Consider the following 56,751-nt stretch of genomic DNA (forward strand, 5'->3'; position numbering starts at 1 on the left):
TCCCGGCGGGGTGCGCGTTGGTGCCCGAGTCGCTGGGTGAGGTGGAGGACTACGACGAGAAAACCGGCCGGCGGTCCCCGGCAAAGGACAAGGTGACGGGTCAGCGGGTGTGGCAGGTCCGGGTGATGGACCTCGACCCGGAGTTGGGCAAGCGGTCGCGAGAGACGACGGTCAAGATCTCGGCCGACGTCCAGCCGGTGCCGCCGACGGGCGTGCCGTTCGAGGCGGTGGAGTTCGACGGCATGACCGTCACGCCGTACGTGACGAACAACAACCGGATGGCGTACTCGCTGCGGGCCACCGGGATGCGCGCTCCGGCCGGCGTCACCCGTGACTCATCGTTGGCGGCGGCCTGACCGCTGCTGGGTGGGCGGGGCTGTCTGGTCTTGGCGGACGGCAGCCCCGCCCTCTTTGCCAAATCCCCCTGCTCGTGATGAGAGAGGTCTTTGACGTGTCCAAGCGTAGGCGCCGTACGGCTCAGGTGCGGTCGCGGTGTGGTGTGTGTCAGTCCCGGTTCGACCCGACCGATAGCACGGACGGCCGTTGCCCGTTGTGCGCGGATCAGCTCGTTCTGCCGCTGCCGGCGGTCCGGGACGCGTCGGGCCGGTTTGTGTCCCTGCGGGGTGTCCGATGATCGGGCGGCCTCGGGGTGAAGTGGTGATGACGTCGGCCGGGGACCTGATGGTGATCCGGCCCAAGCGGCTCGAACTTCCGTTGTGGCTGGTGATTCCCGGCCTGCTGCTGCGCTGGGGCTGGCGGGCGCTGTGGTGGTGCCTACGCCACCCGGTCGCCACCGCGTCGACGGTGTTGCTTCTCGCCGTGTGCCTCGACTACGGCTGGCAAGGTCTCGTCACCCTGCTGGTCCTGATCGGCGGGGTGTCGGCGGTGTGGCGGTGGCGGCACGAAGCATCGTGGTGGACCTGGTTCGCCGGTCCGCTGCTCGGCTGGTTCCGCCGGGTGACCGTCTACCGCCGGGTGTGGCGTGAAGCTATGACCCTGTGCGGGCTGGCCGAACGATTCGATCATCAAACGGTCCTGCCCCGGCTGTTGTCGGTGCGCTCTGATCCGGCGTTGGACGTGCTGGCGGTCCGGATGGTGCGCGGTCAGACGCCGGAGGACTTCCAGCGAGTCACGTCGAACCTGGCCTACGCGTTCGGGCGTCGGCATGCCCGGGTGTACTCCGAGCATCCCGACGATCGCCCTACCCGCTCGGGGCGGTGGGCGTGGCTGCTCCGCGCGGTTGATGCCGTCCGGTTCCGCGACCGGCCCAGCGTCGTCTATGTGGTCCTGGTCCGCACTGACGCGCTCCGCGCTGTCGTTCCGCCGTTCGACGTCCCGGCGGCGCCGGACTTCACCGCGCTGCCACTGGCCAGGCGGGATGACCTGAGTACCTGGTGCCTGCACCTGCTGGCGACTCACGTCCTGGTCGGCGGCGCCACCCGGCGCGGCAAGGGCTCGGTGCTGTGGTCCCTCGTCCGGGCACTCGGCGGCGGGGTCGCCTCTGGCCTGGTGCGGCTCTGGGTCATCGACCCGAAGGGCGGGATGGAGTTCGCCATGGGGCGGCCGATGTTCGCCCGGTTTGCCTGCAAGTCGTTCGAGGCAATGGCCGACCTCCTGGACGAAGCCGTCACCGTCATGCGGGAACGGCAGGCCAGGCTTGCCGGCGCTGTCCGGGTCCACACTCCGACCGTCGCCGACCCCCTGGTCGTGGTCGTCATCGACGAGATGGCCGCGCTGACCGCCTACCTCCAGGACGTCGAGCTGCGCAAGCGGATCGCCGCGTCGTTGGGGCTGCTGCTGTCGCAGGGTGCCGGGGTCGGCGTCCTGGTCGTGGCGGCGTTGCAGGACCCACGCAAGGAAGTCCTGCCGTTCCGGGACCTCTTCCCCACCCGCATCGCGCTCGGCCTTACCGAAGCGTCGCAGGTCGACATGGTGCTCGGCGACGGTGCCCGGGACCGGGGCGCGCTGGCCGACCAGATGCCGCGCTGGGCCAAGGGCGTCGGGTACGTCATCCTCGACGGCACCCCGGAACCGGCCCGGGTCCGGTTCTCCTACATTTCCGACGACGAGATCCGGACCATGGCCGAGCGCTTTCCTGCTCCGGTCGACGCGGCGGACATCCTGGCCCAGGTCGGCCGTGAAACCGCCCCCGAACCCGCCCGGCCATCCCTGCCCCGACAGCGCTCCTCCGGCCCGCTGCTGCCCGACGCGCTCCTCAACCTCCTCGGGCAGGACCCGGACAAGGACGGGGGTGAGCAGGCGTGACCGAGCCGACCGGACGGCGGTTCTACCGCCTCCGCACCCCGAGCGAGACCGGGCAGAGCACGGCCGTATCGGTACGCGTCGACCCGGACCGGCCGGACCCGTACCCCGTCTACCTCGCCGTAGGCGCCGGCCGCCGCCGCATGTACCTCACGCCCGATGAGGCGTGGGCGCTGTGGCGCTGCCTGTCCGAAGCCGTGGCCACCCTCGGCGACCCGCCCGACAACATCCGCACCACCATCCGACCGGCCCGGAGGTGACCAGCCATGACACCCCTCGACCGCATCGCGGCTGCGTTCCGCCGGCCGCTACGCATCCGACTCACCGCGCCACCCGACAAGGCGGCGGCTGCCCTGCGCGGCCTGGCTGCCTTCATCCACCACCGCACCGAACTGCGGTACCGGCGCATCCGCATCGACCTGACCATCCGGCCCGACGAGGAGGGCAACCGATGAACTCGTGCACCCTCCACCCCGGCGAGCCGGCCTGTGACCGGCTGGGCCTGATCGAGATCGAGCACGGGACCAGCGCCCGTGCCTGGACCTGCGAGAACCATGCCATCCGCGCCATCTGGACCATCGACGGTGCCCACGTCGTCCGGGATCTGCGCACCGAGCGGACGGGGGCGGGCCGATGATGCGGGTACGCCTCGAAGCCGCTGCCCGGCTGCTGATCCTGCTCGCCATCGGCGGGATGGCCGGCGCTGCCGCGTTCACTCATGTGCATGACCTGACCGTCGCGCACGGTCAACCCGACTGGATCGGCTGGGCCAACGCGGTTGCCGTCGAGCTGATGGCCATCTACCTCGGCCTGGAGATCCGCGCCCGGCGTCGCGCTGGTCGTCCGGTCGGGTTCGTCGCCGTGCTCCTGGTCGGCTTCGCCATCCTCTCCCTCGCCGCCCAGGTCGCCGAAGCCGAACCGTCGGTCTGGGGCTGGATCGTGGCCGCCGTTCCCTCCCTCGCCTTCCTCGCCCTGGTCAAAGTCGTCCTGTCCAGCGCACCCGCCACCATCGCGGCCACCGACGACCAAGCGCCGGCCGCCGTCGACGATTCCGACCCGGAACCCGTCGCCGTCGACCTCGAACCGGTCCAGGACCGCACGCCGATCGTTTACGCCCCGGTACCGGCATCGCGGCCGGGATCGTCGACGGTGCTGCCTCCGCTCGGCGTCGTCCACCCCACCCGTTCCGCCGGGGTCGCCCGATGACGGCACCGACCCTTCCCGGCCTCGACCCGTCCGCCCCGACTCCGGAGCAACCTCGGCCGGGGTCGCGGGCGGCACGGATGGGCCTACCCCGCGCCGTCGACGTCCTCAAAGACGTCGCCACCGAATTCGGCGTCTGCATCCGCCCCCTCGCCATGCGCCGCACCGACCTGAACACCGGGCAGACCGAGGTCATCGACCTGCCCTGCGGCGCGACCCGGGAGGACAAGTGCCCGGCCTGCGCGAAGAAGAACCGCCGACTACGCCAGGCGCAGATCCGGGAGGGCTGGCACCGCTCGGACGAACCCCTACCCGGCCCGGAACCCGCGACCGACGAGCAGAAGGCGCTGATCGTGCTGCGGGCGCACCTGGAGTACGGCCGCGACGAGGCGGCCCGCGCCTCCGAGTGGGAGCAGGTCGAAGACCTCGACGAGGCCATCCGCGAGGTGGAAGAGGCGATCACGGCCGAAGGGCTACGCGGCCGGGTCGGTCCGCCCCACCAGTCCGGCGACGACGGCCAGGGCGACGAGGACACCGGCCGGCGGCGCAAGCGATCGACCAAGCGGCGGCAGGACGCACCCGACCTACCCCGCCGCAAGGTCGAGCGCCGAACGGTCGGCAAGGTCTACACCGCCCCGGACGGCTCGACCTACCGGCCGTCGATGTGGCTGACCCTGACCCTCGACTCGTACGGGCCGGTGCTGTCCGACGGCACTCCGGTCAACCCCGACCGGTACGACTACCGCCGGGCAGCCTGGGATGCCGTTCACTTCCCCCGACTCCTCGACCGGTTCTGGCAGAACCTCCGGCGCTGCGAGGGCTGGAACGTCCAATACGCCGGCTGCGTCGAGCCGCAACGCCGACTCGCCCCACACGCGCACTTCGCCATCCGGGGCACCATCCCGCGTGACGTGCTGCGCACCGTGGCGGCGGCCACCTACCACCAGGTGTGGTGGCCGTCCGTCGACGTACAGCTCTACACCCGCGACCGTCCGCCGGTCTGGCACGAGCAGGCGGCGGCCTGGGTCGACCCCGACACCCGGCAACCGTTGACCACCTGGACGGAAGCGCTCGACGCCATCGACCAGGACCCCGACGCCGAACCCGTTCACGTCGTCCGCTTCGGCAAGCAGGTCGACGCACGCGGCGTCATGCCCGGCACCGACGATGCCGCCCGGACGATCCGATACATCACGAAGTACATCACCAAGGCCACCGGCGACTGCCACAAGATCGCCACCGAGCGGCAGCAACGCCACCTCGACCGGCTCTGGCAGCAACTCCAGATCACCCCGTGCACCGACCGTTGCGCCAACTGGCTGCTCTACGGCGTCCAGCCGAAGAAGGCGCACGCCAAGCTCAAGCCCGGCCGGTGCAAGGGCAAGGTGCATCAGCGGGAAACCCTCGGCATCGGCGGCCGGCGCATCCTCATCTCCCGTGACTGGTCCGGCAAGACCCTCGCCGATCACAAGCACAATGCCCACGCCTGGGTGAAAGCGCTCCTCGGCGTCACCACCGACCTTGCCGGCGTCGACGACGCCCAGGGCGCCACCACCAAACCGGTACGCCACGCGTGGGAACTGGCCCGGCCCGACGATCCGGACGTCGGCCCGATGGCACACCGACTCATGCGCGCCATCTCCGAACGCGCCCGATGGCGTACCGAACTCCTCGCCGCGAAGGACCGGGCGGCCCAGGGAACGGTGCCCGACCTTTCGGCAACCGCAGTAAGCACAACGGCAAACGGGGAGGCGTGAACACTGTGGACAACCTACTGACAGTCGACGAGGCGGCGGAGCGGCTGCGCACCTCGACGCGATTCGTCCGGCGGCTGATCGAGGAACGGCGGATCGCGTACGTCAAGCTCGGCGCTCACGTCCGGATCGAGCCTGACGCCCTGGACGCGTTCGTCGCCGCCGGCCGGGTCACCCCGGCTGCCCCGGCGGTCAGCATGCGGAGGGCCGCGTAATGCCGAAGCGGCGGCACTTCGGCCGGGTTCGCAAGCTCCCATCCGGGCGCTATCAGGTGCGGTACCCCGGGCCGGACGGCGTACTGCGGCCGGCGCCGGACACCTTCGACCGGAAGCGGGATGCTGATCTCTGGCTTTCGGCAAAGGAAGCGGAGATCGCCCGGGGCGACTGGTTGGACCCGGAAGCGGGCAAGGTTGCCCTGCTCCCGTACGGCGAGGCGTGGATTCGAGAGCGGCCGAAGCTGCGGCCAAAGACGGTCGTGCTCTACGAGGGGCTGCTACGCCTGCACATCGCTCCGGCTCTCGGCAAACTCACGCTGACCGAAATCACCACGCCTCGGCTCCGCAAGTGGCGTCGGGAGCTGCTGGATGCCGGCGTCGGTCCGGTCACGGTGGCGAAGGCGTACCGGCTGCTGCGGTCGATCCTGAACACGGCAGTGTCCGACCGGCTGATCACAAAGAACCCGTGCCAGATCCCCGGCGCCGGCCAGGAGAAGAGTCCTGAGCGGCCCACGGCGACCATCGAGCAGGTGTTCACCATCGCGGGCGCGGTGCCAGACCGGTACCGGCTCCTCGTCCTGCTGGCCTGCTTCAACTCCCTGCGCTGGGGCGAGCTGGCGGCGCTCGCCCGGAAGCACGTCGACACGGACAGCGGCACCGTGCTGGTTGAGCGGTCGGTCGTCGAGCTGCCGACGGCGGAACTCGTCTTCGGCCCGCCGAAGTCGGACGCGAGCGTCCGGGTCGTCACCATCCCGAGCATCTGCCTGCCCGACGTCGTACGGCACCTGAAGGACTTCACCGGGGAAGGTCCGGAAGCGTTGCTGTTCGTCGGGCCGAAGAACGGGCCGCTACGCCGGTCGAACTTCCAAGACCACTGGCGCAAGGCGACAGCGGAAGCGGGCATCCCGGATCTACACTTCCACGACCTCCGACACACCGGGAACACCTGGGCGGCGGAGACCGGCGCGACGCTGCGGGACCTTATGGACCGGATGGGCCACTCCACCACCCGAGCCGCGCTCATCTACCTACACAAGACCGCCGGGCGTGACCGGAAGATCGCCGACGCGCTGAGCAAGCTCGTCGAGGACGCGCGCAAGCCCACCGACCGCACCGGCGACGGGGACCAGGACCAGGCGCCCGCCGACCCGACCGGCGACACGACGGCGGGCACGGAAGGGCACGCGAAACCGGAGGGGCACGCAGAGGGCACGACGCCCGGATAGAGATCAGAAACGGCGAAGGCCCAGCGTCACGAAATGTCCTCTGACCTGGGCCTTCGTTGTTGGAGCGGGTGACGGGAATCGAACCCGCACTGTCAGCTTGGGAAGCTGATGTTCTGCCATTGAACTACACCCGCGAGCGGACCCCACTGTACCCGGTCGGGTCCGATCATGCACTCACCCTCCCCGGCCGTACGACCCCGAGCACCTTCCGTCGGCTCGGATCGGTCGTGAACCACGCCGTACTGCCTCGTTTGCAACTCGGGCCACGGCTAGTAACGTCCGCCGCACCTGCAACTATGTCTCTGCGTCATCGCAGGACGACTCTCTGAATGCAAAGGGTGTAGCAATGGCGTTTCGTGGGCTGCGGTGGTCGTCGCGTTCCGGCGTGACCGGCATGGCGAGCATGTTTCTCGTCTTGCTGCTCGTACCCGGTCCGGCGATGGCGGCACCTCCGGACTCGGCCCGGCGGTCGGACGAATCGGGCTGTGTCGCGCCGATTGGAGGCCACACCGTGGTCCGAGGCGCCAGGGCGAGGCCCGGTGCGCCGCACATCACCGAGCCGAACGAGCTGACCCCGGCCGAGGCCGCCGAACTGGAGCGTGCGGTCGACTCGGCGTACGCGCAACGGGTCGGGGTCGCGCCGCTCGGCGTACCGGGGAGGGGGTTCGGGATCACCGTCGACGTGGTGTTCCACGTGGTCAGCGAGAACCGGAGCAGGGCCGGCGGGAACATCCCGATGTCGATGATCCGCGCCCAGTTGAGGGTGCTCAACGACGCCTTCGGTGGGCGTACCGGTGGGGCCTGGACGCCGTTCCGCTTCAGGTTGAAGAAGGTGAACCGGGTGGTCAACCCGGCCTGGTATCCGATCGTGTCGGAGAGCCCGGCGGAGGCGCAGATGAAGCGTGGGCTGCGGGTCGGCGGCAAGCACACCCTGAACATCTACACCGGGTTGCTGGAGGACCAGCTACTCGGCTGGGCCACCTTCCCGAAGGGCGACCTCGACCCGTACGACGGGGTGGTGGTGCTCGCCGAGTCGCTGCCGGGCGGCACGGCGGCGCCGTACGACGCCGGTGACACGGCCATCCACGAGATCGGGCACTGGCTGAATCTCTACCACACCTTTCAGCAGGGCTGTGCGGGCCAGGGTGACCACGTCTTCGACACGCCCGCCGAGGCGGAACCGGCCTTCGGCTGCCCGGAGGGACGGGACTCCTGCCCGACGGGGCCGGGCCTCGACCCGGTCCACAATTTCATGGACTACTCCGTCGACGACTGCATGTACGAGTTCACGTACGGCCAGGTGTTCCGAATGCTGAAGGCGTGGAAGGCGTTCCGGGAGCCGTAGGTCAGGACGCCGGGACCGGCTGCTCTTCGACGGCCCGGCGCCGGCCGCGTCGCCTTGGGCCGGCGACGCTGCCCTCGGGTGCGGTGACGGCACCGGCCGGGTCGAGCCAGACCTGCACGGCGGGTCGCTCGGACCGCTCTCCGCCGGCGAGCGGGGTGGCGCCGTTGCTGCCGTGCCGGGCCACCATCGCCACGTCGACGGTGAACTCGAAGAGCCGCCAGTCGACCTGCGGCGCGGCCCGCAGGTTGCCGGCGAGCCGGTCCACCCGGGCCTGGTCGGTCACCGGCCGGGCCCGGCCGGCGACGTACGCCTCGTCGTCGCTCTCCTCGGGCGGAAACGAGTGCAGCGCGTAGCGCCCGTCCCGTTCGAGGTCGCGCCGCTTCGGGGAGTCGACGACGAAACAGAAGAGTCCCTCGTCGGTGATGACCGGGGACACCGGGTGCACCCGCGGCCCACCGTCGGCGCGCACGGTCGCCAGGTAGCCGAGACCCGGGCCGTACTGCTGGATGAGGACGCGGATCGCGTCGGCGAGTCGGGGCTCGTCAGAGGCGAATTCGGACCAGGATGCCATGCGTACATTCTATCGAACACATGTTCGATCACCTACCCCGATCCCACCCGCGTCCCACCCATCGGCGAGGTCGCGGCCGATCGCCGCCCTCGACTCGCTAAGGTGATCCGGTGCTGCTCTCCGACCACGACCTAGTGATCGAGATGAAGTCGGGCACGCTCGCGCTGGAGCCGTTCGATCCCGCGCTGGTGCAGCCGTCGAGCATCGACGTACGCCTGGACCGGCTCTTCCGGGTCTTCAACAACCACCTCTACACGCACATCGACCCGGCCGTGCAGCAGGACGACCTGACCTCGCTGGTCGACGTGCCGGACGGCGAGCCGTTCGTGCTGCACCCAGGCGAGTTCGTGCTCGCCTCGACGCTGGAGGTGATCTCCCTCGGCGATCAGCTCGCGGGCCGGTTGGAGGGCAAGTCGAGTCTGGGCCGGCTCGGCCTGCTCACCCACTCGACCGCGGGCTTCATCGATCCCGGATTCTCCGGACACGTCACGCTGGAGCTGTCGAACGTGGCCAACCTGCCGATCCGGCTCTGGCCGGGGATGAAGATCGGCCAGCTCTGCATCTTCCGGCTCTCGTCGCCGTCCGCGCACCCGTACGGATCGGCCGTCTACGGCTCGCGCTACCAGGGACAGCGCGGCCCCACCCCGAGCCGCTCCTGGCAGAACTGGCGCACCTGGCCCACCCACTGACGCCACGCCCGCGCCGGCCAACCCCGGATCGAACGGCAGAACCCCCGCCGCAGTCGCGCGACGGGGGTTCTGCCGTTGGCCTGGTCCGGGAGGCGTCAGCCCGGTCGACCGAAGCTGTGGATGTCGGTGCCCAGCCGCTTCATCTTGATCGGTTCGCCGGCCCGGGAGGCGTGCACGATCCAGCCGTCACCGACGTACATGCCGACGTGGCTCAGGTTGGCGTAGTAGAAGACGAGGTCACCGGGGCGTAGCGCGGAACGGCTGACCGACTTCACCGCGCCGCGCTGGGCGCGGGCGTTGTGCGGCAGCGAGACGCCGCCCTTGGCCCACGCGGCCAGGGTCAGGCCGGAGCAGTCGTACGAGCCGGGGCCGTCGGCACCCCACTTGTAGGGCTTGCCGATCTGGGCGCAGGCGAACTTGACCGCCTTGCCGGCCGCGCCTCCGGGGTAGGTGGCCGGGCAGGGCGCGGGCCGCAGCGGGCCGGCCGAGCCGTTCCCGTACGCCTGGATCCGCAGCTTCTGAAGCCGGTCGACCTCGGCGTCGATCTCCTTCTTCTTCGCCGCCAGTTCCGCCTCGGTCTTGGTCAGCTGGCTGACCAGCCGGTCCAGCGGGGCCTTCTGGGCGGCGTACTTCTCCTTGAGTGCGACGACCGCCTGCACCTCGCGCTGCTGCTGCCGCGCGAACTGGTCGAGCACCGAGAGCTGGCCGACCAGCGCGGTCGGCGACTTCGAGGTGAGCAGGGCGTTGACCGCCGAGGCCTTGTCACCCTTGTACGCCTGCACGGCGAAGTCGCTCACCCGGTTCATCGCGGCGTCGATCTGCGACTGGAGCGGGGCGATCTTCTTCTGCAGGGCGGCGGCCTGCTTCTTCTTCGCCGCCAGGTCCTGCCGGGTGGCGTTGTGCTTCTCGACGACCGGTTCCAGCTTGCGCCAGGCGGTGTCGATCTGCTGCTCGATCTCGGCCACCGTCGGCTCGGCGAGCGCCGGCGTCGTGCCGGTGAAGAGCACGGCGGCGCTGGCGAGTGCGGTGATCGCGATGGCGAGAATGGACCTTCGAGAGCGCGGTTTCGTGTCCCCGGAGTCGGTGGATGCCGACCGGAGGGATGACGACCGCAGCGGGGCAGGGGGAGCCACCGGGGTCCGTACTCCTTCTTCCGTAGCCCGCCTACCGGGTTAGCTGACGGGTTCGGGCGGGAAGATTGTCGCCCTACCGCGTTCGACGCGGATTCACCCCATGAAGCTCGGGTCCCCGGTTCGCTGAGTGTGACGATTCGGCGGTGTCGAGACGTCGCCGCCCGGCTAGGCGGCCTGCCGTCGGCTCGACGGTCCCCAACACTAGAGAAGGGTGTTATCCAAACGCAACCCCGTGATTGGAGTCGATTCGTTAGGTATTGGGGCCGTCGCTGACGGTGGGAAAGCCGTTCGGACCCCGCCGGGTCCGCCGGACACGCTCGGTATCCGTGGTGGAGTGGGTGAAAGATTTCTACATGGTGAGCAGCATGCTCGGCAGGTATTGACCGACAACGGTCCCGGGTGGAGGGTGATCATCAAGGCCACTCCCGGCTCATGGAGGTTCGATGCTTCCCACGACACACCCGCTGAGCAGGAAATTCGCGATCGGGGTCGCGATCGCCGGCGCCGCCGCGCTGCTGCCGGCCAGCCCCGCGCCAGCCGCCGTCGCGGCCCCCGACACCCGGCAACAGGAGTACGCCGCGGCGGCGGCCGAGTTCGGCGTACCCGAGAGCGTGCTGCTCGGCGTCTCCTATCTGGAATCCCGCTGGGACACCAACGCCGGCACGCCGAGCACCAGCGGCGGGTACGGCCCGATGCACCTCACCGACGTCGCCGGACTCGCCGCCGAGCCGGGGCATCCCGAACACGGCGAGGACCGGCGCGGCGACCCGGCCCGACCCGCCCGCCCCGCGACCGGACCCGCCGGCCCGCACGCCGACCGGACCGGCGCCCCACCCCCCGGCGGGCAGACCCTGGACGCCGCCGCCGCACTGACCGGAGCCGACGAGCACCTGCTCCGCGCCGAACCGGCGGCGAACATCCGGGGCGGGGCGGCGCTGCTGGCGTCGTACCAGCGGGCGCTGGCCGCACCGACGGGCCCGGCCAGCGACCCGGCGGCCTGGTACGGCGCGGTGGCCCGGTACGCCGGCAGCGACCGCGCGGACGCCGCCGCGGCCTTCGCCGACGAGGTGTACCGGACCATCGCCGAGGGCGCCAGCCGGACCACCGACGACGGCCACCGGATCACCCTGCCCGGCCGACCCGGGATCGTCCCGCAGCGCTCCTGGCTGGACCGGCTCGGCCTGCCCGGCCGGCCCCGCCCGGACGGGCTGGAGTGCCCCCGCGACATCTCCTGCGAGTGGATCCCCGCGCCCTACCAGGCGTTCGGGGACGGCGACTACGGCAACCACGACCTCTCCGACCGGCCCGGCCGGCAGAAGATCGAGTACATCGTCATCCACGACACCGAGGGCAGCTACGACACCACGCTGCGGCTGGTGCAGGATCCCACCTACGTGAGCTGGCAGTACACGCTCCGCTCGGCGGACGGGCACATCGCGCAGCATGTCAAGGGCAAGGACGTGGCCTGGCACGCCGGCAACTGGTACGTCAACGCCAAGGCGATCGGCCTCGAACACGAGGGCTTCGCCGCCCAGGGCACCTGGTACACCGAGGCGATGTACCGGACCTCGGCCAAGCTGGTCCGCTACCTCGCCGACCGGTACGACATCCCGCTGGACCGCCACCACATCATCGGGCACGACAACGTCCCCGGCATCCTGCCGGCGAACGTGCGCGGCATGCACTGGGACCCGGGCCCGTACTGGGACTGGTCGCACTACTTCGACCTGCTGAGGGCACCGCTGCGGGGCATCGGCATCCCGGCCGCCGGCCTGGTCACCATCGCCCCGGACTTCGCCACCAACCGGCCGGCCTTCACCGGCTGCGAGACCGCCGGGGTGCCCTGCCCGGCCCGGGGATCGTCGGCGGTGATCCTGCGTACCGCGCCGGCCGCCGACGCGCCGCTGGTCAACGACATCGCGCTGCGTCCGGACGGCACCCCGAACACGATGCACATCTCCGACCACGGCGCCCGGGCGTCGGCCGGGCAGACGTACGCGCTCGCCGGCCGGCAGGGCGACTGGACCGCGATCTGGTACCTCGGGCAGAAGGCGTGGTTCCACAACCCGAGGTCGAACCCGACCGCGAAGTGGACGCTCGGGCTGGTCGCGACCCCGAAGCCGGGCCGGGCGACGATTCCGGTGTACGGCAGGGCGTACCCGGAGGCGGACGCCTACCCGGCCGGCGTGCCGGTGCAGGCGGTCACGCCGTTGCAGTACACCCTCGCCGCCGGGCAGCGGTACGCCGTCGGCAACGTACTGCCCAGCGAGTACTACCGGGCCAGCACCTTCGACGGCTCGTCACCGGGTGACTGGACGGTGATCCGGGGCGACCTGCGGTACGTGCAGATCCAGTTCGGTCACCGGATCATGTTCGTGAACGCGGACGACGTACGCCTGCTGCCGTCGCCGGTCGGCGCACCGCGACAGGGCTAACCGGCAGCACACCGCGACAGGGCTGACCGGCAGCGCGCCGCGACGGGGCTAACCGGCCGTCGGTGCGGGTTGTTGCGCGGTGCCGGTGGGGTCCGTGGCCGTCCCGACGACGGCGGTGAGCACGTCGTCCAGCGTGACCACACCCATCGGCACCCGCCCGTCGCCGACCAGCACCATGTGCCGGCGCTCCCGGCGCATCGCCAGCAGCAGGTCGGCGAGGCTCCGGTCCGGCGGCACCACGGCCAGCGGCCGGAGCAGCGCCGCCGGCACCGGCGCCCGGCGGGCGGCACCGGAGTACCCGATGATGTCCTTGACGTGCACGAAGCCCAGCACCCGGCGGGTGGAGCGCTGCACCACCGGAAACCGGGACCGGCCGGTGCGGGTCGCCAACACCTCCAGGGAGGCCGCGGAGACCTCCTCGGCCACGGTGGTGACGGTCGCCCAGGGCCGCATCGCGTCCGCGGCGGTACGTCGGTTCAGGGCCAGCGCGCCGGTGATCCGGGCATGCTCCTCGGAGCCGAGCAACCCCTCGGTACGCGCCTGCGAGACCAGCCCGGCGAACTCCTCGGCGGTGAAGACCGTCTTCACCGCGTCGGTGGCCTCGATCCGCCACAGACTCAGGATCCGCGCCGACGCCCACTTCATCGCCAGCAGCAGCGGCTTGGTCGCCACGCAGAACGCCAGCATCGCCGGCCCGAGCCAGAGCGCGGACAGCTCCGGCCCGGCCAGGGTGATGTTCTTCGGCACCATCTCGCCGATCACGGTGTGTAGGAAGACCACCACGCCGAGCGCGCACACGAAGGCGACCGGGTGCACGGCACGGTCCGGCAACCCGGCGGCGTGGAACGGCCCCTCCAGCAGGTGCGCCAGCGCCGGCTCGGCGATGGCGCCGAGGCCGAGCGAGCAGATCGTGATGCCGAGCTGGGCACCGGCGATCATCAGCGGGATCTGGTTCATCGCCGAGAGCGCCCACCGGGCGCGCTGCGAACCGGCCGCCAGCGGCTCGATCACGGTACGCCGGGACGCGATCAGCGCGAACTCGCTGCCTACGAAGAAGGCGTTGCCGAGCAGCAGGCCCAGGGTGATCAGCAGATTCACCCCGCGACCTCCTCCGGCCGGACCACCCGGACCCGCTCGATCCGATGCCGGACCACCTCGACCACGGTGAACTCGAAGCCCTGCTCCTCGACGGTCTCGCCGGCCACCGGGATGTGGCCCAGCCGGGCCAGCAGAAATCCGGCGAGTGTCTCGTACGGGCCCTCGGGCAGCCGGAAGCCGACCTGTTCGATCACCTCGTCCCCGCGCAGCATCCCGTCGACCAGCACCGTGCGTTCCCCGCCCGGCACCCTCGACGCGACCGGGCCCTCCTCGGCGGCGGCCGCGCCGGACCGGGCCGCCCGCGGGTCGCGCCCGGCCCGCTGCGGGTCGAACCCGGCCGCCCGTGGGTTGAACCCGGCCACCTGCCGGCCGAGCCCCTCGGCGACCGGGTCGAACTCGTCCGCGATCTCCCCGACCAGCTCCTCGACCAGGTCCTCGACGGTCACCACGCCGTCGGTGCCGCCGTACTCGTCGACCACGATCGCCAGGTCCGCGCCGGCCGAGCGGAGCGCCGCGAGTACGCCGTCCAGGTCCAGGCTCTCCGGCACGTACACCGGCTCCCGGGCCACCGTGGCCACCGTGGTGACGGCCCGGCGGTTCGGTGGTACGCCCAGCGCGTCGACCACCCCGGCCACCCCGGTCACCAGGTCCACGGTCTCCTCGTAGACGGGGAACCGGGTCCGGCCGGTCTGCTGGGCCAGCGCCAGCAGCTCGGCGACGGAGGCGGTGGCCCGCAGCGCGACCACGTCGACCCGGGGTGTCATCGCCTCGGCGGCCCGCTTGTCGCCGAACCGGATCGTCCGTTGCAGTAGCATCGCGGTCTCCCGGGGCAGGGCCCCGGCCCGGGCCGAGATCGCCGCCAGCAGGCCGAGTTCCTCGGCGGAGCGGGCGCTGGCCAGCTCCTCCTGCGGTTCGACGCCGAGGCGACGGACCAGCCAGTTCGCCGAGTTGTTCAGGGCCCGGATCAACCAGCCGAAGATCCGGGAGAAGGCCCGCATCGGCCCCGCGGTGGCCAGCGCGGCCCGCATCGGCCGGGCCAGCGCGGCGTTCTTCGGCACCAGCTCGCCGAAGAGCATCGACAGGAGCGTCGCCAGGGCCAGCGCCAGCAGCGGGGTGGCCCGCCCGGTGGCGTCCCCGGCGACCGGCCGGAGCAGCGGGGCGAAGAGCTTGGCCAGCGCCGGCTCGGCGAGATAGCCGGTGAGCAGGGCGGTGATGGTGATCCCGAGCTGCGCGCCGGAGAGTTGGAAGGAGAGTTCACGCAGCGCCTTGCGGACCGTACCGGCCCGCCGGTCGCCGCCGGCCACCCGCCGGTCGAGTTCCGCCCGGTCCACGGTGACCAGTGCGAACTCGGCCGCGACGAAGAGCGCGTTCCCGCCGGTCAACAGGACGAAGCCGAGCAGCGGCAACAGGGTGCTGAGGAGTAGGGCGTCGATGATGCGTTCACCTCGACCGTGGTTGCGTCCCGCCCGCGATAATCGAGCACAGTACCGCCCCGACCAGGCGTCGGCTGCCCGGTGCGCGCGGCGGCGTCGTGCCGGCCGAGCAGCAGGGAACCGGCCACCGGGCCGGACGGCGTACCCCGGTGGCTCAGTGCCGGAAGCAGCGCCAGCCGAACGGGTCGCGGCCCGCTCGGTTCTCCGCGAACGCCGCATCGCCGTAGCTGTCCCGGCAGGCCCGGTCGATGTCGACGGTCCGGGCCGGCAACAGCAGCCGACCGCACTCCCAACCGCCGTCGTCACGGGTGTCCGCCCAGCTCAGCCCGCCGACGTGCGCGTCGCAGTAGCGGTCCATCATCCTGGCCAGCTCGTCCCGGCCGTTCGGGCCGAGCAGCACGGGCTGCGGCGGCGGGGGGCTTGTGGTCGCGGGAGGCTGCGGACCGGTGGTCGCGGGTGGCGTCGGCGCCGCCGCATCCGCCAGCGGTGGCCTCGACGGTACCGGCGGGGTCGGTGCCGGAGCACCGGTCGCCCGGGGTGTCGAGGTCGGGTTCGCCGTCGAGGTCGCGGTCGGGGTCGGGGCGGCCGGACCGGTCGGCGGGGCGTCCGCCGGGGTCGGCCCGGCAGCCGGGGTCGACTCCGGTGCCGGCGGGCTGGCCACCGCTGCCGGTATCCCGCCCCGCGGCTCGGTTCCGCCACCCCAGACCGTCGTCCGGAGCGTCTCCGCCCCGAACGGGATCGCAAGAAGCAGCAACCCTGCTCCAAGCCCCACCGTGGAGATCAGCCGGAGCCGGCGTCCGGCCCGGTCGGGCCGGACGACCGGCCCGACCCTCCGGTGTCGCCCGCTGGACTCCGCCACCATCCGGTGTGGTGCGCTTTCCGCCACGCGGCGCCCGCCTCCTCACGGTCGAAGGGGGCCGCCGTCGGCCCACCGTCGTCTGGGCCGTCGGCCCACCAATCGCCTGGGCCGTCGGCCCACCGTCGTCTGGTCGGGGCCGCCGACGGCGGTCCGACATCGACAGGTACGAACGAGCGCCGTGTGTGGTTCACCGCAGTCCGTGACTGTGGCGCCCGGCAGTGGACCGGGTGCCGATCCACAGTGTACGGACGGGCCACGCATACTAGCGTCGGATTCATGATCGATAATACGGCCCCGGTGGCCGCCGAACCCACCCCGCTGAGCGGGATCGCCGAGTGGGCGACCGACCTGATGGACAGGCTCGGTGCCCCCGGAGCGGGCCTGGCGGTGGCGCTGGAGAATCTCTTCCCGCCGCTGCCCAGCGAGATCATCCTGCCGCTCGCCGGTTTCGCCGCCAGCCGGGGCGAGATGAGTCTCTGGTCGGCGATCTTCTGGACCACCCTCGGGTCGGTGCTCGGCGCGCTGGCGCTCTACTACCTGGGCGCGTTGCTCGGCCGGGACCGTACCCGGGCGATCGCCGCCCGGCTGCCGCTGGTCAGGCTCGCCGACGTGGACCGTACCGAGGCGTGGTTCGTGCGGCACGGGGTCAAGACGGTCCTCCTCGGCCGGATGATCCCGATCTTCCGCAGCCTGATCTCGATCCCGGCCGGCATCGAAAGGATGCGGCTCGACGCCTTCCTGCTCTGCACCGCCCTCGGCAGCCTGATCTGGAACACCGTCTTCGTGCTGGCCGGCTACCTGCTCGGCGAGAACTGGCACCTGGTCGAGGAGTACGCCAGCCTGTTCCAGAAGCTGGTGATCGTGACGGTGGCGCTCGCCGTCGGCTGGTTCGTGCTCGCCCGGCTGGCCCGGCGCGACCGCCCACGCAGCCGCCACCGAGCATGACGAGTTGTACGGAAAGGGCCCCTTCTACACCAGAAAACGATAAGAAGGGGCCCTTCCTTACGTCAGCCCCCGAGGTAGCGGAGTACGGCGAGCACCCGCCGGCTGTACCCGGTGACGTGTGCCAGGTCCAGCTTGTCGAAGATGGCGTTCACGTGCTTCTCGACCGCGCTCTGCGAGACGTGCAGCTGCCCGGCGATGGCGGCGTTGGTGTGCCCCTGCGCCATCAGGTCGAGCACCGCCCGCTCCCGTACGGTCAACCGGCTCAGCGGGTCGGTGTGGCTGGTCCGGGCCAGCAGTTGGCGTACCACCTCCGGGTCGAAGGCGGCGCCGCCGTCGCCCACCCGGGCGAGCGCGTCGAGGAACTCCCCGACCTGGGCCACCCGGTCCTTGAGCAGGTACCCGACACCGCCACTCTGACTGGTCAGCAGCTCCACGGCGTACCGCTTCTCGACGTACTGGGAGAGCACCAGCACCCCGACGGCGGGCCAGCGGCGGCGGATCTCCAGCGCGGCGCGCAGCCCCTCGTCGGTGTGGGTCGGCGGCATCCGCACGTCGACCACCACCGCCTCCGGCGGATCTGCCGCGACGGCCGTGACCAGCGCGTTCGCGTCGCCGACGGCGGCGGTGACCCGATGTCCCTCCTCGGCCAGCAGCCGGACCAGCCCCTCCCGGAGCAGGATCGAGTCCTCGGCCAACATCACTCGCACGGCAGCTCCGCGACGACGGTGGTGGGGCCGCCGGCCGGGCTCGCCACCCGGAGGTGGCCGTCCAGCGCGGCGATCCGGCGGGCCAGTCCGGACAGGCCGACGCCGGTCGGGTCGGCACCGCCGACGCCGTCGTCGACGACCGTCACGACCAGCCGGCCGTCCCGGGCCGCGATCTCGACGTCGACCCGGCTGGCCCGGGCGTGCTTGGCGGCGTTGGTCACCGCCTCCGAGACCACGAAGTACGCGGCGGTCTCGACCGCCCGTCCCGGCCGGCCGGTCAGCCGGTGGTCGATCCGGACCGGCAGCCCGGCGTGTTCGGCGACCCGGGCCAGCGCGTCGGCCAGCCCCAGGTTGTCCAGCGCGGTCGGATAGACCCGCCAGGCCACCTCGCGGAGGTCGTCGAGGACCCGACCGGACTCCTCGTGCGCCTGGCGCAGCAGCTCCGCCGCCCTGATCGGGTCGGCGGTGCGGCGGGCCCGGCCGACCAGCATGCCGAGCGCGACCAGCCGCTGCTGTACGCCGTCGTGCAGGTCCCGCTCGATCCGCCGCCGCTCCGCGTCGACCGCCGCCACCACCCCGGCCCGGCTGGTGGCCAGCTCGGTGATCCGCCGTTCGAGCACCTCCCGGCCGCTCGGTCCGAGGAACCGCCGGGCCAGTCGGCGATCCAGTGCGACCACTCCGGTGCTGCCCTGCACCACCAGGAAGAGGCCGACCAGCCCGAGGACGAGCTGGGCCAGGAAGGTCAGCGGGCTGCTCTCGCCGCGTACCGCCTCCCAGATCCAGAGCCCGCCGGAGAGCACGCCCCAGCCGAAGAGCAGCAGTACGAAGCCGCCGAGCATGCCGACCGCCCAGCGCAGGGCGAGGTAGCGTACGGCCCGCCGGCCGGTGCAGTCGGCCGCGTTCTCGCTGCCCAGGAACGTCTCCAGCCGCCACCGTTCGACCTCGGCCAACTGCCGGGCACCGGTCTCGATCCGCTGGACGATCCGGTCCGCCGTCGCCCGGTCGGAGTCGGCGCGTACCCGGAGCACCAGCAGGATCGCGCCCAGCCCGAGCAGGTACGTCAGCTCCACCGTCGCGGTCACCGCGCCGATCAGGAGTCCGACGCCGAGCCGGAACGAGCGGCGGAGCAGACCCGGCAGCGTACGTCCGGCGTCCGGCCGGGGCGCCGGTTCGGCACCCCGGCTCGCGATCTCCGGCCCTGCTGACACCTCTGGAGGTTACCGGTGCGGTTTTCCGCAGGTAACGGGCTGGGGAGTCCCGCACCGCAGGGCCGGCCAGCCCGGGCTCAGCCGGCCCTCGGAGCCGGCCAGCCCATGCTCAGCCGGCGGTGTCGGCCGGTTCGGGGTCGCCGGGGGCGGCCGGCGTCACCGAGCGGAGCAGTACGGTGGCGACGTCGACCACCTCGACCTGCTCGCCGGCCTCCTTGCCGTTGACTCCGTCGTTGAGCATCGTGGAGCAGAACGGGCAGCCGACGGCGATCGTCTTCGCGCCGGTCGACATCGCCTCCTCGACCCGGTCGACGTTGATCCGCTTACCGATCCGCTCCTCCATCCACATCCGGGCACCACCGGCGCCGCAGCAGAAGGAGCGCTCCTGGTTACGCGGCATCTCGGTGATCCCGTCGGCCGCCGCCGCGCCGAGCACCTCGCGGGGCGGGGTGAAGACCCGGTTGTGCCGGCCCAGGTAGCACGGGTCGTGGTAGGTCAGGCCGCCGTCCACCGGCTGGACCGGGGTGAGCCGGCCCTCGGCGACCAGGTGGGCCAGCAACTGCGTGTGGTGCACGACCTCGAACTCGCCACCGAGTTCGCCGTACTCGTTGCCGAGGGTGTTGAAGCAGTGCGGGCAGGTGGCCACGATCTTGCGCTTCGCCGGCTCGCGGTCGCCGAACGCCTCGTTGAGGGTCTCGACGTTCTGCTGGGCGAGCATCTGGTAGACGAACTCGTTGCCGATCCGCCGGGCCGGGTCGCCGCTGCAGGTCTCGCCCTCGCCGAGGATGGCGAAGTCGACACCGGCGGAGTGCAGCAGGGTGGCCACCGCCCGGGTGGTCTTCTTGGCCCGGTCCTCGAACGCCCCGGCGCAGCCGACCCAGAAGAGGTACTCGAAGTCCTCGACCTCGCCGACCCGGGGCACCTCGAAGTCGAGCCCCTTGGTCCAGTCCTCCCGGGTGTTCGGCGGGGCACCCCACGGGTTGCCCTTGTTCTCCAGGTTGCGCAGCATCACGCCGGCCTCCGACGGGAAGCTCGACTCGATCAGCACCTGGTAGCGGCGCATGTCCACGATGTGGTCGACGTGCTCGATGTCGACCGGGCACTGCTCGACGCAGGCGCCGCAGGTGGTGCAGGACCAGAGCACGTCCGGGTCGATCACCCCGAGTTCCTCGGCGCCGCCGACCAGCGGCCGGCCCGCCTCGGCCAGCGCCAGCGCGTCCACCTGCGCCAGCTGGGCCTCGGTACCCTTCTCCTCGCCGGTCAGGTCCTTGCCACCACCGGCGAGCAGGTACGGCGCCTTGGCGTACGCGTGGTCGCGCAGCGACAGCACCAGCAGTTTCGGCGAGAGCGGCTTGCCGGTGTTCCAGGCCGGGCACTGCGACTGGCACCGCCCGCACTCGGTGCAGGTGGTGAAGTCCAGCAGCCCCTTCCAGGTGAACTGCTCGACCTGGGCCACCCCAAACTGATCGGACTCCGGGTCGGCCTCCTCGAAGTCGAGCGGCTTGCCGTTGCTGGTCATCGGGCGCAGCGCACCGAGACCGGAACCGGGCCGGCCGGGGTCGCGCTTGAAGAAGATGTTGGGGAAGGCGGCGAACCGGTGCCAGGCGACGCCCATGGTGACGTTCAGCGCGATGACGATGACCCAGGTCATGGAGATCGCGATCTTCACCAGGGCGGTGACGCTGGTGCCCGCCTCCCAGGCCGGCAGGAGCGCGCCGACGGCGTGGCTGACCGGGGTGGCCCAGGCCGGGAACTCGAAGTGGTCGGTGGCGACCTTGAAGCCCCGGATCAGGAACCCGCAGATCAGTACGGCCAGCACCACGGCCTCGACGAAGTAGCCCTGCCACATGGTCGAGCCGGTGAACCGGGACAGCCGGGCCGGGTTGCTCGGCCGGTTGGCCAGCCGGATGCCGATCAGGACGAGGATCCCGAGCAGCCCGAATACTCCGATCAGCTCGGTGACCAGCCCGTAGCCGACCCAGTGCCCGATCAGCGGCAGCCCACCGGTCGGGCTGACCACCTCGAAGTACGCCTCCAGCACCAGCAGCGAGAGGACGAGGAAGGCAACCATCACGAACCAGTGCGCGGCACCGACCACGCTCCAGCGGAGCATCCGGGTGTGGCCGAGCGTCTCGACCAGCATGGTGCGGGCCCGGGTGCCCCGGTCGGTGAAGCGTCCCGGGTCGGGCTGCCCGAGTCGGACCACCGCGGTCATCCGCAGCACCGCGCGTGTCGCCAGCCATACCGCGACCGCGGTGATGCCGGCCGCGAGGATCGTGGTGACGATCTGGACGCTGCCCATGCGTGTTGGCCTCCCCGTCCTGCTGCCTACCCCTCGTCAGCCGTCGGCCGACGGTCCGTCGACCGACGGCGACGACGATGTACGCAGCCTACGCGGCGAGGTTACTCATTGGTAACGTGACTATCGTCGCACCCGTGGTCACCACGCCGAAACAGGCGCTCGACACCCGCCGAGCCCGGGGCCAGGGTACGCCGAACGACCTGAGGCGCCGGAGTGCGGAGGTGGGACCGGGGTCAGCGCCAGCGGGAGAGCAGACCCAGCGAACCGACCATCGCGCCGAAGCCGATGGCCAGGTTCCAGTACCGCCAGGTGGCGACCGGGTACTCCATCTCGGACAGGTAGAAGACCACCAGCCAGCCGATGCCGAAGACGATCAATGCCACCGCCGTGGCCGGCAGCCAGACCGGGCTAGGCTTGCGGGTCGCCGCCGTGGACGTGGGACGGACGTCCGTCGGCGGGGTGTACACCTTCTTCTTACGTACCTGAGACTTGGGCACGGCGCTCTCCTGAGGGGGTGGTGATCCTCGTCCGGCCTGACAACCGGACGCAAGGGCGACGGTCCATGGCCAATAATGTTCGACAGCTAGCGTAGTCGCGAGAACCCGATCAGGCCACGGACCCAGCCATCCGGGTACAGACGGTGGAACGCCCGGATCGCCTCGGTAATTCCCGCGATTGAGACATAATTACCAGATTGCCATGATCGTGAGGGGGAAGGCTCGATGGAGTACACCTCCGGCGTCGCCTCCTGGCGGAAGGTACTCCGCCGCGTCGCCGTGGGGCTACTGCCCAGGAGGTCGGCCGAGCGCCGCCCCGGATGGTCGGTGGGCGTACCCCTGATCGCCCTCGCCGCCGGGCTGCTCTTCACCACCACGGCCACCACCGCCGGCGGCACCTCGCTGCGCGAGGACCGGCGCCCGGAGCTCGCCCAGCTCATCGAGAACCGCCGCGACCAGGTCGCCGCGGGGCAGGAGCGGGCAGCCGCGCTCCGCGACGAGGTGGAGAGCCAGACCGAGGCTCTCGGCGGCTCCGACGGCCGGGTCGCGGCCCAGCGGGCCCGGGCCGCGGCCAGCCGGGAGGCGGCCGGGTTCACCGCGCTGGCCGGACCGGGGATCTCCGTCGAACTCGACGACGCACCGCAGCAGGGCGATGGCAGCCTGCCCGCCGACGCCAGCAACGACGATCTCGTGGTGCACCAGGGAGACGTACAGGCCGTGGTCAACGCGCTCTGGGCCGGGGGCGCCGAGGCGATGACAATCATGGGTGTCCGTGTCCTCTCCACCAGCGCGGTACGCTGCGTGGGGAACACCCTGCTCCTGCACGGTCGGGTGTACTCACCACCATTCAAGATCACGGCCATCGGCGACCCCGCCGCACTACAGCGAGCACTCGCCGCGTCCGAGGGAGTCCGGTTGTTCAAGGACGCCGTCACCCACTACCACCTCGGATACCACGAGGCGGTGGAGCACAACCTGACGGTTCCCGCGTACGACGGTCCCGGTGGTCTCCGATCGGCCGAGGTTCTCGGATGAGCCCGGTGGCCGGCGACCCGAACCCCGCCCGCAACGGTCGGCACCGCGCGCCGGACGGCGACGACCCGACCATGTTCATCCCCCGGCTGCCCGGGGCCGACGAGCCGTCAGCAGCCGACCAGGCACCGCGGCCGTCCCGCCGGCCACCGGAGACGGACGAACCGCCGGGCGCCGACTGGGAGCCGCGGCCGTCCCGCCCCCAGCCGGAAGAGCCCGCCGGGAGCCGTCGCCCGCGAATCACCGTCAATCACGTCGTGGCACCGCCGCCGAGCCGGGCAGCGCAGGCGCCCGTACCGGCGCCGCCGGACGCCCACGACACCATCGACCTGCCCGCCCACGGCACCCTTCCCGTTCCGCCTCCGGTACGCGGCACCCCCGGCCCGCCCACCCCCGGCGCTGTCAGCCCGCCACCACACGGCGCTGTCCGCCCGCCACCGCACGGCATCGTCGGCCCGCCGGGCGTTGTCAGCCCTCCTGTGCGCGGCACCGTCAGCCCATCCGTCGGAGATCCCGGCCGTTATCCGACCGCCGAGCCGGTCGGGCGTGGCCCGTCCGGGCCGCCTGGGCCACGTCCGGGCGAGCACGGCCACCCCGGTCAGCGCCGAGGCACGCCCGAGGAGAACCGCCCGCAGCCGTACTCGCCGGTCGAGCCCGAGTTCCGGATCGCCCACCCGCCGGCGAATCGCCGGGAGCCGGCGACGCCCGCCGGCCGGTGGGACCCGGCCGTCGATCCCGAGCGCCGGCCGCCGGGGCCGAACACCGTCGCCGACCCTTGGGAGCCGGCACCGACGGTCCGGCCGGGCGCCTGGGAGCCGGGTCCGGGCGCCGGCCACGGGTTGCGGGAGCCGGTCCCGCCCGCCGACCCCGGACGCTGGGAGCCGACCTCTGATGCCGGCCTCACCGGCCGGCGGGGTACCCCGGTGCCGGCCGCCCCGGATGCCTGGGCACCGCCCGCGACTACCGCGGCGCCGCCGGGGGCTACCGCCAGCGGTGCCCGACCGGCCCCCGGCGGTACGCCGGACCGGCTCGGCGGCGCACCCGCGCGACCCAACCAGACCACCCAGGCCAACAGCACCGGCGGAACCGATCACGGCGATGGGGGCCACGGAACCGGTCACGGCCACGGGACCGGCGGAACCGGTCGGGGCGACGGGACCGGTCGCGCCGGGCCGGTCAACGGGGGTAGCGGAACCGGTCAGGTGAACGGGACCGGCCGCACCGACAGCCCGACCGCCCTCATCCCGACCGTCGCGCCACCGGACCCCGATGCCACCGCCCCGATCCCGCCGATGCCGCAGCGCGGCTCGGGTAGCCGAGCCGACGACGCCACCACGGCACTGCCACACATCCGGCCCCCGGTCACGCCCCGCCGGGAGGACATCGACTCCACCGCGCTGATCGGCGCGATCCCGCCCCGACCAGCGGCGGCCGACGACGCGGACGACGGGGACGGCGGGACGGAGGTCGAGCAGCAGGCCAAGCGCGGCGAGCGGGTTGTCCGGCTCCGGCCGGAGCAGATCGGCGAGGGGTACAAGAGCGTCTACTCCGAACTGACCCGGCCGTCGATCGGCTCCCGGATCAGGACCGGCATCCGGGCCACCGGCGAGGTACTGATCACCTTCGGCCTGGTCATCCTCCTCTTCGCGGCGTACGAGGTATGGGGCAAGTCCACCATCGTCAACGCGCACCAGGACGACCTGGGCCAGCAGCTGGCCCAGCAGTGGGAGGAGCCGGACCCGACCGTCGGTCCCACGCCCACCGCCACCCCCAAACCGGCCAAGCCGGTGCGGGGCAAGCCCATCGCCGGCCTCTACATCCCGAAGCTGGACAAGCAGTGGGTCGTGGTGGAGGGCGTCACCCAGAAGGACATCCGGTACGCCCCCGGGCACTACCCGACCAGCGCCCTGCCCGGACAGGTCGGCAACTTCTCGGTCGCCGGCCACCGGAACCGGGCCACCTTCTGGCGGCTGGACGAGCTCGACGACGGCGACGCGATCGTGGTGGAGTCCAAGGACGCCTGGTTCATCTACCACGTGTCGCAGACCCGGATCGTCAAACCGACCCAGGTGGAGGTGGTCGCCCCCGTTCCCGGCCGGCCACGGGCGAAGCCGACGAAGGCGATGCTGACCCTGACCACCTGCAACCCGAAATTCGACAACTATCAGCGGTTGATCGTGCACGCTCAGTTGATCCGTACCGATCCGAAGACGGTCGGCTCGCCCCGACCGCCCGAGTTGGACGGCTGATCCGCCATGTACGGGTGGATCTGGCGCAAGCTGCCGTTCGGGCTTCCGGGAAAGTTGATCGGCTCGCTGTTGATCACCGCGAGCCTGCTCGCCCTGCTCTGGTACGTCGTCTTTCCGTGGGCCGAGCCGCTGCTGCCGTTCGACGACGTCCAGGTGACCCAGGACAACGGCGTTCCCGGGAATCCGGGCGGTGAGCCGGGCGTGGACGGCGAGAACCCGGGGGCCGGTGACGAGCCGCCCGGCGACGAGCACGACCTGCCGTACGACACCACCCGGAACAACACCCCACCCCCGAGCCCGACCAGGTAGGCCCGATGCGCGTCCTCGTGATCGACAACTACGACTCGTTCGTCTTCAACCTCGTCCAGTACCTTGGCCAGCTCGGCGCCGACTGCGAGGTACGCCGCAACGACGAGATCGACCTCGCCGAGGTGGGCCGGCTCGGCGTGGCCGGTGTGCTGCTCTCCCCGGGCCCCGGTACCCCGGACCGGGCCGGCGTCTGCCTCGACGTGATCCGCGAGTACGCCGGGAAGCTGCCGATCCTCGGCGTCTGCCTCGGTCACCAGGCCATCGGCGCCGCGTTCGGGGCTACCGTCGAGCGGGCACCCGAACTGCTGCACGGCAAGACGTCCGAGGTGCGGCACCGGGGGGTGGGTGTCCTCGCCGGGCTGCCGGAACCCTTCACCGCGACCCGGTACCACTCACTCGCCGTACCGTCGGAGACCCTGCCGCCGGAGATCGAGGTCACCGGCTGGACCGAGTCCGGTGTGGTGATGGCGATGCGGCACCGTGAGCTGCCGATCGAGGGCGTGCAGTTCCACCCCGAGTCGGTGCTGACCGAGGGTGGCCACCTGATGCTCGCCAACTGGCTCGACGGCTGCGGCCTGCCCTCGGCGCTGGACCGGGCTCCCGCGCTGGCCGCCGAGGTCGACGCCCGGCGTCGGTCGGCCTTCGTCACGGCCTGACCCGGGGCCGCCGACCATCCCCGACCTATCCGGTCGGGGATGGCCGGCCCTCCGCTTCGGTGCGACCAGCGTTCTGTGCCGGCCGGGTTCCGATCAGCGTTCGTCCGGCCGGGTAAACGGCGGGAACAGCTCGCCGCCGGAGCCACCGCCGGTGCCCGGCCCCGGGCTGTCCGTCGGGGTGGGGCCGGGGGGAGTCGGCTCGTCGTCCTCCTCCGGCACGCTGACGGTGATCGTCACGGTCGTACCGGTCCGCCTCTTCTCCCCGCCGCGCGGGTTCTGCCCGGTCACCTCGCCGGCCTCGGCCGGCGGGACCGGCTCGCCGTCGACGACCTTCACGTCGAATCCGGCGCGCCGTAGGGCATCCCGCGCGTCGTCCTCCTGGAGCCCGGTGACTCGGGGTACCTCGACGAGGTTGCCCCGGGAGACCTCGACGACCACGGTGCTGTTCGGGGCGACCTTCTTACCCTCGGCGGGGTCGACCTTGACGACGATGCCCTCGTTTTCCTCGCTGTTGACGTCCTTGCGCTGCACGGTCAGTCCGAGGCGCTCGAGTTGGCCCTTCACCGCCTCGTACCGGCCGCCGACCAGGTTCGTCGGGATCTCCACCGCCTTCGGGCCCTCGCAGACCCGGATCTCGACCTCGGTTCCCGCCTCGACGGAGGTGTTTGCCGGCTGGCTCTGCGCGGTGACCTTCCCGATCTCGCAGTCGTCGCTGGTGTCCGCCGCGCCGAGCTTGGGGGTCAGGTCGACCTGGCGCAGGCTGTTCTCGGCGACCTCCCGGGTGCTGCCGACTACGTTCGGCACCTCGACCGTGGCCGGTGTGTCGCCGCCATTCTTATTGATCATCAGTGCGGCGACCAGGGCGATCACCGCGAGCACGCCGAGACCGCTGAGCGTGGCGATCACCCAGGCGGACGCCTTGCGGCGCCGGGCGTCGCCGACCCGGGCCGGCGGCATCGGCCGACCCCCACCGGCCGGGATTTGCCGGGTCGTGGCGGTGTGCGACATCGCCATCGTCTGGTCCTCGCGCAGCACCGGGGTGGCCATCACCGGCCGGCCGGCCGCCGCGCGGAGCAGGTCGGCCCGCATCTCGGCCGCGCTCTGGTACCGGTTGAGCGGGTTCTTCGACAGTGCCTTGAGCACGATCGCGTCGATCGGCGGGGTGACGTCCGGGTTGAGGTCGCTCGGCGACGGCGGATCTTCCCGGACATGCTGGTACGCGACGCTGACCGGACTGTCGCCGACGAAGGGCGGATGGCCGCAGAGTAGCTCGAACAGGACACAACCGGCGGCGTAGACGTCCGATCGCGCGTCCACCGCCTCGCCCCGGGCCTGCTCCGGCGAGAGGTACTGGGCGGTACCGATCACCGCGCTGGTCTGCGTCATCGTGGTGGCACCGCTGGCCAGCGCCCGGGCGATACCGAAGTCCATCACCTTGACCTGGCCGGTCTGGGTCATCATCACGTTGCCGGGCTTGATGTCCCGGTGGATGATCCCGTGCCGGTGGCTGAACTCCAGCGCGGCGCAGACGTCGGCGGTGATCTCCAGGGCCCGCCGGGGCATCAGCCTCCCCTCGGCGGCCAGCACCTCCTTGAGCGTCCGGCCGTTGACGAACTCCATCACGATGAACGGCAGCGTCTCACCGGTCGGCGCGATCTCCTCGCCGGTGTCGTAGACGGCGACGATCGCGGGGTGGTTCAGGGACGCGGCGTTCTGCGCCTCGCGGCGGAAGCGCATCTGGAAGGTGTCGTCGCGAGCCAGATCGGTACGAAGCATCTTGATCGCGACATCGCGGCCGAGCCGGAGGTCGCGCCCGCGGTGCACCTCGGCCATGCCGCCGTAACCGAGCAGCTCGCCGACCTGGTACCTGCCACCCAGCAGGCGGGCCTGCGCCGTCATCTCGTCTGTCGTCCTTCGCTCATCTGGTCACCCCGTCGGGGTCCACGGTCCGCTCCACCAGACGGTACGGCGCACCGGTTGGTGCGTCGCGTCCGGCTGCCGACCGCATGTCCGTTGTCGCCGTCTGGGGCGCTGGCATGCTGCTGTTCTGGTTCTGGTTCTTACTCCAGTTGAAGGCAATCACGCCCGAGCAGATCATTACCAACATGCCCAACACGACGAAGAGCGCGATCAGCAGCGAGCGGTTCCCGGACGACGACGGCGGTACGGCCGGACGTCCCGGATACGAGTATGCGACCTCCGGTCGGGGCCGGACCGGCTGCGGCACCGGGGCCGCGCCCCGGTTGTAGCCGGCGGGTCCGACCGGCGCCGTACCGGCCGGCGGCCGGGCCACCGGCACGGCTGCCGGGGAGTGTGGCGCTGCCGGCGCGACCCGCGCGGCGCCGGGTGGCACCCGGGGCGCGGGCGGAACCGAGGTCGGCCGGGGCGGCATTGCCGGCGCGGGCGGCTGCGGTGCGGGGCGCTGTGGCGGCACCGGCAGCGACCCTACCGGGCGCCCGGGCTGGCCGGCCATCCCGATCGTGGCCGCGGCCTGCCGGGACACCGCCGCCAACTCCGCGGCGCTCTGCCAGCGGGCCTTGGGGTCCTTCGCCATCGACCGCTCGACGATCGCCCGGATCGCCGGTGGGATGTCGCCGGGGAGCTGCCGGGGAGCGTCCCGGACGTGCTTCATCGCGATCTCGATCGCACTGTTGCCCTCGAAGGGCCGCCGGCCGGCGAGACACTGGTACGCGACCACGCCGAGCGCGTAGACGTCGGAGGTGGGGGTCGCCACCTCGCCCGCCGCCTGCTCCGGGGAGATGTAGGACGCCGTGCCGAGCACCGAACCGGCGGCGGTGAGCTGCCCGACCAGGGCCGAGCGGGCGATGCCGAAGTCGGTCAGCACGAGCGTGCCGTTCGGCCGGACCAGCAGGTTGCCCGGCTTCACGTCCCGGTGCACGATGCCCTTGTCGTGCGCGGCCTGCAACGCGTCGGCGGCCTGCGCGACCAGCGCCATGGTGCGGGCCGGGGTGAGCCGGCCGACCCGGCTCAGCGTCCGGGACAGCGCGTCGCCCTCGACGTACTCCATGACCAGGAAGGCGATCTGCTGGTCGCTGCCGTAGTCGTAGACGTCCACCACCCCGGGATGGTTGATGGTGGCCATGGTCCGGGCCTCGCCCCGGAACCGCTCGGCGAAGCCCGGCTCGTCGAGCAGGGCCGGCAGCAGGATCTTGACCGCCACCGTACGGCCGAGCACCTCGTCGGTGCCCCGCCAGACGTCGCCCATGCCGCCGCCGGCGATCCGCTCGTCGAGGCGGTACCGGTTGCCGAGCAGCACTCCGGGCTTCAGCATGTCAACGGCCTCCCCGGTCGGCGATGACCGCCCGCATGATCTGCTGGCTGATCCGCGCCGCCTCGCCGCTGCCGCCCGACCCGGCGTTCTCCAGAAAGACGCAGACCGCCGAGATCGGCTTGCCTTCGCTGTTGATCGCGAACCCGATGAACCAGCCGTGGTCGGGATTGGTCCCGCCGGTCTCGGCGGTGCCGGTCTTGCCACCGACCCGGTACCCGTTGATCCTCGCGTTGGTGCCGGTGCCGTTCTGCACCACGCTGACCATCATGTCCTGGAGCTGGCCGGCGACCTCGGCGCTGACCGGCTCGCGCAGCTCCTTCGGCACCGCCGTGTAGTAGTCGGTGGTGCGGTCCGGGCCGAGCTGCTGCTGCACCAGGTACGGCCGCATCTGCCGCCCGTCGTTGGCCACCGTGGCCGCGATCAACGCGCCCTGCAACGGGGTCATCCGGACGTTGTTCTGCCCGATCGAGGACTGCGCCACCTGCGGCGGGTCGTCGTTGCCGTCCGGGGTCGCCATCTCGCCGGTACGGCTCGCCACCACCTTCTGGCCCGAGCCGTTGAGCCGGCCCACGGCCAACTCGTCGTCCTCGAAGCCGAACTGGCGGGCCTCGTCCTTGAGCTTGTCGGCGCCGAGCGTCACCCCGAGCCGGGCGAAGCCGGTGTTGCAGGACTCGGTCAACGCCTGGGTCAGGGTCACCTGGGACTCGGGGCAGATGCTCGGCGCCGCGTTACGGATCTCCTCACCGGCGGTCGGCGCCAGGTAGCTCGCGCCGGCCGGGATCCGGGTGCCGGGGTCGTACCCGTTCTCCAGGGCGGCGGCCGCGGTGATGACCTTGAAGGTGGAGCCCGGCGGGAAGATCTCGGAGAGCGCCCGGTTCTTCAGCGGGCCGTCCTTGGCGGCGTCGAGCCGGTCGTACGCCGCCTGCGCCTTGTCCGTGTCGTGGGCGACCAGCGGGTTCGGGTCGAAACTCGGCATCGAGACCAGTGCCTGGATCGCCCCGGTGGTGGGATCCAGCGCCACCGCAGCGCCCTTGGTCGCGTCCTTGCGGTTGTTGACCAGCTCGCGGTACGCGGTCTCCTGCGCCCGGGGCGAGAGGGTGAGCAGGATGTTCCCGCCGGCGGTCTGGTTGCCGGTGAAGAGGTCCCGCACCCGGTCTCCGAGGAGCTGGTCGCTGGTCCCGGCGAGAAACTCGTTCTCGCTCTTCTCGATCCCGGTGTCGGCCATGTTGACCGGCTTGTACCCGAGGACGTGCGCGTACACCTCACCCTTCGGGTAGGTGCGGAGGAAGTTCAGCTTGCCGCCGGTCTCCTTGCTGGTCGCCAGGGGCGTCCCGCCGGCCTCGATGATCCCGCGCTTGCGCTCGTACTCGGCGACCTGGACCCGGCCGTTGTAGTCGCTGTTGCGGTACTCGTCGGCCTTGTACGCCTGCACGTAGTTGAGGTTGGCGAAGAGCAGGCCGAACAGGATCATCGCGACGATGCCCACCTTGCGCAACGGTGCGTTCACGGCCTGATCACCTCCGTTGTGGCGCCGTGCAACTGGGCCGGCGGTCCGGCGGGCACCCCGCTGGGCCGGGCCGGTGAGCTGGAGTCGACCGGCCGGCGCGCAGCATCGGAGATCCGGAGCAGGGCCGCGACCAGCAGCCAGTTCGCCATCAGCGACGAGCCACCGGCGGAGAGGAACGGCGTGGTCTGGCCGGTGAGCGGGATCAGTCCGCTGACGCCCCCGATGATCACGAAGAGCTGGAGGCAGACCGTGAAGGAGAGGCCACCGGCGAGCAGCTTGCCGAACGAGTCCCGGACGGCCAGCGCGGCCCGCAGCCCTCGCTCGATGATCAGCAGATAGACCACCAGCAGGGCGGAGAGCCCGAACAAGCCGATCTCCTCGCCCAGCCCGGCGAAGACGAAGTCGGTGTGCACCTCGGGGATCTCCAACGGCTGCCCGGCACCGGGGCCGGTCCCGAAGAGCCCGCCGGTGCCGAGTCCGAGCAGTCCCTGGAGGGTCTGCCAACCGGTGTTGTACGGGTCGCCGTACGGGTCGAGCCAGATGTCCACCCGGGTGTAGAAGCTGGCGAACGGCCCGCCGACCGTACTGCCGAGATACCAGGCGAGCACGGCACCGCCGCAGAAGAGCAGCAGGCCGATGATCAGCCAGCTGACCCGTTCCGTGGCGATGTAGAGGGTGACCACGAACATGCCGAAGTAGAGCAGCGAGGTGCCGAGGTCCTTCTGGAAGACCAGCACCCCGAGACTGATCAGCCAGACCACGATGACCGGGCCGAGATCCCGACCCCGCGGGAAGTCGACGCCGAGCACCCGCCGACTGGCCAGCGAGAGCACCTCGCGCTTGCGGACCAGGTAGTAGGCGAAGAAGACCAGCAGGGCCAGCTTGGCGAACTCGCCGGGCTGGATCGTGAACCCGCCGAAGCTGATCCACAGCTTGGCGTCGGACTGCGGGTTGACCTGCGAGTATTTCGGGGGCAGCAGCGTCGGGGTGATCACCAGCACGATGCCGGCCAGCACCAGGGTGTAGGCGTACCGGCTGATTGCCCGGTGGTCCCGGATCAGCACCAGCAGGCCGGCGGCGAGCGCCACCGAGAGCAGCGTCCAGGCGAGCTGCCGCCCGCCGGTGCCGGAGAACATGGTGAGATCGGCCCGCTCGTCCGGGGTGGCCCGGCCCAGGTCGAGCCGGCGCAGGAAGGCCACGCCGAGGCCGTTGACCAGGGCGACCGCCGGCACCAGCACCGGGTCGGCGTACGGTGCCAGGAATCGGACCACCACGTGGATCGCCAGGAAGACGGCGGTGATCGACGCGATCGGTACCCAGAAGTCGAAGGTCACCGTGTCGAGCAGGTTCGCCTCGGCCGTCGCCGCGTACGCCGCCACGACGACCATGGCCAGCAGCAGCAGCGCCAACTCGGCATTCCGCCTGGATCTGGCGGCGACTCGGACACGTGGCAGCTCGCCCGTTGGTGCGGGCGTCGATGCCGATCCAGGCGGGGCGGTCACGTGAATTCCCTCGGATCGTCGGAGCTGACGCTCACTCGATCGACCGGCATCCCGCAGGGTCGGTGACCGGCGGGATCGGGTCGGACGGTGGCGCGTCGGGCGTACCCGCCGGGGTGGCGGTCGCCCGAACGGTCTGGCCGGGGGTAGGAGTGGGTACGGACGGGGGCGGTGTGGTGACGCCGGGCGTGGGGGTCGGGAGGACGCTCGGCTGGCAGAGCGGCTTCAGGTTGGGGTTGCCCGGGTCCTCGTTCGTCAGCTCGGCGAGCCGGCGTACCGCGTCGGGCTCGTCGTCGGCCTGGATGCCCTGCTTCACCTGTTCCTGGGCGGCGGCGGTCAGGTCCTCCAGCTTGGTCGGGCTGGTGGCGTGCACGTTCGACAGCTCAAGCCCGGCGATCCGGCCCGGAATGCCCTGGAAGACCGCGAGCTGACCGTCGTCGGTGGCGCCGACGTAGTACTGCCGCTGGGTGTAGTCCCAGCCGAACCAGAGTCCCGCGCCGACCACCCCGAGCAGCGCCACCACGAGTACGGCGGTGCGCAGCGGACGCCGACGGGGGCGCTCGGGCTCGTCGTCCGCGGAGGGCTCGGTCTCGGCCGGCTCGGGGCTGGCCGGACGCGGCGGGGAGAGTGCCGAGGCCCGGGCGGCCGGCGTCGAGTCGTCGGCCGAGGTCGCCATGCCCCGGTCCCGGGAGGCCGCACCCCCGACGATCGGGGCGGCCTCCAGGATGTCCTGGTCGCTGGCGTCCGCGATGATCACGGTTATGTTGTCCGGACCGCCGCCCCGGAGCGCGAGCTGCACCAGCCGCTCCACGCACGCCTGGGGGTCCTTGAGGTCGCGCAGGGTGTCCGCGATGGTCTCCGCGCTCACCACCCCGGAGAGCCCGTCGCTGCAGATCAGGTAGCGGTCACCGCTGCGCACCTGGCGTACCGAGTATTCGGGGTCGATGTCGCGGCCGTCCAGCGCCCGGGTGAGCAGCGACCGCTGCGGGTGGCTGCTCGCCTCCTCCAGGCTGATCCGCCCCTCGTCGACCAGCATCTGGACGTATGTGTCGTCCTTGGTGATCTGGGCGAACTCGCCGTCCCTGAGCAGGTAGGCGCGCGAGTCACCGATGTGCACCATGCCGATCTTGCTGCCGGAGAAGAGCAGTGCGGTGAGGGTGGTGCCCATCCCTTCGAGATGCGGGTTGGCGTCCACGGTGTCGCGCAACTGTTGGTTGGCGGTGTCCACGGCCGACCGCAGCGCGTCGACGAGGGCGTCACCCGGGACGTCCTCGTCGAGCGGGGCCATGGCACCGATGACGATGTTGCTGGCGACGTCACCGGCGGCCATCCCGCCCATGCCGTCGGCCACGGCGAGAAGCCGCGGCCCGGCGTAGACGGAATCCTGGTTGCCGTCTCGGATCAGCCCGCGGTCGCTGTGCGCCGCGTAACGCAGGGTCAGAGTCATGGCCGTAATTCGAGAGAGGTGCGGCCGATTCGGATCGGCACGCCGAGGGGGACGGGGGTAGGTCCGGTGACCTTAGCGCGATCGAGGTAGGTCCCGTTAGTCGAGCCGAGATCTTCGACGAACCACTGCCCCGATCGGGGCACGAGTCGGGCGTGCCGGGCCGAGGCGTAGTCGTCGGTGATCACCAGGGTCGAGTCCTCCGCCCGACCTATGGTGATCTGCGCTTCGCCGAGCGTGATCCGCGTGCCGGCGAGCTGGCCCCCGGTGACGACCAACTGGTGCGCCGCCCGGCCCCGTTTGACCTTCGCCGGCTTGTTCTGCCCCAGCGCGACCCCCACCCCGCGCGGCGCGGCGACGAGGCGGCTGGACCTCGCGCCGGCGAAGAGGTCCCGACGGATCACCCCGACCACCGTGAACACGAAGATCCACAGCAGGACGATGAAGCCGATGCGGGCAACGGTGATGACTAATGGGGGCAAGGTGGTTAACCGTCCACGCGGAAGGTCAGGGTGGTGGTGCCGAGTTGGATCATGTCGCCGGGGTTGAGCGCCACGGCCGAGACCCGCTGCCCGTTGACCATGGTGCCGTTGGTCGACCCGAGGTCGGTCAGCACGACCTGACCGCCGTCGAAGTCGAGCCGGGCGTGTCGGCGGGAGATGCCGACGTCCGGCAGCCGCAGGTTCGCCTGGTCGCCCCGGCCGATCACGGTCGACCCCATCTGCAACGGATAGGTGCGGCCGTCGCCGGAGACGAGCCGGATGTTGCGACCACCGGCGCCGTGGCCCGGCGGTGGGCCGTAGCCGCCGCCCTGGTCGTACGGCGGATAGCCGCCGGGTTGCTGGTCGTATGGCGACTGGTGCACCGGGGCGACGTCGCCGCCGGTGTAGACCTCGGCGGTGACCCGGAACATGCCCGTGTCGAGACCATCCCCGCGCTCGATCTCGACGATGACGTCGCCGTAGACCGTCCACGCCTGCTCACCGATGAACTCCGCCTGCGACTGGGCCAGCTCCTGGGCCAGCGCGGCGGCGTACGGCGCCAGCCGACTGTGGTCGTACGGCGAGAGATCGATCACGTAGCGGTTGGGTACCAGAGTGCGCCCACCGGCGAGGATCGCCTTGTGCGCCTCTGCCTCCCGCTGCATCGCGTTGAGGATCTCGACGGGGTGCACCACCCCTTTGAACACCTTTGCGAAGGCCCCCTCGACCAGGCCCTCCAGACGCTTCTCAAAGCGTTGCAGCACGCTCACCGGCTCCTCCTCGGGTTCCGAGGACATGATGGTATCCGGCCGCCGCACGTGCGGCTCGCACGCCGCTCGGCCGCCTGCAGCCGGCCTCTCCTCAGCGGCCGGGTTTGGTCGTGCTACTCTTCCATCCGCTGCGGGCGGTAACACCCGCGGCGGCAGTAGGGACAGCGTAGTATGTCCCGACACATGCCGAAGAGTGGGCTCCGGACACGATCGTTATTGTCCTGTGGCGCGCTCAGGGAATGAGTCGGGTTGTCCCGGGCTTCTCGTCGGGAGGGCACGGGGCGACGCGGGTCACGCCTCGCCAGGGGAAGTGGCGGAATGGCAGACGCGCACGGTTCAGGTCCGTGTGCCCGAAAGGGCGTGGGGGTTCAACTCCCCCCTTCCCCACCACCTCAAGGGGCTCCGTGGCGACACGGGGCTCCTTGTTCATGTCGAGGCAACGGCGCCACCGCGCTATGCTCCGGTGGTTTCCGACCGAGGCGAACCAGGAGTGACGTGTGACAGTCGCGTTGGTGACCGGATCCGGCGGCCTGATCGGATCCGAGGCGGTCCGGCACTTCGCCGGCCTCGGCCTGGACGTGGTCGGGATCGACAACGACATGCGCCGGCAGTTCTTCGGCGCGGAGGCGTCCACCGCGTGGAACGTGCTGCGGCTCACCAGCGACCTCGGTGACGCGTACACGCACCACGACGTGGACATCCGCGACCGGGACGCGCTGGCCGGGATCTTCCGGCGGTACGGCCGCGACATCGGCGTGGTGATCCACACCGCCGCGCAGCCCTCGCACGACTGGGCCGTGCGCGACCCCTTCACCGACTTCGACGTAAACGCGGGCGGCACGCTGAACGTCCTGCAGAACGTCCGCGAGCACTGCATCGACGCGCCGGTCATCCACTGCTCCACCAACAAGGTCTACGGCGACCGGCCCAACAGCCTCCCCCTGGTCGAGCAGGAGACCCGCTGGGAGCTCGCCACGGACCACCCGTACTTCGACGGGGTCAAGGAGGACATGTCGATCGACGCGTCGCTGCACTCGATCTTCGGCGCTTCCAAGGTCGCCGCGGACGTGATGGTGCAGGAGTACGGTCGCTACTTCGGCATGAAGACCGCCTGCTTCCGCGGTGGCACCCTGACCGGTCCGGCGCACTCCGCCACCGAGTTGCACGGCTTCCTCGGCTACGTCATGCGCTGCAACATGGAACGCCGGACATACAAGATATTCGGCTACCAGGGCAAGATGGTCCGGGACGCGATCCACAGCCACGACGTGGTCGCGGCCTTCGAGGCGTTCTTCCGGGAGCCGCGTTCGGCGGCGGTCTACAACCTCGGCGGCGGGCGGCACTCGAACTGCTCGCACCTGGAGGCGTTCGCGCTGGCCGAGAAGATCACCGGGCGGGAGATGGTCACCGAATACCGCGAGGCCAACCGGGTCGGCGACCACCAGTGGTGGATCGGCTCCAACGCCGCCTTCCAGCGCGACTACCCGCACTGGAAGCAGATCTACGACGTGCCGATGATCCTCCAGGAGATCCACGCGGCCAACGTCGACAAGTGGGTGCCGCGGCCGTGAGGGCGCCGACCAGCGAGGCAGGGGGAGGACAGTGATCTCGCGGGGTAAGCGCAACGTGCTCGGCGTACTGGTCGACGCGGTCGACTACGAGGCCGCGACCGAGCAGGTGGTGGCGGCCGGGCGGGAGCGCCGGCCGATGGCGCTGACCGCGCTGGCCGTGCACGGGGTGATGACCGGGGTGCTCGACCCGGCGCACAACGCCCGGCTCAACGCCTTCGACGTGGTCACCCCGGACGGGCAGCCGGTACGGTGGGCACTCAACCTGCTGCACCGCGCCGCCCTGGCCGAGCGGGTCTACGGACCCGACCTGACCCTGAGTGTGCTGGCCAGGTTCGCCGACGAGGGCATGCCGGTCTACCTCTACGGCTCCACCGACGAGACCCTGGCCCGGCTGATCCCGGAGCTGGAGCGGATGTTCCCGGCCCTGAAGATCGCCGGGACGGAGTCGTCGAAGTTCCGGCCGGCCCGCCCGGGCGAGGACGCCGAGATCGCCGACCGGATCCGGTCCTCCGGGGCCCGGCTCGTGCTGGTCGGGCTCGGCTGCCCCCGGCAGGAGGTCTTCGCGTACGCGATGCGACCGCTGCTCGACATGCCGCTGATGGCGGTCGGTGCGGCCTTCGACTACCACGCCGGACTGCTCCGCAAGCCTCCACCGTGGATGCAGCGGGTCGGGCTGGAGTGGCTGTGGCGGTTCGGCCTGGAGCCGAAGCGTCTCTTCCACCGCTACATGGTGCTCAACCCGGCCTACGTGGCCCGGCTGACCGCGCAGCGGCTCGGGATCTGGAAGGCGACCCCGCCGGCCCCGGCGACCGACCGCCCGGCCACCTTCGCGGTCTGACCAGCTCCTCCTTGGCCGGGTAGGGCTGCCCCTACCCGCGAGAGGCCGGTCGCCGGGAGTGTTTGGGGGTGCCGGGTCCGGTTGACTCGCTGCCATGGACGCGGTGCGGCTGGCGGAGGTCAGCAAACGGTACGGCTCGGGCGAAAGCGCGGTCATCGCGCTGGACCGGGTGACCCTCGGTTTCGTCGACGGCACGTTCACGGCGGTGATGGGTCCGTCGGGTTCCGGCAAGAGCACGCTGTTGCAGTGTGCGGCCGGCCTGGACCGGCCGACCGCCGGTAGCGTCACGGTCGGCGACGTCGATCTCGGCGGGCTCTCCGAGACGAAGCTGACGCTGCTGCGCCGGGACACCATCGGCTTCGTCTTCCAGTCCTTCAATCTGCTCTCCGCGCTCACCGCCGAACAGAACGTCGCCCTGCCGCTGCGGCTGGCCGGGCACCGACCGCACCGGGGCGACGTCCGGGCCGCGCTCGCCGCGGTGGGACTGGCCGGGCGGGCCGGGCACCGGCCGGCCCAGCTCTCCGGCGGTCAGCAGCAGCGGGTGGCGATCGCCCGCGCGCTGATCACCCGGCCCCGGGTGCTCTTCGCCGACGAGCCGACCGGTGCGCTGGACTCCACGGCCGGGCGCGAGGTGCTGCGGCTACTGCGCGGGCAGGTGGACCGGGCCGGACAGACGATCGTGATGGTCACCCACGATCCGGTGGCCGCCGGGTACGCCGACCGGGTGGTCTTCCTCGCCGACGGGCGGGTGGTGGACGAGCTGCGCCAGCCGACCGCGTCGGCGGTGGCGGAGCGGATGACCGCCCTGGAACCGGCCGCGCCCGACGCCCCGGCGCCGGTCCGCCCCGCACCGGTCCCGCTCGGCGCGGCCCCGCTCCCGGTGGACGGCGCCGCAACGGGTGGGCCGGGTCGGGTGGCGCCGTGCTGACGCTGGCCGGCCAGACGTTCCGCAGTCGCTGGACGGCGTTCGTCGGCACCTTCGTCGCGCTCTGCCTCGGCGTCTGCCTGCTGGCCACCACCGGGCTCGCGCTGGCGTCCAGCGTCACCGGTCCGGACCGGCCACCGCGGTGGTACGGCAACGCCGACGTGGTGGTGGCCGGACCGAAGTCGGTCAGCGTCACCACGGGTACCGGCGACGAGCGGTACACGACAACCACGGATACGCCGTACTCGCGGCCGGTGCCGGCCGAGCTGGCGGACCGGCTGGGCGGGGTGCCGGGGGTCACCGAGGCGGTAGCCGACCGCCGGGTGCCGGTGGACCTGGCCGGTACCGCCGGGGTGGCCCGGCCCTGGTCGGCCGCGGCGCTGGGTGGGTACGGCCCACTGGTGGGTCGACCGCCCACGGTGGACGGGGAGGTGGTGCTGACCTCGCCGGGCGGACACCGGCCGGGCGACCGGGTGCCGGTGCAGACCCCGGACGGACCACGGACGTTCACCGTCAGCGGGGTGCTGGCGCCGGCCGGCGAGGACGGGCCGGCGGTCGCCTTCCTCACCGACCGGGCCGCCGCCGCGCTTGCCGGTGACCGGATCACCGCCGTGGCGCTCCGGGCCGCCGACGGTGTCTCCGCAGGCACGCTGGCCGAGCGGGTCCGCGCCGCCGCGCCCGGGTTCCGGGTGCTCACCGGCGACGACCGGGCGGCCGCCGAGCCGGATCAGGACGGCGACGCGCTGGCCCTGGCGGCCTCGCTGCTGGGCACCACCGCCGGGGTGGCCACCTTCGTCTCGATCTTCGTGGTCGCGGGTACGTTCTCGTTCGCGGTCGCCCAACGCCGACGCGAGTTCGCACTGTTGCGGACGACCGGTGCCACGCCACGGCAGATCCGCCGGCTGGTGCTCGGCGAGGCGGTACTCGTCGGAGTGCTGGCCGGGCTGGCCGGCAGCGCGCTCAGCCTGGTCACCGCGCCGCCGTACGCGCACTGGCTGGCCCGGTCCGGCTTCGCGCCGGAGGACTTCACCGCCCGGTTCATCCTCTGGCCGCTGCTCGCCGCATCCGGGGTGGGGCTGCTGGTCGCCCTGCTCGGCGCCGGGATCGCCGCCCGGCGGGCGGCCCGGGTACGCCCGGTCGAGGCGCTGCGCGAGGCGTCGGTCGACACCCGGGTGATGGGCTGGGGGCGGTGGTCGTTCGGGCTGCTCTTCCTCGCCGGTGCGGTGCTGCTGCTCACCGCGCTGCCGGACATCGGGGTCTCGGACGGCCTGGCGATGGTCATGCTGGTCGCCCAGTTGGGGCTGGCCGCCGCCGGGCTGCTGGCACCGGTACTGATCCGGGTGCTCGTGCCGCTGCTCGGCGCCGCACTTCGGGGCCAGACCGGCACGATCGCCCGGTCGAGTGCGTTGAGCGCGCTGCGCCGCACCACCGCCACCGCCGCGCCGATCCTGGTCACCGTCGGCATCGCGGCCACCACCCTGCCGCTGACCGCGACGCTGTGGGAGGCCGAGCAGCGTTCGGCCCGGGACCGGGTCGCCGCCACCGCCGTGGCGACCGCGAGCGGTCCGGTCGGGCTGGCCGAGCCGACGGTCGCGGCGCTCGGCCGGGTCGCCGGGGTGCGCGCCGCCGTTCCGAGCCGGCGGACCGAGGTGTACGTGCGCAGCGACGACTATCCCGAGGAGTACTCCGCCCGATTCGTCGGGGCGGGGCTGGACCGGGTGCTGCGGCTGCCGACCGTGGCGGGTTCGGTCGCCGGGTTGACCGGTACCGACACGGTGGCGGTCAGCCGGTCGATGGGCTGGCGGGTCGGTGAGCGGGTCCAGGTGTGGCTGGCCGACACGACCGAGGTGCGGCTGCGGGTGGTGGCCGTACTCGCCGACTCGGTCGACCTGGACCGGACCCTGCTGCTGCCCTGGGAGCTGGGCCGGGCACACCAGCCCGGCGGCGCCGACGTCGTCTACCTGGACGGCGGCGATCCGGTGGCGCTCGACGCGGCTGCCGTCGCCGGTGGCGGGAGGGTGCTGCCGACTCCCGAGCACCTGGTGGCGGGGGACGCCGCGCAGTACGAGCAGAACCGGGTGGCGCTGCTGGCGGTGCTCGGGATGGCGCTGCTCTACACCGGCATCGCGATCGCCAACACGTTGGTGATGGCGACCAACGACCGGCGGCGGGAGCTGGCGGTGCTGCGCCTGTCCGGGGCGACCCCCGGGCAGGTGCTGCGGATGATCGGCTTGGAAGCGGTGCTGGTCGGACTCTCCGGCACGGCACTCGCCGCGCTGGTGGGCGCTGCGATGCTGGCCGGGCTACGGGCCCGGTTGGCCGAACTGGTGGCGCAGCCGCAGGTCACCGTGCCGTGGTTGCCGATCACGCTGATCGCGGCCGGGTGCCTGCTCGCCGCCGTGCTGGCCAGCCTGGTGCCGGCGATGCTGGCGCTGCGCACCCCGGCCGCCCAGCTCGCGGGGGTGCGGGAGTAGGCGCTCGACACCGAGCCGGTTGTCGGCAGGCGGTCCAGGGTAGCCTTCCAGACCGGAGGGATGAGACAGCCGAAACGTGTCTCGACTGTCCTGCGGGTTCCCCCCGACCACGCAGGCATGGAGAGGGTTCAGACAATGAAGCGGGCCATCAAGCTGACCAAGCATTACACGCCTAATTCCCTGCGTGTGGTGGCGCGACGGGTGATGGGCAACGCCCACAACGCGAAACTACAACTCACGGTCCCGGTGGAGGTCCGCAGCGAGTTCGAGAACATATTTCACTGCACGGTACGCAAGGCGGGAAGCCAATGGGTCAAGGCCCTGTTCAGCGATCCCGTCATCTACCGCTACAGCGGGCTGCTCCCGTACGATCCGCGGCCGCACAATTGGCGTTATCCACAGCCTCTCCCGCCCGGCCGCATCGTCTCGTCGCTCTTCGTCTCCTACAACGGATTCATGAACATCCCCAAGTCCGGGCGGTATCGGACGTTCTTCATCCTCCGGGACCCCCGGGACCTCGTCGTTTCCGGCTACTTCTCCTATCGGAGTTCACACACGGCGATGGGGGATGTCCTCCAGGTCCGGAAGGTGCTCCAGGAGAAGCCCTTCAAGGAGGGGATGCTGCACGTCATCGAGCACCTCGCCAACAAGGGCACCTTCCGGTCCCTCCGGGCCTGGGCGAAAGCCCCGAACACGGAGACGGTCCGCGTCTGCCGGTACGAGGACCTGACCGGCGAGCGGCAGGCGGACGAGGTCGAGCAGTTGATGCGGCACTGCGGGATTCCCATTCCGCCGGCCGAGCTGGCGGCTTTGCTGTCGCGGTACAGCTTCTCGCGGATGCGCAACACCCAGGCGAGTGACCCGGCGCTGTCCCACTACCGCAAGGGGAAGCCCGGCGACTGGCGCAACCACTTCGACGACGACATCTACGAGGCCTTCGCCGCCGCCACGGGCGATCTCGTCGAGGTGCTCGGCTATCCCGGGTACGAGGCACCCGCGACGCGGGACGGGGACTCCTGAGTTTCGACCTGCCGGCCGCCCCGTACCCCGTGGCGGCCGACCGGCCCTGGCCGGGCCCGCCATGGGACGGAATTCATCCGGTCGCCCCCTGTTGCGCCAGGATAGCGCTTTCCTATGCTGGGCCGATGATGAGGATCGACCAGGGCCTGACCCCGTCCGCGCTGCTACCGAAGATCGACCGGCTCTGGGAGGTCTCCGCTCAGAAGATCGACTCGATCGGGAAGAGCTGCCCGCCCGGCGCCCCGTCGCCGGTCTTCACGGTCGACGGGCAGTACACCGCCCGGGGCTGGACCGAGTGGACCCAGGGCTTCCAGTACGGCTCCGCGCTGCTCCAGTTCGACGCCACCGACGAGCGGCGGTTCCTCGACTCCGGCCGGGAACAGACCGTCGCGGTGATGGCCAGCCACGTCAGCCACATCGGCGTACACGACCACGGGTTCAACAACGTCAGCACGTACGGCAACCTGTGGCGGCTGATGAACGAGGGGCGGATCCCCGCCGACCGGGCCGAGCGGGACTTCTACGAGCTGGCACTCAAGCTGACCGGCGCGGTGCAGGCCGCCCGCTGGAAGACCACGGCGGACGGCACCGGCTACGTCTACTCGTTCAACGGGCCGCAGTCGCTCTTCGTCGACACCATCCGGTCCTGCCGGGCGCTCGCCGTGTCGCACCTGCTCGGACACGTGCTGATGGGCGAGCGGGACGAGCGGATCTCGCTGCTGCGCCGGCTGGTCGAGCACGCCGGCAACACCGCCCGGTGGAACGTCTACTACGGCGAGGGCCGGGACAGCTACGACGTCCCCGGACGGACCGCCCATGAATCGATCTTCAACGTGAACGACGGCAGCTACCGCTGCCCCAGCACCCAGCAGGGGTACTCCCCGTTCAGCACCTGGACCCGGGGCCTGGCCTGGGCGATGCTCGGCTTCCCGGAGCAGTTGGAGTTCCTCGCCGTCCTGCCCGACGAGGAGCTGACCCCGTACGGCGGCCGGGCCGCCGTCGAGGCGACGATGCTGCGCGCCGCCACCGCCACCTGCGACTTCTACCTGGCACACACCCCCACCGACGGCGTGCCGTACTGGGACACCGGGGCGCCCGGGCTGGTCCATCTCGGCGACTACCTGGACCGGCCGGCCGACCCCTACAACGCGCACGAGCCGGTGGACTCCTCGGCCGCGGCGATCGGCGCGCAGGGGCTGCTCCGGCTGGGCCGCCACCTCGACCGGGCCGGCCGGACCGAGGAGGGCCGGAAGTACTGGCAGGCCGGGCTGACCGTCGCCGACACGCTCTTCGGCGAGCCGTACCTGAGCACCGACGCCCGGCACCAGGGCCTGCTGCTGCACTCGGTCTACCACCGGCCGAACGGCTGGGACCACGTCCCCGCCGGGCAGCGGGTGCCGAACGGCGAGTCGAGCATGTGGGGCGACTACCACGCCCGGGAGCTGGCCCTCTATCTGCAGCGGGTGGCCCGGGACGAGCCGTACTACACCTTCTTCGGCCCGTCGGGGGTGCGGGCGTGACCGGCCGACCGGTGGCGGTGGTGACCGGCGGGTCACGCGGGATCGGCCGCGGCGTGGTGCTGGCGCTGGCCGGCGCCGGACACGACGTGGTGGTCAACTACGCCAGCAACGCGGACGCGGCGGCGGAGGTCGGCAAGGAGGTCGAGGCCCTGGGCGGCCGGGCCCACCTGGTCCGGGCCGACGTGTCCCGGGCCGGGGACCGGCGGCACCTGGTCGACGAGACGACGGCCGTGTTCGGCCGGATCGACCTGCTGGTCAGCAACGCCGGGGTGGCGCCGAGCGTGCGGGCGGACCTGCTCCAGGCCGGGGAGGAGTCCTTCGACCGGCTGGTCGACATCAACCTCAAGGGCCCGTACTTCCTGATCCAGCTCGTCGCCAACACGATGATCGCGCAGCAGGCGGCCGGCCGGGTCGAACGGCCGAAGATCGTGGTGATCTCGTCGATCAGCGCCTACACGGCCAGCGTCAACCGGGGCGACTACTGCGTCACCAAGGCCGGGCTGGCGATGACCGCCCAGCTCTACGCCGCCCGGCTGGCCGAGCACGGGATCAACGTCTACGAGATCCGGCCCGGCGTCATCGAGACCGACATGACCGGCCCGGTCAGGGCCCGGTACGACGACCTGATCCTCAATCAGGGCCTGACCCCGATCCGGCGCTGGGGGCAGCCCGAGGACGTGGGCCGGGCGGTCGTGGCCGTCGCCACCGACCTGCTGCCGTTCAGCACCGGCCAGGTGATCGACGTCGACGGCGGCTTCCACCTGCGTACCCTCTGATCGCCCTGCCCACGGCGGGCCCGGACGACGCGACGGGCCCCTTCCCGGCGTGGGAAGGGGCCCGCCCGCTGTCGGGTCAGCGCACTACAGGGTCAGGGTCCAGGCGTTGATGTAGCCGGTGTCCCCGGAGTAGACGTCCCGCACCTGCAACCGCCAGAGACCGTTGCCGGCCTCGGCGGAGAGGTTGACCGTGTACGTCGTGTTCACGTTGTCGGCGCCGTCGAAGATGCTGCTGTTCTTCAGCCGGTATCCGCTGCCGTCCGGAGCGATCAGGTCGATGATCAGGTCACCCCGGTAGGTGTGCACGATGTTCACCGCCACCGTCGAGGTGTTGGAGGCGTTGCGGTTGCACCCGGCGATGGTGATCCCGCTGGTGACGTTGACGTTGGTGTCCGGGATGGCCACGTCGGTCGGGTTGCTGGCCGTGCAGCCGGTGCCGGTGCCGGTCACCGTCAGCGTGTAGGAAGCGCTCCGGGTCGCCGACGCCCCGGTGCCGGTGATGGTCAGCGGGTACGTCCCGGGCACGGTGCTGGCGGTGGTGGCGATGGTCAGCGTCGCCGAGCCACCGGAGGTGACCGTTGCCGGGCTGAACGTGGCGGTGGCACCGCTCGGCAGGCCGCTCGCCGAGAGCGTCACCGACTGCGCGGAACCGGCCGTGGTGGCGGTGGCGACGGTGGCCGACACCGAGCCGCCCGGCGCCGTCGACCCGGTGCCCGGGGAGACCGAGACCGAGAAGTCGTTCGCCGGAGTGCCCTCGGAGACGTAGAGCAGCCGGTTCGGGGTGCCGGTGCCGGGGTTGGTCACCACGTTCGGCGTGGCGTTGTCGACCAGGTGGTCGCGGACCTGCTGCGGCGACCAGGTCGGGTTGGCGGAGAGCACCAGCGCCGCCGCGCCGGCCACGTGCGGCGACGCCATCGAGGTGCCGCTGATGGTGTTGGTGGCGGAGTCGCTGTTGTGCCAGGCGGAGGTGATGCCGACGCCCGGCGCCAGGATGTCGACGCAGGTGCCGTAGTTGGAGAAGCTCGCCGCCGCGTCGTTGTTCTGGGTGGCACCGACCGTGATGGCGTTCGGCACCCGGGCCGGGGAGTAGTTGCAGGCGTTCTGCCGCACCCCGAGCGTGTTGCCGTTGCCGGCCGCCACCACGTAGGTGATGCCGGCGTTGATGGAGTTGTTGACGGCGGTGTCGATCGCGCTGTCCGCCGAGCCGCCGAGGCTCATGTTGGCCACCGCCGGGCGTACCGCGTTCGCGGTGACCCAGTCCATCCCGGCGACCACCTGGGCGGTGCTGCCCTGACCCGAGCAGTTCAGCACCCGTACGCCGTAGATCCGGGCCGCCTTGGCCACCCCGTACGCGGTGCCGCCGACCGTACCGGCGACGTGCGTGCCGTGCCCGTGGCAGTCGTCGGCGGTACCGCCGTCGATCGCGTCGTACCCGCTCACCGCCCGGCCGCCGAACTCACCGTGGCTGAACCGGATACCGGTGTCGATGACGTACGCGTTCACGTTCGACGCCGTGTTCGGATAGGTGTACGAGCTGTTCAGCGGCAGGCTCCGCTGGTCGATCCGGTCGAGGCCCCAGGACGGGGGGTTCGGCTGGGTACCGCTGACCTGGAACATCTTGTTCTGCTCGACGTACGCCACGTCCGGGTCCGCGGCGATCCGCCGCGCGGTCTGCGCCGAGCCGCTGATCTCGAAGCCCCGCAGCGCGGCGCTGTAGGTGCGGCCCACCTTGCCGCCGTGCTTGCCGATCAGGCCCCGCGCCGTCGTCGACACGTTGGCCCGGGCGACCGCGGTGTCCTTGAACACCACGATGTAGCTGTCGGCGACGGCGTTCGGGCTGCCGACGCCCCGGACAGGTGCTTCCGGTGGAGCCGCGGCGGCCGGTACGGCGGCAGCGGCGATCATGGCCAGAGTGGACACTCCGACTATCACGGACCTACGAGGGAGACTCATCTCCCCTCCTCCCCTCCGATCGGTGCACGACCGCCCGCCCCGTTTGAGTGACGGGTCAGCACGACCGATCGAGCTGACAGTAGTCAGAACCCTTGCGGAACAGTAGATCCCGAACGTTCTATATTGACGAAGAGATGGTCATCTCTGCCCTCGTCGGCGGGCGGCCGCACCCCCTACGGGTGCCTTCTCGGGGGATCGGTGGGGGCGGGCCCGGATTCGCCCAGCCGGAAACCGGGCAAGGCTGTTGGCATGGACACCGATCTCGTCATCCTGCTCGCGATCGCCGCCGTCTGGCTCGCGGCCGGTCTCGTCGTCGAGGGGCTGCCGCAGCAACGGGCCGCGCGGCCGCTGCGCCGACGTACCGGGCTGCTCCTCGCGCTGGTCGGGTCCGGGCTGGCCGGTCTGGCCGGGATACTGCTGGCCGGTCTGGTCGAGGCGGAGCCGACGCTCGCCGACCGGACGGCGGCCGGGCTGGCGCTGCCGGCGGTGTCCGCGGCGGCCGTCGCGGCGGTGACGGTACGCCGCCTGCGGCAGCTCTGGGTCGGCGCGGGCGCCTTCGCCTCGGCGCCGGAGACCCCGGCCCCACCCACGCTGCGCGCCGCCGCCGCCCACCCGATGATCGCGTTGCCGGTGCAGGTGACCGGCCTGGTCATGCTGCCGGCGCTGGTCACCGCGACCGGTCTGGTGCCGCTGACCAGTCCGGGCATGATCGGGGTGGTGCTCACCGCGGCGGTGCTCGCGGTCGGCACCATCGGGGTACGGCACGCGCTGCGGCACAGCCGGCTGGTGGAGCGGGCGGTCACCGTACGGTCGCGCTCATCGCGTACGGCTGGTGTCCTGCACGTATAGCAGTTCGAGGATCGCCCGGGCGGCCTCGAACCAGCGGTCGAGCCAGAGCGAACCGGGGACGGTGCCCTTCGGCGGCAGTTCCAGCAGCAGCCCGCGCAGCAGCGGATGGTCGACGAGCGGCTCGCTCGGCGGCACGTCCGGCCAGCCGGCCGGCGGGAAGACCGGCTCGGTCAGCCCGCCCATGTCCAGCGACGGGAGCGTCGGCGTACGCTCCGGCGGGCTCGCCGCCGCCAGACCGGCGCCCAGTTCGGAGGCCCGCTCCGCCGGTGCGCCCTCCGACGCCCCGAGGTCGCCTTCGGCCGGCGCTTCCTCCACGGTGGTGCTGGTGTCCCGACGGGCGCCCCGGTACTTGCCGCCGAACCGTTCCGGCTTGGCGGAACCGTTGCCCAGATTCTCCGACCCGATCGTCATGTGTCTCGCCTGCCTCGCTCGGTGTGCGAACCCCCTGCGGCGGCCGGTCATCCCGACTCGTGCCACTTGGTACAACGACCCGACCGGTCACTGGCGACGGCCGGCCGGACCCGCCGGGCGACGTCGAGGCGCCCGGGAGTCGGAACGTCCGGGGGATGTCGTCGGGTACATCGACGCGGACCAGCGCGGCCATCCGGGCGGCTTCGATGCCGAGCGGATGACCGCGCTGGGGTGTCGGTGGTTCAGAGCAGGTCGAACTCGCCGTCCTTGGCACCGCCGACGAACGCGTCCCACTCGTCGGGCGTGAAGATCAGGGCGGGCCCGCTCGGGTTCTTCGAGTCGCGTACCGCGATCGCGCCGCCCGCGAAGGCCACCTCGACGCAGTTGTCACAGTTCGGTCCGCTGCGCGAACTCTTGTGCCAGGCTGCCCCGCTCAGGTCGACGCGGTACCCCTTTGTCTCCACTTCCACAATGGCTCCTCTGCCAACTTCGAAATCAGCGCGACGGACTCCTCCGGGCGTAGGGCTGCCGCGCGGATATGATCGAAGATAAATATGTATTTCTGTAGTTCATCCCGCTTCTCCAGAAATAGCCCGCCCGTAGCGTTTTCGGCGTAGACCACGTCCGGGTCACCCGGTTCCGGGAAGCCGAGGATGGTGAAAGTGCCGTCCATGCCGGCGTGCGCACCGGCGTCGAACGGCAGGACCTGGAGCGTGACGTTCGGTAGGTCAGCGGCCTCCACCAGCCGCTCCAACTGGGCTCGCATGACCGCGTCGCCGCCCACCGGCCGGCTGATCACCGCCTCATCGAGCACCACCCACAGATCGATCGGATCGTCCGGGTCAAGTAACGACTGACGACCCAACCGGACACGGACCCGCTGGTCGACTTCCTCGGCGACCCAGTCCGGCCGGGCGGACCGGATCATCGCCTGGGCGTACTCCTGGGTCTGCAACAGTCCGGGCACGGTCTGCTGCTCGTACGCCCGGATCGAGGCGGCCGCCGCCTCCAGCCCCACGTACGCCCCGGCGAGCACCGGGCTGTACGGATGCCACCAGCCCTTCTGCCGGGCCTCCCGGGCGATCTGGATCAACTCGTCGCACTCCGCACCCGTCACGCCGTAGATCCCGAGCATGTCCCGGACGTCCCGGACGGTGGCGCTGGTGTGACCGGTCTCGATCCGGGACACCTTGGACGCGGAGCACTCCAGCAACTCGGCGACGGCTTCGATCGTGACTCCGGCCTTCTCTCGGCGCTGGCGCAGCTCGGCTCCGAGCCGCCGACGGCGGATGGTCGGGCTCCGGCGCTCGGTCACCGGGACACCTCCGGACGATCAATTGGGGAGTCGGATTGCCGCCGCGCCTTCGACCGCCGACCGGCGGGGATCATTCGCGGCGGATGGAGCGATGATCCGCTCGGCCGCAGGGGCCGAAACCGGATCCAGTCTGCCGGTTCCACGCGCGGCGCATCAAGCGCCGTACAGCCCACTATCGCCATCCCGGAGCAAAGGGCAAACTGCAACTTGCATTGATCATGTTCTTGATGCACCCTGTCCGTATGGCTCGGGCTACGCAGCGTTCCCCTCTGGTCAGGCGACGCAATGCTCCCCCATTCTCGCCTGACCGTGGGGACGGCCGTGCCGGCGGTACGGCGAGAAGCCCCGCTCCGGGGTAAGAGCCCCCGCCGCTGTATGCCAGGGCCGCTACGGCGGCTGGCGCGTCCCGGAGTCGACAGGTGTTGGCCGGGGCGATGTGATGGCAACGACGCATCGCCCCGGCCGACGCCCCACTCCTTCGGCCACTCCCTGGCGGCGCAGCCGAGTGACCGCGTCAGAACCACCCACCAGACCCCCGCCCCGCCACTTCCGCCGGCCTGCCCGGCGCCAGTCGGACAGGAGCTGATGTGTCCCTTCCCCGCTCCGGTGACGTGCTCCACGTGACCCGCGCGGCGAGCGTCCAGTTCGCCGAACCCATCTACTTCCGGGTGATCCGGGTGCACGACTGGCAGACCTACCACGGCTGGGTCTGGCTCGACGGCTACGAGCTCAACCCGAGCGGCGACGCGGTCGCACGACGGTCGATATTCGTGCAGGTCAACGGCTTGCGTCAACTCCAGACCAACGCCGGCCGGCACAACTACCCGCGGGCCAGGCCACCCGCCCGGACCAACTCCAGCACCGTCACCGCCCGAGTCCGGGTGGGCTGAGCGGCATCTGCGGCAACGTCGCGCGGCCTCCACGGTCACCGCCCTAGAATTGGCGTACCCACCCCACGGGTTCACCACCCGCACGTCGTCGAGGGCCCCGAACCTGGGAGCCGCCGATGGCAGTTGAGACCTCCGACCGACACCGGACGACGTGTCGGAGCATGCCGGTCAGCCTGCTGCTTATCCTGATCACCGTCGGCCTGCCCGGCTGCACGAGCGGCACCGGCACCGGCCGCCCACCGGCCGTACGCCCCACGGCCGCCAACCCGACGCCGGTCGAATCGGGGCGTACCAGACCCGCACCGGAACTGACCGACCCCTCCGGGCGCGGCGGCGCGGCCGCCTCCGCATTCCCCACCCGTACCGACCGGGGTTGGCCGGGGCGGCGCGTCGGGCCCTGGCACCGGATGCCGACCGGGAACGACGACGGGACTCCGGACGACGCCGTCAGCACCGTCGAACCGGCGACCGATCCGGCCACCGCCTTCGACAACAATGCCCACCGGGCTCCGACCGGTCCGGACCGGCAACCTGGCGACGACGCCGAAACCCGGGCCGGGGCACCGCCGTCCACCGGCGGACCACCGCCGGGCTATCAGCGCTCATTGGCGTACTCCGGCCTGTTCGGCCTGGTGATCTCGGCGGTCGGGCTGGTCATGGTCGGCACCAGGCGCCGCTACTGGTAACCGGACCGACCCGGCCTACGGGGTGGGTTGGGTCGGACCGGTGGGACCGGGCGCGGTGGTCGGCGGCGGGGTCGGCGGCACGGCGACCACGAGGACGACCTCGCCGCCCGGCTCGACCTCCGTGCCGGTCGACGGATCCGTGTCCAGGACCGTTCCCGGTGATCGACCGGAGGTCTGTGGCCGGATCCGAGGCACCAGTCCCAGCCGCTCCAGCTCCGCCACGGCCTCCCGCTGAGAGAGTCCGACCAGCGGAGGCAGCGGTACCGGTGCCTCGGTGGTGCCCCCCGGGGTGGCGCTCGGCGTGGTGGCGGCGGTGGTCGGCGGACCGGTGGTGGAGGCGGTCGGCGCCGCCGGGGTGCTGACCACCGGGGACGGCGACGTCGGAGCGTCGCGCCGGGCCGAGTCGAAGATCGCCCAGCCGGCGACCACCAGGACGCCGAGCAGGATCACCGCCACCGTCCCGACCAGGATCGGCATCCACCAGCGCCGGTCGTCCTCCTCGGCGCCGTAACCCCAGTCCGGCTGCGGCTGCTGGGGCGGGGTCGGGCCGCGGGGCGGCACTCCGGCCCGGCCTGACCAGGCCGGCTCGCGGGGCGGGATCGGCGCGGTCGTGTCGGGCCGCCGGACGGTCGCGTCGAGCGGCCGCGTGGTCGGGTCGGCCCGGGTGGCGTCGGCCGGATCCTCCGGAGGCTGCCGCGGATCCTCGGCCATGCCACGTCCTCTCGCCATCGGATGGACCGGGCGAACCGCGTCAAACCTATCCGACCAGACGTGCCGCCGCCCATCGTCGCGGGCCCGGCGTGTCTGCCCGCGCTCCGCCGGCGACGGGCTAGGGCGTCGGCGGCCCGCTCTGGAGGGGGCCGTCGGAACAGTAGAGGCGGACCCGCTGGTTCCAGCGCAGCACCGTCCCGCCGGAGGGCTCCTGGTGGCGTACCTCGCCCCGCTTCCCGGTCGGATAGTTCGGATAGAGGCCTTCGTCGACCAGTTGCCGCGCCGCCTGCTTGCAGGACTCGCCGGCGAGCGCGGGCACCACCACCTCCGGTGCCGCACCCACCACGGTGACCCGGACCGTGGTGCCCCGCTTCACCGCGGTCCCACCCCTCGGGTGGGTACTGGCGACCGTGGGGTCGTCGCCCGCACTGCCGAAGACGAACTGCACGCCGAGGCCGAGCCCGAGCAGCTTGGCCCGGGCCTTCTGGAAGTCCTCGCCGACCACGTCGGGCAGGATCATCTGGCCGACCGGCGGCGGGGCGCTGCTCGGCCGGCGGCTGGGGGTCTGACTCGGCGTACTGCGTGGTGTCCGACTCGTCGCCTCCGCCGTCGGGGTGGCGCCGCCGGCATCCGGCTGGTCCGGCCCACCGTCACCGGCCAGCAGGTACCCACCGAGGGCACCGACGACGGCACAGATGACCAGTCCGACCGCCGCGCCGGCGAACAATCCCGCCCGGTCCGAGGAACCGCCGCCCAGGTCCGGTGGTCCCGCCACAGCCTCGTCCGTCATCAAGCGCCGCCCGAGAAACCCCTGGCTGCAGCCATGGGACGGAACGGGCGGCCCGGCGTGGTGGTGGTTCTCGGCATGTCGTCGGCTCCTCCATGCGGGCGGAACTGTCTGGGTACGGCTGCGATACCTGCGGGTGTGGCGACGGTGCCGACAGCATCGGTGGCCCGGCCCTCGAAGCGCAACCTGCCACGTATCGTGTCGGGACGGCTGCTCCCGGTTCGTGGGCTCGCCCCGGCATCGTGTGGACGCTACGCTGCCCCGCATGGCCGCACGAGGCTGGGGAGGATCCGTCGCGACGGCGGTCGGCGTTGCCGCCGGCGCCGGCGCCGCCCAACTGGGCTTCGGCTACGGGCTCGGCATCATCGCCTGGCTGCCGTCGGAGGGTGGCACCAGCGAGGCGGCCTGGGTCGCCAGCCTCACCTGGGCCGCCTGGATAGCCGCCACCTCGACCGTCGCCGGTGCCGTCTGCGCACACCGGCTGGGCGGAGCCGGCCGACGTCCGGCCGGCCCCGCCGGCGATCGGCCGCCGACCCTGACCACCTTTCTGTGGCGGGTCGTGCTCGCCGTCTCCGGTGCGATCGGCGCGCTGGTCACCGTGGTGCTGGTCGCCGTACCCGCTCGGGCGGTGGTGCGTGCCGACACTGCCGCTCCGCAGTCCGTCGCGGCCGGCTACGCGATCCTGGGGATCGTGCTCGGGGTGGTCACGGCGCTCTGGGCCATCTCGTCACCGGCCGTCGCCAGCAACGTGCTCGGTACGGTCTGCTGGCTCTGGGCGCTCGCGGTGATCTCGGTCGTCGACGGCGTACTCTCCGGACGCGGGCTCTCCGCCGCGCAGCTCGGGGTGTGGCAGCTGACCTCGAGCGGCGAAGCCTTCTGGTTCCGCGACTACTTCTACTGGCCCGGTGCGGCACTCTCACTCGGCTCCGCGCTGCTGATCGGCGCGTTCGCCGCCCGCTCGGCGGCGCGACGGCCGGCGACGCGGGTGGGTGCCGCCGTCTCCGGCATCAGCGGACCGCTGCTGGTGGCGGTCGCCTACTTCGTCGCCGCTCCCCGCCTGGCGGGCATCCGGCCGGAGCAGGTGTCGGCACATCTGATGGCGCCGTACGCGGTGGTCGCCGGGCTCGCCGGGTCCGCGCTGGTGGCGGCGCTGGCGCAGCACTCGGAGACGATGGCCCGACACGCCGACTCCACCGCCCCGTCCGCCGGCACGGAGCTGCTCCAGCAGACCGGTCACACCGACGACGTCGGCACCCGCCCGACCGGAGAGCACGCGGCCGACCCGACCGGAGAAGTGCGCGCGACCAGCCCGGCCGGCGGTGCGGGCCGGCCGGCCCGGCTGCCCAATCAGCCCGGCCGCCGGGCACGGCGTGGCGCCGACCGGGCCGACACCGATGCACCTTCGACCAGCACCGCCGGCCGGCTCCGGGACACCGAGCCGGACGGTGCACCCGCCCCGGCGACCACCGGACCGAACGGTACCGCCACGGAACCGGACCGTGCCGACGCCGAGCCGGACCGTGCCGCGGACGACGGGGCCGCAGGGGCGGGGGAGTCCGCCGAGCCGGTCACCGGGGGCGGTACGAAGGGCAGGCTGGGCAGGCTCGGGCGCCGCTCCCGCTGACCCGGGTCAGTCGACCGGCCAGGTGTGCACGGGCTCGTCGGTCCGCTGGAGTTCGCCGTACCGGTGCAGCATGTGGTGCAGCGCCTCGGACCGGTCCATTCCCCGGCCGCGCTCGGCGGCCCGCACCGCCTCGACCTGCCACACAGCGCCGTTGCGGCCGGTGCGGCAGCGCTGCTCGATGATGCCGAGCAGCCGGTCCCGGTGCTCGGCGCCGACGCCGAACCGGTCCAGCCCGGCCGCCGCCCTCGGCAGCAGTACGTCGAGGACCAGCTCGGTGACCTTCACCTCGCCGAGCCGGGGCCAGGAGACTGTCGCGTCGATGCCCCGACGGGCGGCCGCGTGGAAGTTCTCCTCGGCCGCGCTGAACGTCAGTTGGCTCCAGATCGGCCGGTCGCCCTCGGCGAGGTCGCGGGCCAGCCCGAAGTAGAAGGCGGCGTTGGCCAGCATGTCGACCACCGTCGGTCCGGCCGGGAGCACCCGGTTCTCCACCCGCAGGTGGGGGCGGCCGTTCATGACGTCGTAGACCGGCCGGTTCCACCGGTAGACGGTGCCGTTGTGCAGCCGCAACTCGGGAAGGCGGGGGATGCCGCCGTTGTGCAGCACCTCGACCGGGTCCTCGTCGTCGCAGATCGGCAGCAGCGGCGGGAAGTACCGGACGTTCTCCTCGAAGAGGTCGAAGATCGAGGTGATCCACCGCTCGCCAAACCAGACCCGGGGGCGTACGCCCTGGGCCTTGAGCTCGTCGGGCCGGGTGTCGGTGGCCTGCTCGAAGAGGGCGACCCGGGTCTCGGCCCAGAGTTGCCGGCCGTGCAGGAACGGCGAGTTCGCGCCGAGCGCCACCTGCACCCCGGCGATCGCCTGCGCGGCGTTCCAGTAGTCGGCGAAGCTGTCCGGCGCCACCTGGAGGTGGAACTGCAGGCTGGTGCAGGCGGCTTCGGAGACGATCGAGTCGGTGTGGGTCTGCAACCGCTCGACGCCCCGGATGTCCAGCTCGATGTCCTCGCCCCGGGCGGCGACGATCTGGTCGTTGAGCACCTGGTAGCGCTCGTTGCTGGAGAGGTTGTCGCGGACCAGGTGCCGGGGGGTGAGCGTGGGCAGTATGCCGATCAGGATGATGTTGGCGTCGGACTTGACCGCCAGTTCCTCCGCCCGGCCGAGGCTGGCCCGCAGGTCCTGCTCGTAGTCGGCGAAGCCGTCCCCCTCGATCAGGCGGGGCCGGGCGTTGAGTTCCAGGTTGAACTGGCCCAGCTCGGTCTGGAAGCTCGGGTCGGCGAGGTTGTCCAGCACCTCCGCGTTGCGCATCGCCGGTTCGGCGTTCGCGTCGACCAGGTTGAGTTCGATCTCCAGGCCGGTGGTCGGCCGGTCGGCGTCGAAGCCGAAGTCGTCGAGCATGAGCGCGAAGACGTCCAGACACCGGCGTACCTTCTGCCGGTACCGGATGCGGTCCTCCCGGGTGAAGGGGACCTCCGACACGTCCTGGCCCATCAACCCTCCCACCGCGAGGCGCTGTCTGCGGAAACGGCACCTCGTCCACGATCGCATACGATCGGGCCGCATTTTCCACCGGGCGCATTACCCAGAGATGCGCCCCGGTCACCAGTAGGTTCATGATCGGTGACCGGGGCACTTTTGGGTCGATCCCGGACCGGTGTGGCCGGGCGGCGGACTCAGGCCTGGCGGATGGCCTCGCCCTCGATCTCAATCTTGATCTTCTTGCCGACCAGTACGCCACCGGTCTCCAGGGCGACGTTCCAGGTCAGCCCGAACTCCTCGCGGTCGATCTCGGTGGTGGCGGTGAAGCCGAAGATGTCCTGGCCGTACGGGCTGCGACCGACGCCCTCGAACTCGACCGTCAGGTCGACCTGCTTGGTGACGTCCCTGACCGTGAGGTCGCCGGTGAGCACGAACTCGTTGCCACTGTGCGACTTGACCCCGGTGCTGCGGAACTCCAGGGTCGGGTGCTTCTCCACCTCGAGGAAGTCGCCACTGCGCAGGTGGTTGTCGCGGTCCTCGGCTCCGGTGTCGATGGTGCCGGCCTGGATGGTCGCGGTCACCGCGGAGTCCAGCGGGTTCTCCGCGACGGTGATCGTTGCCTCCGCCTCACGGAACTGGCCGCGGACCTTGCTCACCATCATGTGCCGGGCCACGAAGCCGACGCGCTTGTGTGCCTTGTCAAGCAGGTAGGTGCCGGCGGTGGGGATCGTCAGCCCTTCCCACGTGCGGGTGGCGGCGGTCTCGGCGCTGCTGGTCATGATGTGCCTTCCCAGGAGATTAGGTTGTGTGCTCGATGACTGACACAGCAACTATAGACATAGCAATATTCCCGGTGTCAACTACTGCTACGATGGCAGGGTGACCAAGAACCTGCACGACGACGCCCGGATCACCGCCATGGGCCTGGTCATGGAGGTGCATGCCGGGCTCTCCGCCAGATTTGCCGCCCAGTTCGAGGAGCACGGGCTGTCGACGGTCGAGTTCGAAGTCCTGATGCGGCTGGCCCGCTCACCCGAGCACCAACTCCGGATGACCGACCTCGCCGCGCAGACCTCGCTCTCCACCAGCGGCGTGACCCGGGTCGTCGACCGGATGGAACGGGACGGCCTGCTCCGCCGCCGCGCCTGCCCCTCCGACCGGCGCAGCGCGTACGCCGTGGTGACGGAGTCCGGCATGGCGCGACTCGAAGAGACGCTGCCCGGCCACATTCAGCTGATCCAGGACTGGTTCGTCGGCCAACTCGAACCGGCCCAACTGGAAGGCCTGCTCGATTCGTTGCGGATCGTCCGGGACGCGGTCCATCCCGGCGCCACCGCCGGCAGCGCCGGCACCAGCGCCGAGGCGACGACCGCCCGTTGACCTGCGTCCACGGACTGTCGATCAATCCTCACGGATTCCTATTACCACTCTCGGAGAGCACGAACACCTCCCGGCCTCACCTCCCGGCCTCACCGGCAGAAAGACCGGCAGAACTCACGCACAAATCGCCACGTCACCAACTAATCAGAAAAAACGGGCGACGGATTCTGGTTAACCTTCAGGCAGCCGGGGGGCTCTGGGGACGTGGCGCGGGCGGGTGTCAGTGAGGCTCTGTCGGGGGGCTGTCCCGCTCGCGCCACGGCCCCAAGGTGAGCGCCGAGCCACCGCGGGGTCAGCTCTCCGGCTGTGCCACGTCCGTCACGACTCCGTCCGGATGCGCCGCCCCGGCCCCGTCCGGATGCGCCGCCCCGGCCCCGTCCGGATGCGCCGCCTCGGCCGGGTCCGGATGCGCCGCCTCGGCCGGGT

General features: G+C 71.5%; 52 protein-coding genes, 2 tRNA genes, 2 pseudogenes and 1 riboswitch (2 of these 57 cut by a window edge). Of the genes and pseudogenes, 30 read left to right on the forward strand and 26 right to left on the reverse strand.

Annotation, left to right across the window (positions count from 1 at the left end):
• The 9 genes from ABNF97_RS03375 to ABNF97_RS03415 all read left to right on the forward strand — a co-directional run.
• Positions 1-356, forward strand: partial view of a transcriptional regulator gene (locus ABNF97_RS03375; RefSeq protein WP_349337611.1) — the 3' portion only. 49 nt of this gene lie to the left of the window's left edge; the window shows 356 of its 405 coding nt (coding positions 50-405); its start codon lies beyond the left edge, outside the window; its stop codon occupies positions 354-356.
• Between the two features lie 304 nt (positions 357-660).
• Positions 661-2,265: an FtsK/SpoIIIE domain-containing protein gene (locus ABNF97_RS03380; RefSeq protein ID WP_349337612.1), complete on the forward strand. Its 1,605-nt coding sequence runs from the start codon at positions 661-663 to the stop codon at positions 2,263-2,265.
• Entirely contained in the window at positions 2,262-2,522 is a 261-nt protein-coding gene (locus ABNF97_RS03385; RefSeq protein ID WP_349337613.1) for a hypothetical protein, read from the forward strand. Before ABNF97_RS03380 ends, ABNF97_RS03385 begins: the two co-directional genes overlap by 4 nt.
• 6 nt (positions 2,523-2,528) lie before the next feature.
• Positions 2,529-2,717 carry a hypothetical protein gene (locus ABNF97_RS03390; RefSeq protein WP_349337614.1) on the forward strand — a complete coding sequence of 63 codons (189 nt, stop codon included), beginning with the start codon at positions 2,529-2,531 and terminating at the stop codon, positions 2,715-2,717.
• Entirely contained in the window at positions 2,714-2,899 is a 186-nt protein-coding gene (locus ABNF97_RS03395; protein ID WP_349337615.1) for a hypothetical protein, read from the forward strand. Before ABNF97_RS03390 ends, ABNF97_RS03395 begins: the two co-directional genes overlap by 4 nt.
• Positions 2,896-3,468, forward strand: a complete 573-nt coding sequence (locus ABNF97_RS03400) for a DUF2637 domain-containing protein (protein WP_349337616.1) — start codon at positions 2,896-2,898, stop codon at positions 3,466-3,468. The genes ABNF97_RS03395 and ABNF97_RS03400 overlap by 4 nt, the downstream gene beginning before the upstream one ends.
• A complete protein-coding gene (locus ABNF97_RS03405) occupies positions 3,465-5,222 on the forward strand; it encodes a replication initiator (protein WP_349337617.1) in 1,758 nt (585 codons plus the stop codon). Before ABNF97_RS03400 ends, ABNF97_RS03405 begins: the two co-directional genes overlap by 4 nt.
• A 5-nt stretch (positions 5,223-5,227) precedes the next feature.
• Positions 5,228-5,434 carry a helix-turn-helix domain-containing protein gene (locus ABNF97_RS03410; RefSeq protein WP_349337618.1) on the forward strand — a complete coding sequence of 69 codons (207 nt, stop codon included), beginning with the start codon at positions 5,228-5,230 and terminating at the stop codon, positions 5,432-5,434.
• Complete coding sequence (locus ABNF97_RS03415; RefSeq protein ID WP_349337619.1) at positions 5,434-6,660, forward strand: tyrosine-type recombinase/integrase; 1,227 nt, start codon at positions 5,434-5,436, stop codon at positions 6,658-6,660. The genes ABNF97_RS03410 and ABNF97_RS03415 overlap by 1 nt, the downstream gene beginning before the upstream one ends.
• A 60-nt stretch (positions 6,661-6,720) precedes the next feature.
• Here ABNF97_RS03415 and ABNF97_RS03420 read toward each other — a convergent pair.
• A tRNA-Gly gene (locus ABNF97_RS03420) sits at positions 6,721-6,794 on the reverse strand.
• Between the two features lie 212 nt (positions 6,795-7,006).
• Here ABNF97_RS03420 and ABNF97_RS03425 point away from each other — a divergent pair.
• Complete coding sequence (locus ABNF97_RS03425; protein ID WP_130461168.1) at positions 7,007-8,005, forward strand: zinc metalloprotease; 999 nt, start codon at positions 7,007-7,009, stop codon at positions 8,003-8,005.
• A 1-nt stretch (position 8,006) separates the two neighbouring features.
• On the opposite strand, the gene ABNF97_RS03430 is transcribed toward ABNF97_RS03425, so the two are convergent.
• Positions 8,007-8,576 (reverse strand): pyridoxamine 5'-phosphate oxidase family protein, encoded by a 570-nt coding sequence (locus ABNF97_RS03430; protein ID WP_130461169.1) that lies wholly within the window; start codon positions 8,574-8,576, stop codon positions 8,007-8,009.
• A gap of 110 nt (positions 8,577-8,686) precedes the next feature.
• On the opposite strand from ABNF97_RS03430, the gene dcd reads away from it, so the two are divergent.
• Positions 8,687-9,265, forward strand: coding sequence for a dCTP deaminase (gene dcd / locus ABNF97_RS03435; protein WP_349337621.1), 579 nt, complete (start codon positions 8,687-8,689; stop codon positions 9,263-9,265).
• 95 nt (positions 9,266-9,360) lie between these two features.
• On the opposite strand, the gene ABNF97_RS03440 is transcribed toward dcd, so the two are convergent.
• Positions 9,361-10,398 (reverse strand): NlpC/P60 family protein, encoded by a 1,038-nt coding sequence (locus ABNF97_RS03440; protein ID WP_130461171.1) that lies wholly within the window; start codon positions 10,396-10,398, stop codon positions 9,361-9,363.
• Positions 10,399-10,410: 12 nt separating this feature from the next.
• A riboswitch (cyclic di-AMP (ydaO/yuaA leader) is annotated at positions 10,411-10,551 on the reverse strand.
• A 290-nt stretch (positions 10,552-10,841) separates the two neighbouring features.
• Here ABNF97_RS03440 and ABNF97_RS03445 point away from each other — a divergent pair.
• Positions 10,842-12,833 carry an N-acetylmuramoyl-L-alanine amidase gene (locus ABNF97_RS03445; RefSeq protein WP_349337622.1) on the forward strand — a complete coding sequence of 664 codons (1,992 nt, stop codon included), beginning with the start codon at positions 10,842-10,844 and terminating at the stop codon, positions 12,831-12,833.
• Positions 12,834-12,881: 48 nt separating this feature from the next.
• Here ABNF97_RS03445 and ABNF97_RS03450 read toward each other — a convergent pair whose 3' ends face one another.
• The 3 genes from ABNF97_RS03450 to ABNF97_RS03460 form a co-directional block, all read right to left on the reverse strand.
• The gene (locus ABNF97_RS03450; RefSeq protein ID WP_349337623.1) at positions 12,882-13,931 is read right to left on the reverse strand and encodes a hemolysin family protein; all 1,050 of its coding nucleotides are present in this window, start codon (positions 13,929-13,931) and stop codon (positions 12,882-12,884) included.
• Entirely contained in the window at positions 13,928-15,337 is a 1,410-nt protein-coding gene (locus tag ABNF97_RS03455; RefSeq protein ID WP_349337624.1) for a hemolysin family protein, read from the reverse strand. The genes ABNF97_RS03450 and ABNF97_RS03455 overlap by 4 nt, the downstream gene beginning before the upstream one ends.
• A 181-nt stretch (positions 15,338-15,518) precedes the next feature.
• The gene (locus ABNF97_RS03460; RefSeq protein ID WP_349337625.1) at positions 15,519-16,250 is read right to left on the reverse strand and encodes a hypothetical protein; all 732 of its coding nucleotides are present in this window, start codon (positions 16,248-16,250) and stop codon (positions 15,519-15,521) included.
• 249 nt (positions 16,251-16,499) lie between these two features.
• Between ABNF97_RS03460 and ABNF97_RS03465 the strand changes: the two genes are divergently transcribed.
• Complete coding sequence (locus ABNF97_RS03465; protein ID WP_130461175.1) at positions 16,500-17,168, forward strand: DedA family protein; 669 nt, start codon at positions 16,500-16,502, stop codon at positions 17,166-17,168.
• Positions 17,169-17,230: 62 nt separating this feature from the next.
• Here the strand turns inward: ABNF97_RS03465 and ABNF97_RS03470 are convergent, their stop codons facing one another.
• The 4 genes from ABNF97_RS03470 to ABNF97_RS03485 form a co-directional block, all read right to left on the reverse strand.
• Complete coding sequence (locus tag ABNF97_RS03470) at positions 17,231-17,875, reverse strand: response regulator (protein ID WP_130461176.1); 645 nt, start codon at positions 17,873-17,875, stop codon at positions 17,231-17,233.
• The gene (locus tag ABNF97_RS03475; RefSeq protein WP_349337626.1) at positions 17,866-19,083 is read right to left on the reverse strand and encodes a sensor histidine kinase; all 1,218 of its coding nucleotides are present in this window, start codon (positions 19,081-19,083) and stop codon (positions 17,866-17,868) included. The genes ABNF97_RS03470 and ABNF97_RS03475 overlap by 10 nt, the downstream gene beginning before the upstream one ends.
• Before the next feature lie 109 nt (positions 19,084-19,192).
• A complete protein-coding gene (locus tag ABNF97_RS03480) occupies positions 19,193-21,385 on the reverse strand; it encodes a heterodisulfide reductase-related iron-sulfur binding cluster (protein ID WP_130461177.1) in 2,193 nt (730 codons plus the stop codon).
• A 233-nt stretch (positions 21,386-21,618) separates the two neighbouring features.
• Positions 21,619-21,882 (reverse strand): cell division protein CrgA, encoded by a 264-nt coding sequence (locus ABNF97_RS03485; protein WP_130461178.1) that lies wholly within the window; start codon positions 21,880-21,882, stop codon positions 21,619-21,621.
• Positions 21,883-22,107: 225 nt separating this feature from the next.
• Between ABNF97_RS03485 and ABNF97_RS03490 the strand changes: the two genes are divergently transcribed.
• From ABNF97_RS03490 to ABNF97_RS03505, 4 genes and pseudogenes are all read left to right on the forward strand, one after another.
• Positions 22,108-22,917 (forward strand): DUF881 domain-containing protein, encoded by an 810-nt coding sequence (locus ABNF97_RS03490; protein WP_130461179.1) that lies wholly within the window; start codon positions 22,108-22,110, stop codon positions 22,915-22,917.
• Between the two features lie 1,160 nt (positions 22,918-24,077).
• A pseudogene (locus tag ABNF97_RS03495) lies at positions 24,078-25,163 on the forward strand (class E sortase); the annotation flags it as partial.
• 6 nt (positions 25,164-25,169) lie between these two features.
• Positions 25,170-25,472: a hypothetical protein gene (locus ABNF97_RS03500; RefSeq protein ID WP_130461180.1), complete on the forward strand. Its 303-nt coding sequence runs from the start codon at positions 25,170-25,172 to the stop codon at positions 25,470-25,472.
• Positions 25,473-25,477: 5 nt separating this feature from the next.
• Entirely contained in the window at positions 25,478-26,128 is a 651-nt protein-coding gene (locus ABNF97_RS03505; RefSeq protein WP_349337628.1) for an aminodeoxychorismate/anthranilate synthase component II, read from the forward strand.
• Positions 26,129-26,221: 93 nt separating this feature from the next.
• Here ABNF97_RS03505 and pknB read toward each other — a convergent pair whose 3' ends face one another.
• From pknB to ABNF97_RS03540, 7 genes are all read right to left on the reverse strand, one after another.
• On the reverse strand, positions 26,222-28,027 hold the full coding sequence (pknB, locus tag ABNF97_RS03510; RefSeq protein ID WP_130461182.1) for a Stk1 family PASTA domain-containing Ser/Thr kinase: 1,806 nt from the start codon (positions 28,025-28,027) through the stop codon (positions 26,222-26,224).
• A gap of 19 nt (positions 28,028-28,046) precedes the next feature.
• Positions 28,047-29,420: a serine/threonine-protein kinase gene (locus ABNF97_RS03515; RefSeq protein ID WP_349337629.1), complete on the reverse strand. Its 1,374-nt coding sequence runs from the start codon at positions 29,418-29,420 to the stop codon at positions 28,047-28,049.
• Between the two features lies 1 nt (position 29,421).
• Positions 29,422-30,927, reverse strand: a complete 1,506-nt coding sequence (locus ABNF97_RS03520) for a peptidoglycan D,D-transpeptidase FtsI family protein (RefSeq protein ID WP_349337630.1) — start codon at positions 30,925-30,927, stop codon at positions 29,422-29,424.
• The gene (locus ABNF97_RS03525) at positions 30,924-32,315 is read right to left on the reverse strand and encodes an FtsW/RodA/SpoVE family cell cycle protein (RefSeq protein ID WP_130465692.1); all 1,392 of its coding nucleotides are present in this window, start codon (positions 32,313-32,315) and stop codon (positions 30,924-30,926) included. Before ABNF97_RS03525 ends, ABNF97_RS03520 begins: the two co-directional genes overlap by 4 nt.
• A gap of 145 nt (positions 32,316-32,460) precedes the next feature.
• Entirely contained in the window at positions 32,461-33,873 is a 1,413-nt protein-coding gene (locus ABNF97_RS03530) for a BofC C-terminal domain-containing protein (protein WP_130461185.1), read from the reverse strand.
• Positions 33,870-34,352: an FHA domain-containing protein FhaB/FipA gene (locus tag ABNF97_RS03535; RefSeq protein ID WP_130461186.1), complete on the reverse strand. Its 483-nt coding sequence runs from the start codon at positions 34,350-34,352 to the stop codon at positions 33,870-33,872. Before ABNF97_RS03535 ends, ABNF97_RS03530 begins: the two co-directional genes overlap by 4 nt.
• Positions 34,353-34,357: 5 nt before the next feature.
• Complete coding sequence (locus tag ABNF97_RS03540; protein WP_130461187.1) at positions 34,358-35,149, reverse strand: FhaA domain-containing protein; 792 nt, start codon at positions 35,147-35,149, stop codon at positions 34,358-34,360.
• Positions 35,150-35,426: 277 nt separating this feature from the next.
• On the opposite strand from ABNF97_RS03540, the gene ABNF97_RS03545 reads away from it, so the two are divergent.
• From ABNF97_RS03545 to ABNF97_RS03580, 8 genes are all read left to right on the forward strand, one after another.
• A tRNA-Leu gene (locus ABNF97_RS03545) sits at positions 35,427-35,512 on the forward strand.
• 107 nt (positions 35,513-35,619) lie between these two features.
• Positions 35,620-36,693 carry an NAD-dependent epimerase/dehydratase family protein gene (locus tag ABNF97_RS03550; protein WP_130461188.1) on the forward strand — a complete coding sequence of 358 codons (1,074 nt, stop codon included), beginning with the start codon at positions 35,620-35,622 and terminating at the stop codon, positions 36,691-36,693.
• 31 nt (positions 36,694-36,724) lie between these two features.
• The gene (locus ABNF97_RS03555) at positions 36,725-37,531 is read left to right on the forward strand and encodes a WecB/TagA/CpsF family glycosyltransferase (RefSeq protein WP_130461189.1); all 807 of its coding nucleotides are present in this window, start codon (positions 36,725-36,727) and stop codon (positions 37,529-37,531) included.
• A 94-nt stretch (positions 37,532-37,625) separates the two neighbouring features.
• Positions 37,626-38,459: an ATP-binding cassette domain-containing protein gene (locus tag ABNF97_RS03560; RefSeq protein WP_130461190.1), complete on the forward strand. Its 834-nt coding sequence runs from the start codon at positions 37,626-37,628 to the stop codon at positions 38,457-38,459.
• Complete coding sequence (locus ABNF97_RS03565; protein WP_349337631.1) at positions 38,453-40,930, forward strand: FtsX-like permease family protein; 2,478 nt, start codon at positions 38,453-38,455, stop codon at positions 40,928-40,930. Before ABNF97_RS03560 ends, ABNF97_RS03565 begins: the two co-directional genes overlap by 7 nt.
• 135 nt (positions 40,931-41,065) lie before the next feature.
• Positions 41,066-41,950, forward strand: a complete 885-nt coding sequence (locus ABNF97_RS03570) for a sulfotransferase domain-containing protein (RefSeq protein WP_130461192.1) — start codon at positions 41,066-41,068, stop codon at positions 41,948-41,950.
• Between the two features lie 125 nt (positions 41,951-42,075).
• A complete protein-coding gene (locus ABNF97_RS03575) occupies positions 42,076-43,470 on the forward strand; it encodes a hypothetical protein (protein ID WP_349337632.1) in 1,395 nt (464 codons plus the stop codon).
• Positions 43,467-44,246: a 3-ketoacyl-ACP reductase gene (locus tag ABNF97_RS03580; protein ID WP_130461193.1), complete on the forward strand. Its 780-nt coding sequence runs from the start codon at positions 43,467-43,469 to the stop codon at positions 44,244-44,246. Before ABNF97_RS03575 ends, ABNF97_RS03580 begins: the two co-directional genes overlap by 4 nt.
• A gap of 84 nt (positions 44,247-44,330) precedes the next feature.
• On the opposite strand, the gene ABNF97_RS03585 is transcribed toward ABNF97_RS03580, so the two are convergent.
• Positions 44,331-46,199 (reverse strand): S8 family serine peptidase, encoded by a 1,869-nt coding sequence (locus ABNF97_RS03585; protein ID WP_130461194.1) that lies wholly within the window; start codon positions 46,197-46,199, stop codon positions 44,331-44,333.
• Positions 46,200-46,448: 249 nt separating this feature from the next.
• On the opposite strand from ABNF97_RS03585, the gene ABNF97_RS03590 reads away from it, so the two are divergent.
• Positions 46,449-47,048 carry a hypothetical protein gene (locus tag ABNF97_RS03590; RefSeq protein WP_349337633.1) on the forward strand — a complete coding sequence of 200 codons (600 nt, stop codon included), beginning with the start codon at positions 46,449-46,451 and terminating at the stop codon, positions 47,046-47,048.
• Here ABNF97_RS03590 and ABNF97_RS03595 read toward each other — a convergent pair.
• The 3 genes from ABNF97_RS03595 to ABNF97_RS03605 form a co-directional block, all read right to left on the reverse strand.
• On the reverse strand, positions 47,016-47,459 hold the full coding sequence (locus tag ABNF97_RS03595) for a hypothetical protein (RefSeq protein ID WP_349337634.1): 444 nt from the start codon (positions 47,457-47,459) through the stop codon (positions 47,016-47,018). The genes ABNF97_RS03590 and ABNF97_RS03595 overlap by 33 nt on opposite strands.
• Positions 47,460-47,701: 242 nt before the next feature.
• The gene (locus tag ABNF97_RS03600; RefSeq protein WP_130465694.1) at positions 47,702-47,923 is read right to left on the reverse strand and encodes a DUF397 domain-containing protein; all 222 of its coding nucleotides are present in this window, start codon (positions 47,921-47,923) and stop codon (positions 47,702-47,704) included.
• Complete coding sequence (locus ABNF97_RS03605; protein ID WP_130461197.1) at positions 47,893-48,774, reverse strand: Scr1 family TA system antitoxin-like transcriptional regulator; 882 nt, start codon at positions 48,772-48,774, stop codon at positions 47,893-47,895. The genes ABNF97_RS03600 and ABNF97_RS03605 overlap by 31 nt, the downstream gene beginning before the upstream one ends.
• A gap of 587 nt (positions 48,775-49,361) precedes the next feature.
• Here ABNF97_RS03605 and ABNF97_RS03610 point away from each other — a divergent pair.
• Complete coding sequence (locus ABNF97_RS03610; RefSeq protein ID WP_349337635.1) at positions 49,362-49,664, forward strand: hypothetical protein; 303 nt, start codon at positions 49,362-49,364, stop codon at positions 49,662-49,664.
• A 116-nt stretch (positions 49,665-49,780) separates the two neighbouring features.
• A complete protein-coding gene (locus tag ABNF97_RS03615) occupies positions 49,781-50,350 on the forward strand; it encodes a hypothetical protein (RefSeq protein WP_130461198.1) in 570 nt (189 codons plus the stop codon).
• A 15-nt stretch (positions 50,351-50,365) separates the two neighbouring features.
• Here ABNF97_RS03615 and ABNF97_RS03620 read toward each other — a convergent pair whose 3' ends face one another.
• Together ABNF97_RS03620 and ABNF97_RS03625 are read right to left on the reverse strand one after the other, a co-directional pair.
• Positions 50,366-51,061: a PASTA domain-containing protein gene (locus ABNF97_RS03620; RefSeq protein ID WP_349337636.1), complete on the reverse strand. Its 696-nt coding sequence runs from the start codon at positions 51,059-51,061 to the stop codon at positions 50,366-50,368.
• Positions 51,062-51,179: 118 nt separating this feature from the next.
• Positions 51,180-51,851, reverse strand: coding sequence for a PASTA domain-containing protein (locus tag ABNF97_RS03625; protein WP_165436617.1), 672 nt, complete (start codon positions 51,849-51,851; stop codon positions 51,180-51,182).
• Between the two features lie 262 nt (positions 51,852-52,113).
• Here ABNF97_RS03625 and ABNF97_RS03630 point away from each other — a divergent pair, with 262 nt between their 5' ends.
• Complete coding sequence (locus tag ABNF97_RS03630; protein ID WP_207230420.1) at positions 52,114-53,472, forward strand: hypothetical protein; 1,359 nt, start codon at positions 52,114-52,116, stop codon at positions 53,470-53,472.
• A gap of 6 nt (positions 53,473-53,478) precedes the next feature.
• Here ABNF97_RS03630 and ABNF97_RS03635 read toward each other — a convergent pair whose 3' ends face one another.
• Together ABNF97_RS03635 and ABNF97_RS03640 are read right to left on the reverse strand one after the other, a co-directional pair.
• Positions 53,479-54,957, reverse strand: coding sequence for a glutamate-cysteine ligase family protein (locus ABNF97_RS03635; RefSeq protein WP_130461201.1), 1,479 nt, complete (start codon positions 54,955-54,957; stop codon positions 53,479-53,481).
• Positions 54,958-55,139: 182 nt separating this feature from the next.
• Complete coding sequence (locus ABNF97_RS03640; RefSeq protein ID WP_349337637.1) at positions 55,140-55,724, reverse strand: YceI family protein; 585 nt, start codon at positions 55,722-55,724, stop codon at positions 55,140-55,142.
• Positions 55,725-55,824: 100 nt separating this feature from the next.
• On the opposite strand from ABNF97_RS03640, the gene ABNF97_RS03645 reads away from it, so the two are divergent.
• On the forward strand, positions 55,825-56,325 hold the full coding sequence (locus ABNF97_RS03645; RefSeq protein ID WP_130461203.1) for a MarR family transcriptional regulator: 501 nt from the start codon (positions 55,825-55,827) through the stop codon (positions 56,323-56,325).
• A gap of 421 nt (positions 56,326-56,746) precedes the next feature.
• Here the strand turns inward: ABNF97_RS03645 and ABNF97_RS03650 are convergent.
• Positions 56,747-56,751: pseudogene (locus ABNF97_RS03650) on the reverse strand (ATP-binding protein) (its annotated part continues 2,740 nt past the right edge of the window); the annotation flags it as partial.

Origin of the sequence: Plantactinospora sp. B6F1 (assembly GCF_040120695.1) — a bacterium.
GTDB lineage: Bacteria > Actinomycetota > Actinomycetes > Mycobacteriales > Micromonosporaceae > Plantactinospora.

Coding starts and splice junctions, on each gene's coding strand:
- ABNF97_RS03380 (WP_349337612.1), top strand. CDS start 661: ATGACGTCGGCCGGGGACCTGATGGTGATCCGGCCCAAGCGGCTCGAA.
- ABNF97_RS03390 (WP_349337614.1), top strand. CDS start 2,529: ATGACACCCCTCGACCGCATCGCGGCTGCGTTCCGCCGGCCGCTACGC.
- ABNF97_RS03395 (WP_349337615.1), top strand. CDS start 2,714: ATGAACTCGTGCACCCTCCACCCCGGCGAGCCGGCCTGTGACCGGCTG.
- ABNF97_RS03400 (WP_349337616.1), top strand. CDS start 2,896: ATGATGCGGGTACGCCTCGAAGCCGCTGCCCGGCTGCTGATCCTGCTC.
- ABNF97_RS03405 (WP_349337617.1), top strand. CDS start 3,465: ATGACGGCACCGACCCTTCCCGGCCTCGACCCGTCCGCCCCGACTCCG.
- ABNF97_RS03415 (WP_349337619.1), top strand. CDS start 5,434: ATGCCGAAGCGGCGGCACTTCGGCCGGGTTCGCAAGCTCCCATCCGGG.
- ABNF97_RS03425 (WP_130461168.1), top strand. CDS start 7,007: ATGGCGTTTCGTGGGCTGCGGTGGTCGTCGCGTTCCGGCGTGACCGGC.
- ABNF97_RS03430 (WP_130461169.1), bottom strand. CDS start 8,576: ATGGCATCCTGGTCCGAATTCGCCTCTGACGAGCCCCGACTCGCCGAC.
- ABNF97_RS03445 (WP_349337622.1), top strand. CDS start 10,842: ATGCTTCCCACGACACACCCGCTGAGCAGGAAATTCGCGATCGGGGTC.
- ABNF97_RS03465 (WP_130461175.1), top strand. CDS start 16,500: ATGATCGATAATACGGCCCCGGTGGCCGCCGAACCCACCCCGCTGAGC.
- ABNF97_RS03480 (WP_130461177.1), bottom strand. CDS start 21,385: ATGGGCAGCGTCCAGATCGTCACCACGATCCTCGCGGCCGGCATCACC.
- ABNF97_RS03490 (WP_130461179.1), top strand. CDS start 22,108: ATGGAGTACACCTCCGGCGTCGCCTCCTGGCGGAAGGTACTCCGCCGC.
- ABNF97_RS03500 (WP_130461180.1), top strand. CDS start 25,170: ATGTACGGGTGGATCTGGCGCAAGCTGCCGTTCGGGCTTCCGGGAAAG.
- ABNF97_RS03505 (WP_349337628.1), top strand. CDS start 25,478: ATGCGCGTCCTCGTGATCGACAACTACGACTCGTTCGTCTTCAACCTC.
- pknB (WP_130461182.1), bottom strand. CDS start 28,027: ATGACGGCGCAGGCCCGCCTGCTGGGTGGCAGGTACCAGGTCGGCGAG.
- ABNF97_RS03515 (WP_349337629.1), bottom strand. CDS start 29,420: ATGCTGAAGCCCGGAGTGCTGCTCGGCAACCGGTACCGCCTCGACGAG.
- ABNF97_RS03525 (WP_130465692.1), bottom strand. CDS start 32,315: ATGGTCGTCGTGGCGGCGTACGCGGCGACGGCCGAGGCGAACCTGCTC.
- ABNF97_RS03530 (WP_130461185.1), bottom strand. CDS start 33,873: ATGACTCTGACCCTGCGTTACGCGGCGCACAGCGACCGCGGGCTGATC.
- ABNF97_RS03540 (WP_130461187.1), bottom strand. CDS start 35,149: ATGTCCTCGGAACCCGAGGAGGAGCCGGTGAGCGTGCTGCAACGCTTT.
- ABNF97_RS03560 (WP_130461190.1), top strand. CDS start 37,626: ATGGACGCGGTGCGGCTGGCGGAGGTCAGCAAACGGTACGGCTCGGGC.
- ABNF97_RS03570 (WP_130461192.1), top strand. CDS start 41,066: ATGAAGCGGGCCATCAAGCTGACCAAGCATTACACGCCTAATTCCCTG.
- ABNF97_RS03575 (WP_349337632.1), top strand. CDS start 42,076: ATGATGAGGATCGACCAGGGCCTGACCCCGTCCGCGCTGCTACCGAAG.
- ABNF97_RS03585 (WP_130461194.1), bottom strand. CDS start 46,199: ATGAGTCTCCCTCGTAGGTCCGTGATAGTCGGAGTGTCCACTCTGGCC.
- ABNF97_RS03590 (WP_349337633.1), top strand. CDS start 46,449: ATGGACACCGATCTCGTCATCCTGCTCGCGATCGCCGCCGTCTGGCTC.
- ABNF97_RS03595 (WP_349337634.1), bottom strand. CDS start 47,459: ATGACGATCGGGTCGGAGAATCTGGGCAACGGTTCCGCCAAGCCGGAA.
- ABNF97_RS03615 (WP_130461198.1), top strand. CDS start 49,781: ATGGCAGTTGAGACCTCCGACCGACACCGGACGACGTGTCGGAGCATG.
- ABNF97_RS03620 (WP_349337636.1), bottom strand. CDS start 51,061: ATGGCCGAGGATCCGCGGCAGCCTCCGGAGGATCCGGCCGACGCCACC.
- ABNF97_RS03625 (WP_165436617.1), bottom strand. CDS start 51,851: ATGACGGACGAGGCTGTGGCGGGACCACCGGACCTGGGCGGCGGTTCC.
- ABNF97_RS03630 (WP_207230420.1), top strand. CDS start 52,114: ATGGCCGCACGAGGCTGGGGAGGATCCGTCGCGACGGCGGTCGGCGTT.
- ABNF97_RS03635 (WP_130461201.1), bottom strand. CDS start 54,957: ATGGGCCAGGACGTGTCGGAGGTCCCCTTCACCCGGGAGGACCGCATC.
- ABNF97_RS03640 (WP_349337637.1), bottom strand. CDS start 55,724: ATGACCAGCAGCGCCGAGACCGCCGCCACCCGCACGTGGGAAGGGCTG.